Source organism: Microcystis wesenbergii NRERC-220 (assembly GCF_032027425.1).
In the GTDB taxonomy this organism is placed as follows: Bacteria; Cyanobacteriota; Cyanobacteriia; order Cyanobacteriales; family Microcystaceae; genus Microcystis; species Microcystis wesenbergii_A.
This window is the reverse complement of record NZ_JAVSJA010000001.1, coordinates 1,324,653-1,382,323: the sequence shown is the minus strand read 5'-3', so window position 1 is coordinate 1,382,323 and position 57,671 is coordinate 1,324,653. Positions and strand designations below refer to the sequence as shown.

The following is a 57,671-nucleotide window of genomic DNA, read 5'->3' as shown; positions in this document are numbered from 1 at the left end:
CAGGATGGCGATGTCCCCTGCTTTCTTGTCCTCGGCAGCGGTAACAATTGTCTCCAGAAATTTTTCGGTCTTGAGATTTTCGGCGATGGGGGTAATAATTCCAGTGGGATTGGTCATTCAGGTTGCGGTTATCCTTTGGCTAAGGTGGTTGTAAGGGAGTCTTGAGATTATGTTAATCAATGGTTTTAGTTTCCGTTGGTTGTTCTTTAACAATTTGTAACGCCCAGTTGCGCGTTAGCACGGTGCGGGGATGAATGGGACAATGGCTACTTAAAAGATATTTTAGGGAATAATCGCAGGTTTGTTGAACGCTTTTATGGAGATTTTGATAGCTGAGTTGTCGTAGGGCGTTTAATTCGGGTGTATCGCCGCGATTGGGTTCCAAGGCATCGGCAATAAAGACTATACAGCTAAGATCACTCATATTGGGTTTACCGAGGGTATGATTGCGAATTGCTTCGAGAATTTCCTCGTCGGTAACGTTAAATTCTTTTTGGGCGACAACTGCACTGACATCGGCGTGGAGTAAGTGGGGATGGGATGCACAGATATTATCCACGTCTATTCCCGCCGATTCCGCCATTTTTAGCAGTTTTTTGGGCTTGAAAAATTTGGCTAGATCGTGCATTAACCCGGCTTGCCCAGCTTGGACGGTATCGAGATCGTGATGACGAGCTAAATCAATACACATGGTCTCCACACCAAGAATATGGCGCAGACGGTGTTCGTTGACGTTTTCTTTTAACCAGTCGATAACTTGCTGTCGCATCTTTTTTTTGCCCTTGTGGAACCCCAAAACGATTGTAACAATTACTATACAATTTTGCCTATCGCTCCCAGTTTCGATCTTTACCAATCATCCTCGCGACTAGCTTCTAAAACTTCTTCTTGCTGCCAATCATCCTGAAAAGGTTGTACCACTTTACCGATCGCATCGGCCACAAAAGACTTAATAAATTCTTCCTTGCGACTAAGTTGAAATTGTCTTTGTACCACTTCCGTCATACCACCGTCACCCCAGTCTTGATCCTGACGGAAATATTCAATAAAACTTTTGCCAGCAATGCGAGTTAAATAGGCGGCACTGACCCCTTGAATTGCCTTACCGACTATATAGGTAGTAAAATTTAACTGTAGGATTCTGGCTAATAATTCTACTGCTCCTTTCACCACTCCCAAACTAACTAGAGTTTTGCCTAAAGATACAGCCAATTCTTTACCTCGATCGCTGTTAATTTCACAGCCATAAACTTGACCAATTTCCCTGACCATTTGAGCATTAACCGCCGCCGTTGCTAACAGATCGAACACTGGTAAGGGAGTCACCGCAATCACTCCCGCACCGATCCACTGATAGCGATCGATAATTTTATCAGCTTGGCGACGACGTTGGCGATCGATAATTTTCCTAGCTTCTTCTCCTAATCTTTGGGATTGTAAGAGGATATTATCCGCCACTAAATCCTCCCCTTCGGCCCGTAAAACTGAAGCTAAACGTTTAATTAAAGCTAAAATATCCGGTTCCGGTGTGATGATTTGTCCACCGGTTAACTGTACTGGTTGGGGATTAGCGGTAACAGCAATAATATCGGCGGAAAGGATCACTCCTTTTAGCCGTTCTCGTAATTGTTTTAAAATCATTTCTCGATCTTCGTCGCTATAGAGATCGATTTTATTAAAGACTAAGAGAGAGCGTTTACCAATATCAATTAAACGCAATAAAGGGCCATATTCCGATTGGCGAATATCGTTATCGATGACAAATAAAAGTAAATCTGCTTCCGTGGCTAATTGTCGCGCTAACTGTTCCCTTTGACCTCCGGCCGCACCAATTTCGAGAATGCCGGGGGTATCGGTAATTTGAATTTCCCGATTCACACCTTTCATTTTTAAACTATAGGTTTCCCCTTTTTCCGTGGTTCCCATGGTTGCCTCCACATTGCCCACCATTTGACCGATGAGGGCGTTAATTAGGGAGGTTTTTCCCGCCGATCCCGTGCCGAAAACAATGATTTTAACTTCTTTTCTGGCTAAACTTCGCTCAATTTCTTGGGAACGCTTAATAAAAACCTGTTGAGTTACTTTATCTTGAATTTGCTCCACTTGTTGCCGGACAGCTTTTAAGGTTTCCCCGGCAGCCTCGGTTTTTTCTACCGGTAATTTTAGGGGTGGACGGGAGGAAGAATGCAACCCGCGGCGACTTTTTGGGCGCTGGGGCAGCAGATAAAAGTAGTATAAAAGAACGTATATCAGCAAGCCCAGCAGTCCGATAATCAGCAAAAGCAGAATATTAGCTAAGATAGGAGCGGTAAAGGCGATCTGGATGTAAAGACGATAGATAGAGTTGACTAACCACAACATTAATCCGAAAATAAAGCTCAGACCAATGATTAAAGTGGCAAGACGGGGTAATTTCATCAGCTTTAACGGTAGGGGATTGCTTGATCTTGATCTTAGTTCTTTGCCGGCCGATTGTCGGGAACTAGAATAGACTATTATCTATAGTCATAATTGTTTTTATTCATCAGCCAATTTCTGTAAATCTACTAAGTTGGGATTTTTAAAGGGAAACTCTCTGCTCAAATTGGGCGTTACTTGCGATTTTATCGCTCAATCCCAGCTTTTGGGGGGTAGAACCCCCCAAATCCCCCGTTGGGGTAGGGTTGATTCATGAATCAACCCTACCTTGAATCAACCCTACCCGTTGGGGTAGGGCTGTTTCATTCTCTCAAATGTCATTCCCTCAAATCCTTATCTGGCAACGTTTTTAGTCGATTTTTCGGAAATATATATCTGAAAATCTTTAAAAACGTCGTGCTTTGTAGGTTGATTCATGAATCAACCTACAATGAGAGCAAAAACCTGTACTTCCCTGCTCGTTAGCCTACCTCATAAGCGATTAAGGGTAGCAAAAAAAAGAATTAGATTCGGAAAATGAAACAGCCCTGCCCTCTCCCCATCTCCCTGCTCCCCACTTCCCCACTTCCCCACTTCCTTCGGGCCAGAAAAGGGGTAAGATAATAAGTTTAGTGATAAGATGACCGAATTGTAAGCGGGGACTTGATATGGCAGAAACCCTATTATTTAATGCTTTGCGACAGGCGATCGATGAGGAAATGGGCCGCGACCAGACAGTATTTGTTTTGGGTGAAGATGTGGGTCATTACGGTGGTTCCTACAAAGTTACCAAAGATCTCTACAAAAAATATGGCGATTTAAGGGTTTTAGATACTCCCATCGCTGAAAATAGTTTTACGGGCATGGCAGTGGGGGCAGCCATGACGGGATTACGTCCGATTATTGAAGGCATGAATATGGGTTTTCTTCTGCTTGCCTTTAACCAAATTGCCAACAATGCTGGGATGTTACGTTATACTTCCGGCGGTAATTTTAAAATCCCCATGGTTATCCGCGGTCCGGGGGGTGTGGGCAGACAATTAGGGGCGGAACATTCCCAACGTTTAGAGGCCTATTTTCATGCGGTACCCGGCCTAAAAATTGTCGCTTGTTCCACTCCCTACAACGCCAAAGGTTTATTAAAATCGGCGATTAGAGATAATAACCCCGTGCTTTTCTTTGAACACGTTCTTCTCTATAATCTCAAGGAAAATTTACCTGATACCGAGTATCTTTTACCCCTCGATAAAGCGGAAATCGTTCGCAAGGGAGAAGATATCACCATTCTCACCTATTCGCGGATGCGTCATCACTGTTTACAGGCATTAAAACAGTTAGAAAAAGATGGCTATGATCCAGAAATTATCGATTTAATTTCCCTGAAACCCTTTGATATGGAGACGATTGCCGCTTCGATTCGCAAGACTCACAGGGTGATTATCGTGGAAGAATGTATGAAAACGGCAGGAATTGCTTCCGAGTTAATTGCTTTAATTAACGAGCAGTTATTCGATGAATTAGATGCCCCCGTGTTAAGATTATCTTCCCAAGATATACCCACACCTTATAACGGTAATCTAGAAAGATTGACGATTATTCAACCTAATCAAATTGTCGAAGCTGTCCAAAAAATGGTCGGCGATCGCATTTAAAAAATTCTCCTTTTGATACTGAAGTTATGCAGAGACAAAATTGGTTATTGTTACTGATCATCGGCCTGGTTGTTGCCTCGATCATCGTCCTGATTAAGTTACCCCTACAATTAGGTTTAGACCTGCGCGGTGGTAGTCAATTAACCATTCAGGTTAAACCCACTGAAACCGTCACAACCATTCAACCTAATGATTTAAAAGCCGTACAAAATGTGATTGAAAATCGCGTTAATGCCCTCGGTGTTTCTGAATCATTAGTGCAGACTGTGGACAGTAAAAATCAGGTAATCGTGCAACTACCGGGGGTCACAGATCCCAAAGAAGCTGAGAGAAACCTAAATGTTCAGGCCCAATTAGAATTTCGTCAGCAAAAACAAGGTACAGAAGGAGAATTTCGGGCTGAATACTCGATTTTTCAACAAAAAAAAGCGGAATTAGCCGACCTCAAAGCCGAGAATAAACCCGAAAATGCCGCTAAAATTGCCGAACTAGAACAATCTCTGCAAAAATCTAAAGAGGCAATTTTAAATTTATTTGAGTCGGTGGACTTAACTGGAAAAAATCTGCAAAATGCCACTATTAGTTCCACCCAAGGCACTAACTGGGAAGTGGCCATTACTTTCGATTCGGAAGGGGGCAATAAATTTGCCGAACTGACTAAAGCGATCGCGGGTACTGGTCGCAGTATTGGGATTTTCCTCGATAATGAATTAATTAGCGCCCCTGTGGTTGATGTGCAGTTTGCCCAAACGGGAATTACAGGAGGCCGGGCCGTGATTACCGGTAATTTTACCGCCGAAACTGCCAACGATCTAGCGATTCAATTGCGCGGTGGTTCTCTACCTTTCCCCGTTAAAGTGGAAGAAATTCGCACTGTCGGGGCAACTTTAGGCCAGGATAGCATCCGTCGCAGTATCTACGCTGGTTTAGTGGGTTTACTGTTAGTTTTAATCTTCATGGCGGTTTATTACCGTTTACCCGGTATTATTGCCGATATTTCCCTGATTATCTATACTATTCTCTCTCTGGGAGCTTTTGCCCTAGTGGGAGTCACCATGACTTTACCCGGTATTGCTGGATTTATCCTCAGTATCGGCATGGCAGTTGATGCAAATGTACTGATTTTTGAGCGTACCCGGGAGGAATTAAGGGCCGGAAAATCCCTATTTCGGGCAGTAGAGTCGGGATTTTATCGGGCTTTTTCCAGTATTCTTGATAGTAATGTCACTACTTTAATCGCCTGTGCTGCCTTATTTTGGTTGGGTTCAGGATTAGTCAAGGGTTTTGCTTTAACTTTAGCCATTGGGGTAGCTGTGAGTATGTTTACCGCTTTAACCTGTAGTCGCACTCTCCTGTTAATCACCGTGTTAAACGTTCCCAGCGTCCGTCAAAAACCGCAACTTTTCTGCCCTAATTTACCGGTAAACCAATAATCAGTTATCAGTTATCAGTTATCAGTTATCAGTTATCAGATTTGAGTTTTAAGTTAACAGTGTTAATCGGTTATCAGTTACCAGTTATTCCCCCACTGATTACTGCTTACTGATAACTGAAAAATATCCCTACTCCTGTCTCCTTTTTTCCTTTTTACTTAATCGATATGGCATTTAACGTTACAAAACAGCGTAATTTTTGGTGGACAGTCTCGGCCTTGCTGACGATTGGTAGTATTTTGGCCATGGTGATTTCTTGGTTCACTATTCAAGCACCTTTGCGACCGAGTTTAGATTTTGTTGGTGGTACGAGAATTCAGATAGAATTAGCCTGTGCCAAAAAGAATACCTGTGAGAAACTCTTAACTACTGCCGAAGTGCAAGGGATTTTAGACGAGGAGGGATTGGGTAACAGTAGTGTGCAGGTGTTGGATAAATATACTTTATCGGTGCGGACGAAAACCCTGGCAGAAGAACAGAGAACGAAATTACTCGACACCTTAAACCAGAAAATCGGGGCCTTTGACCCCGAAACCGGTCAAATCGATACGGTCGGACCCACCATCGGTCAAGAATTATTTCGGTCGGGATTTTTAGCTTTATTAGTGTCATTTTTTGGCATTGCTGTCTATCTAAGCTTCCGTTTTCAACGGGATTACGCTTTTTTTGCCATTGTCGCCCTGCTGCACGACGTTTTGATCACTTTAGGGGTCTTTGCGGTTTTAGGCTTAATTGCGGGGGTAGAAGTGGATAGTTTATTTTTGGTTTCCCTCTTGACAATTGTGGGCTTTTCTGTTAATGACACAGTGGTAATTTATGATCGCGTGCGGGAAAATTTTGCTAATACCCCCGAATTATCCGTGGATGAAATTGTCGATAATGCGGTGAGTCAAACCCTAACTCGTTCAATTAATACCACCCTGACTACTTTATTGCCTCTGGTGGCGATTTTTCTCTTTGGTGGCACGACTTTAAAATATTTTGCCCTAGCTTTAATTATTGGTTTCGTAGCCGGGGCCTATTCGAGTATTTTTATCGCTAGTACCCTACTAGCTTGGTGGCGCGGTCGTTCCCATCGACCCACACTCAATTACAGTTAGGATGCCATTGGTGAAGAATCAGTGGTTCTTGGATGGGTCGTAATAGTAATTTCAACCTGTTGATTGAGACGACCCAAAATTGAGATCAAACGGTCAATAGTAAAGCGTCCCAAATTAGCACGGCGAATCTGGACAAATTCACTGTGATTAATTCCAGTTCGCACTTGAGCATCGCGGGTTGATAAGTCTTCCTTCTCCAGAACCTTGATAATTTCAGCAGCAAGCAGTGCTTTCGCTTGTCGCACGTCCGCATCTACATCGCCAAAATCGCGGTACACATTCCCGCTACCTTGTACCAGTTCAAATTGTTCTTCACTCATGAGAGTTCCTCCTTCAATCGCTTGAGCCGTGCTTTGATAACTTCGACTTCTTGCTGTGGTGTTTTGATCCCTTTTGGGGATTTTTTCTGGAAGGCATGAATCACCCAGATAGCCTCACCTAACTGGACAGCATAGATAGTTCGATAGGCATCCCCCTTGAAAGGTAGAGCAATCTCGAACACACCAGAACCCATCCCCTTAAAAGGCTTGGTTAGGGATGATTTTGCCCCTTCTGCTGCAATAGTTAAAGCGTCAAGTACAATTTCTTGGGCTTCCTTGGGAAACTTTTGAAAATCTTTCCGTGCCGCTTTAATCCAAGATATAGGACGGGTATTACGCATTCGCTTATGGTGATATAACTGATACCACCGGTCAAGCCCCATTATACCTAAAGACCATCAATTTGATGCTTATCGAGGGTCATAACTCCCTTTATAGGTTGTAAAAATTTGATAACCGGGTAAAACTAAGCTGATACCCGCAAAACTATGTATTGTTCCTGGATAACTTTCTTCTGCATCACTACCCCCCAATCGCCAACAAAAAGAACCCAACCAAATATAAAAGCCCGGAATCAGTGCGTCCATCGAATAGGCAATATCCTTTAACTGAGGGTTAACTCCGTTTGATGATGCCTTTTTTTGGGAAACTTTTATTTTCATCTATTTTCATTATTTTAAACTTATACTCATTTAAGAACTATAAGTACCTAAGCAAAATTAATTACACATTTCGATAAAGCTTTTGCCTTTTGCCTTTTGCCTCTTGCCTATCTTCACTAGGAAATTTATTTTGCACGACTACTTACCATATTTTTGTTAGCATTGACGATGACAATTATCACAATTCCACACTTAAACCCTTTGCTGCAATCGCTAATATGGTAGGTTGGGCTTCGGCCGTGAGCTTTTGCCGAACGGTTGAGGAAGGAAACCCAACGCTAATCAAAGATATTTGAAAGCCTTATTATCTTCAACCGTCCCATCGAACTAAGATAGTGCAAGCTTAAAGATGGCTTTTAGTTGTCAGCTAAATTTTTGCGCCAATTTCGTCAAATTGCTTCAAGAGATTTGATTGCGAACGCCACTGAAAGCAGCGTATGCGATCGCTATAGCATCTACAGCATCATTAATAGGCATTTTTGTCAATCCGAATAAATACTTAATTTGTTCGGCCACCTCAGCTTTAGTGGCCCTACCATGGCCCAGATGACATTTCCAACTAGCTTGATGGAGGAAAATCGGTTCAATTCCCCCATCGCGACAGCTAACTAGATTGATAATTCCCAATGCTTGCAGGACTCCACCGGCTGCCTTGATTTGCCGGTTAAAAAAGGGCATTTCCACGGCAATTTCCCCCGGTTTATATTCTGCGATTAACTCCTTTAAATCCCGTTCAATTTCGATCAAACGCTGGGCAGTAGAAAGATTTTTAGAAGTTTCGATCGTGCCGTAATCGACTAAAACCGGCATTAACTCACTATTATCCCGGAGAATAGCCCAACCGACAATCGCTAATCCGGGGTCGATACCCAACCAAGTAGTCATAGATTAAGCCAAAAAATCTTGGACGATTTGGAGGATTCTTTGGGATGCTTGTCCATCTCCAAAAGGATTAATTGCATTAGCCATACGATCATAGGCGATTTTATCCCTTAATAATTCTCCCGCTGCGGCTAAAATTTGCTCTGGATTAGTACCAATTAATTTCGCTGTTCCCGCTTGTACTGCTTCCGGTCTTTCTGTGGTTTCTCGCAATACTAAAACTGGTTTTCCTAAACTGGGGGCTTCTTCTTGAATGCCCCCGGAATCAGTTAATAATAAATAACAGCGTTGAATCGCCCCCACTAACTCGGCATAATCGAGAGGTTCGGTTAAAAATACCCTGGGATGATTGCCCAAAGCGGACTGTATTGGTTCTCGGACGGTGGGATTGCGATGCAGGGGTAATAATAGGGCTGTATCGGCATATTTTTCTAACAACAAAGTGAATCCTTTGATAATATACTGTAAGGGTTCGCCCCAATTTTCCCGGCGGTGAACCGTGGCTAATAAAACCCGATAATCTGACCAATTTAAGCCAGCAATTTGACATTCTGGTGCGGTTTTGGCTACGGTTAATAAAGCATCAATAACCGTGTTGCCGGTGTGGTGAATATTTCCTGTCACCCCAGATTTTTGTAAATTTTCCACGGCTAAAGTAGTGGGAGCAAAATGTAGGTTAGTCAGTTGAGAAATTAGGCGACGATTAGCTTCTTCGGGATAGGGATTATAGATATCATTAGTTCTTAATCCTGCTTCCACATGGGCGATAGGAATTTGTTGATAAAAAGCCGCTAAAGCAGCAGCAAAAGCAGTAGTAGTATCACCTTGCACAATAATTAAATCTGGTTTTATGCGCTCAAAAACTGTTTCTAAACCCCGTAAACTGCGGCAAGTAATATCAGTTAAAGTTTGACGAGTTTGCATAATATCAAGATTTTCGTCTGCTTTTAAAGCAAATAATTCCATCACCTGCGCTACCATTTCTTTATGCTGTCCCGTCAGAATAACATGGGTTTTAAACTGTTCCGATTCTTGAAAAGCACGAATAACGGGAGCTAATTTAATCGCTTCGGGACGAGTTCCAAGAGTAATACAAATTGATTTCGACATATTATTATCCTAAGTACAGGACAAAAAGCTTGAAAAGTAGGCGGGAGTGGGGTTTTATGAGAAATAGCACTAATCTCGAAACCCCTATGAACCAGTATAATGCGTTGAAACAAGCTCTCAAACCTCATTTGCGATGGCACGGAGCAAGACTCTCTTTCCTCGCTCTATTCTTACTGGCTCTGTTGAAAGTAAAAACCGTCAACCTCAAGGAATTAGCCCTAGGTTTTGAAGGTCGGGTATTGGTAGAGTCCCATTACAAACGATTACAACGCTTTTTTGGGGACTTCGAGATAGATTACCCTGAAATAGCTCGCATTGTAGTCCAGTGGCTCAATATCCCTCAACCCTGGGTATTGAGTATTGACCGCACCAATTGGTCATTTGGTAGTCATCACTACAACATCCTCACAGTCGGCATTGTCCATGAAGGGGTAGCTATTCCCATTCTCTGGTGGATGCTCAAGAAGAAAAAAGGCAACTCAAACAGCGATGAACGGATGCGTTTTATTGAGGAGATGCTGAAGATTTTTCCTTCTGCGGAGATTCGTTGCTTGTGTGGAGACCGTGAGTTTATTGGGCTGGCGTGGCTGAGGTATCTTTTGCTTGAACCGATGCTGGCTTTCTGTTTAAGAATTCGGGCGACAGACAAGATTGAGTACAATGGCAAGCGGTTGGCCGCCAAGGTTATTTTTGCCCATCTTGCCATTGGTGAATCTCAACGTCTGCAGGGGAGTTGTCTAATTTGGGGTTATCCCGTTTCTGTAGAGGCTCTTCGCTTACCCGATAATTCTTTGCTCATCGTCATTGGACAGCCCGATTGTCTGGGTCTGATTCAGGATTATGCCCAACGTTGGGGTATTGAAACTCTTTTTGGCATCTTTAAGACCCGTGGGTTTTGTCTAGAATCTACTCACTTTACTGACCCAAAACGTCTGCGTAAGCTTTTAGCCTTACTGACTTTAGCTTTGGTCTGGTCTCTCAAGACAGGATTGGAGATACATCATCTTAATCCAATTCCTATCAAGAAACATGGTCGCCGAGCAAAAAGCCTCTTTCGGCTAGGTTTAGACCACCTTCGTCATCTTATTCTCAATCCTTCATTACCTAACTTTTCTCTTTTTCTCCAGTCCTTACATTTTTTGTCCTGTACTTAGATTATTATCAGTTATCATTTATTAGTTATCAGTTCACCGATTACTGTTTACTGATTACCCAAAATCGCTTGAATTGTGCTGTTTTGTCATTTTTCACTCGTGGGGGGTTGTTGAACGATAAATTGGGGATAGAGTTGCATTTGCTTCGGATTTAAAGGAGGTCGAGAGATGGTCAAAACTTTTTGTTTAGCTAACTCTTGAGTCATGGTATCTAAAGTTTGAGCGATACGCAAATTATATTCTAATTGTTCCCCGGAAGAAAGCAGATTACTTAAGCCATCAATTAAACGTCTTAAATTCTCGCGAAATTGGGGATCACCGATTAACTCATCGATATCCGAGGTGATTTTTTGAGTATTTTCAAAAGTCACCCTAGCGGATTCGAGAGTTTTTTGCAATAGGACAATTGTAGCAGGATCGTTAATAGTTTTAGTAATTTCTCGTAAATTATTCGATGTTTCCACCGCATTATTCAAAATAGTCTCGATATTTTGCATGACTTGTTTAGTATCAATTTCATCTAAACTGGCATTCAACCTCAAGGCGGTATTATTGAGATTATTAGCGAGACTACCAATACCTAAACTAGCTTGATTAATATGATCGAGAGTATTAACGATTTGTCCGCGATTTTCGCTGAGAACACCATTGAGATTAGCGACTAATTGGGAAGATTGTTGAAAAGTTCTGCTAATTTGACTGCGATTTTCCTGAACGGTACTATCTAAAGTATTGACAAAACGGGAGGCATTATTAGCCGTATTACTGACTGAGCGACTGGTGGCAGCTAATTCCAAAGATAGACGAGAGAGTTCTCTTTGGGCATTACGGATAGTCTGGGAGGTATCATCGGATAAACGGGCGATTTTTTTGGCCGCTATAGCGGTATTTTTGGTGACATCATTGAGATTACCCACAAATTCAGGACTGGTAAAAGTATCCACTAAACGACCAACACTAGACATTAATTGTGTTCCTGTTGTCCCCTGTAAACGAGTATTATTACAGAGAATTAACTGTTGATCACAGTCGGGACTCAGAGGGTCGAGATTTTTGGCCTCAGCACTTAAAGAAACTAAGGGAGTGATATCGATGGCTGCCTCCCCAATTAATCCGGAAAGATTGGTAGTAACAGTTACCTTCCTAGGCATAACTAAATTAGCAGAAGCGATTTCGGCAATAACTTCCACTTGATTGCTTCCCGGGATAAAACTCGTAATTCTTCCCACTCTCACCCCGCGAAAACGCACCGGCGCCCCGACTTGTAACCCTTCCACATCGGCAAACTCGAAGATTAATTGATAAGTTCTTTGACCAAATCCCCCCCCGCGAACCCAGATAGCGAGCGCCCCAAAGACTAATAATCCGCCTAGGGCAAACAAACCTAGTCTTCCTTCCCGTAAAGCTCGCGAACTCTGCATGATTTTTCTCTCATTCTCGATAGTTCTTAATTTAGCTTAATCTAGCTTAAACGATTGTCCTAATCGGGCCTTCAATGCTGGCACTAAAAAATTGCCGAATCATGGGATGATCGGTACGATCGATATCTGCCACTAATCCCTGCCATTGCACTTTTCCCTGATAGAGAAATACTACTCGATCGGCGGTGCGTCGGATGGTACTTTGTTGGTGAGAAACCATCACATAACTATTCGCAGACCCCGATTTTTCATGGAGAGTCCGCACTAGATCCTCGATAATTGTGGAAGCTATCGGGTCTAATCCGGCGGTAGGTTCATCATACAGCAGTAATTCAGGATTATCGGCCGGATTATCGGGATTAGTGATAATAGCGCGGGCAAAAGCCACCCGTTTACGCATTCCCCCCGATAGTTCCGAGGGATAAAGGTCACTAATTCCCTGTAAACCGACCATTTCCAGGCTTTCTTCCACTAATTCCCTAATTCTGGCTTTTTTTAAATTAGTTTGTTCATAAAGATAAAAACCGACATTTTCCCCGACGGTGAGAGAATCAAACAGGGCCGTTTGTTGAAAAACTAAGGAAGTTCGCATCGCTTCTCGACCATCTTCTAGCAATCCCTGACGCAATTGGCCTTTAATACGAATTTCTCCCGCATTTATCCCCGTTAATCCCGCAATTACTCGTAAAACCGTCGATTTTCCCGTTCCTGACGGCCCGATAATTACCAGGGCCTCCCCTCGATAAATGGTTAAATCTAATCCGTCGAGAATAACATTATCCCCGAATCTTTTCGATACTCCTCTCAATTCAATTAACGGTTCTTTCATCGTCGCTTAATTATCTTATAACCTCTGGAATTTTAGGGAGATGGGGAAGTGGGAAGTATTTTCAGTGAACAGTAAACAGTAATCAGTGAACTGAACTCTGATAACTGATAACTGATAACTGATAACTGATAACTGACTCGATTCTGGCTGCTATAGTAGAAAAGCACCCATTGCTGACGCTATCTGAGGTAGATTGCCGTGACTATTGCTTTAGACCAACTGCTCACCCCCGACATTTTTCGACCAGCGCGTTATTTGGGCAACGAGTTAGGTGCTAAACATAAAGAATGGGCAAGTGCTGTGGTTCGTTGGGTGTTAACCTATCCAGAAGTGTACGAAGTGGGGGCATCTAACCTCGGCCATATTATCCTCTACAATATCCTCAATGCTCAACCCCGCCAACTCTGCGATCGCACTTATCTACCCGCACCGGATTTAGCCCAAAAACTCAAACAGACAAAAACCCCCCTATTTGCCCTAGAATCCCGTCGTTACCTCACCGATTTTGATATTCTGGGTTTTAGTCTCAGTTATGAGCTAGGAGCCACCAATATTTTAGAAATGCTCGACCTAGCGACAATTCCCTTGACTTGGAGAGAAAGAGATGCGGGTAACTATCCGCTAATTTTTGCCGGGGGACAAACTGCCACCTCTAACCCCGAACCCTACGCCGACTTTTTTGATTTTATCGCCCTCGGTGATGGCGAAGAATTATTGCCAGAAATCGGTTTAATTTTAGAAGAAGGTAAACTAGCTAATCTAAGCAAAGAAGAACTATTACTAGATTTAGCCCAAATTCCGGGGGTATATGTCCCGCGTTTCTACGATGTCACCCCAATCGGTGCAGTTATCCCCAATCGTGACGATGTACCGAAAAGAATTTTACGCCGGGTAGCTACTCCTATCCCAGCCTATTCTATCGGTTTAGTTCCCTTCGTGGAAACGGTTCACGATCGCCTAGTGGTGGAAATTCGTCGCGGTTGCACTAGGGGATGTCGTTTTTGTCAACCGGGGATGTTAACCCGTCCTGCGCGGGATGTGCAACCGGAAGCAGTAATCGAATCGATTGAAAAAGGAATGCGAGCGACGGGATATAACGAATTTTCTCTATTATCTCTCAGTTGCTCCGATTATCTAGCTTTACCTGCCGTGGGTATGGAGATTAAAAACCGTCTCCAGAATGAGAATATATCTCTATCCTTACCCAGTCAAAGAGTCGATCGCTTTGACGAAAATATTGCTAACATAATTGGGGGCAATCGTCAATCGGGTTTAACCTTTGCACCGGAAGCGGGAACCCAACGAATGCGCGATGTAATTAACAAAGGGTTAACCAACGAAGAATTACTCAGAGGCATAAAAACTGCCGTCGAACAGGGTTGGGATAAGGTCAAACTCTATTTTATGATCGGTTTGCCAGGGGAAACCGATGTGGATGTCATCGGTATCGTGGAAACGGTGCGCTGGTTGCGTCGGGAATGTCGTTTACCGAAGCGGAAACCCCTCGATTTTACCCTAACTATCTCGAATTTTACCCCTAAACCCCATACCCCCTTCCAGTGGCATTCCGTCTCCACGGCCGAATTTATCCGCAAACAGGAGTTATTAAGACAGGAATTCCAAGGCATGAGAGGGGTAAAAGTCAATTATACCGATGTCCGCATCTCGGCTATGGAAGATTTTATCGGTCGCGGTGACAGAAGTTTAGGGAAAGTGGTGCTGCGCGCTTGGCAATTGGGAGCCGGGATGGATGCTTGGTGGGATAATACAGAAAAAGCCTATCAAGCATGGTCACAGGCGATCGAAGAATCCGGTTTAACCTGGAAATATCGTCAGATAGAACAGGGAGAATGGAATATTTTTGCCGATGCAGACAAAGATGTTTTAGAGCGTCCTTTGCCCTGGGATCATCTGGATACCGGTATCGATAAAAAATGGCTAGAGGAGGACTTAAAACGCGCCCTAGACGCGGCAACGGTTCCCGATTGTTCTTTTGAGGGTTGTTCCCATTGTGGCGTTTGTAGCGTCGATTTTGGCCATAATATCGTCATTGAAGCGCCTCCGATTCCCGCTTTTGCCGGACATTTTCAACCCAATCAAGAACGCGCCCAAAGAATTCGGGTTTGGTTTGGCAAAATTGGCGAAATGGCCCTAGTTAGCCACTTGGATCTGGTGCGTTTATTTGATCGCGTCGTCCGTCGGGCTGCTATTCCTATTTCCTTTACCGGTGGATTTCACCCCGGTCCGCGCATTTCGATCGCTAATGCTTTATCCTTGGGAGCAACCAGTAGCGGTGAGATTGTCGATTTTGAATTGACAAAAGTAATCGATTTAGAGACTTTTAAACGGCAGTTAAGCGGGCAATTACCCGCAGATTTGCCGGTTTATCAGGTGGAAGAAATTCCCTTAAATGCCCCCGCTGCCACCCGTTTGTTAGAAAAAGCTGCGTATTTGCTCACTTTTAACAGTGAGGGAATTGACTGCCAACAATGGCAAAATTGGATCGAGGCGATTAAGCAAGCAACGGTGATGGAACGGGAAAAAACCACCAAATCCGGCAAAAAAGTCACGATTAATCTGCGAGAACAATTATATGAATTAGAGTTAAAAACTGTTGACAAACAAGCCGTTTTGTGCTATGTGGGCAGTTGTCGCAATGATGGCACTTTACTACAGCCCGATCATATCGTCGAGATGTTAGAACGGGTCTCTGGACAGGAAATTTCGCTGCTTAATTGCCATCGTCAGCGCTTGATTTTAGGGACTTAACCATTGTCAACTGTTCCCTTTATACTAACCCCAGAGAGTCAACTAATCTTGATCGACTAATTCTAAGCAATCATCAATCAAAGCTGGCCGATAACTTTGAACAACCATGGGTAAACAAGCCCCTTTTAAACCCTTTTTAATCCTCTCAGGTGTTTGATCAAAAACCACAAATAAAGGGTGAATTGTTTCAGCACCTTCACTATAGCGGTAAGCGCTTGAGTGAGATACAGACCAAGCTTTGCCTAGCATGGTTTATAGCTTGTGACACTGTACCTAATACGACTGCACACCGCTATAAGCTAGTGAGGTACACATATTTTTCTTCCCTTTTGACTTTTGCCTCTTGCCTTTTGCCTAAAACCCATAACTTTTGTACCTCAGCAGACTGAAAAACGCTATAAACATCTGTTGTTCTCTGGGTGGCATTAACCATTCATATTCTTTATCTAAACATATTTGGGTTTCGCGCCAGCGTTTCAACAAATCAGAAAAATCTTCCCCCGGACGATGGATAAAAATCAGGATTTCTGAACCTAATATCATTTTTCAAAAGTAATGACAGACTTAGTTGATCATTTCAAAGCGCAATTGCTCTCTGAGAAGGGAATTGCGCTCTCAGATGTTAGTCACGATTATTGAAAATTGGTATAATTTAATTTTCCATTCCGGATCACACATCACTTTACCAAATTGCGGGTTAAAAGCTGATACAAAAGCCTAGTCTCGTAAAACAGCAAGCGACATAGCCCATCCTTACCCAATGCCTTAAAACTGGGTAACTCTTTCCTTTTCTCGATTCTTTGACCATTTTCGTGGTCGTAATAGATATGAATGCGGGGATTGAGCCAAGAATGCTTAAGCTTGCCAATAATGTCGGTTTTAGCGGGTTTATTCGGGCAAATAGTCACCAGTGCGTGAGCATACAAGTGAGAGCGCATTAAGTCGGAACCTTTCCTGGACTTTTTCACCTTGTCTTGTTTTGCTGAGGTATCACCAGAAATCTGATAAGTAGTCGTGCAAAATTAATTTCCTAGTGAAGATAGGCAAGAGGCACTCTTGCAAGAGGCAAGAGGTGTTTAGATATGTGTAATTAATTTTGCTTAGGTACTTAGGAATATCCTAAGCCTAGATAAGCCTGAAATTTTCTCAAGCTAATGTCATGATCACCTCTAAAGTAGGGTTTACCTTTGACCAAAAATCTCTCGATAGGATAGCAGTGTAAAAGCAACAAGCTTTTAGTCACCGTACCAAAAAGAAACTGGTCAAATACTTGGCAATAAAGCTTAAATTGTTCCAGTTCTAGAATCTCGCTTAACTGCTGTTCTTTGTCTACAATTCTATCCTGATAGGCGACAATATCCTTAGCTAATAGCTGACTAAACTCACTAATTCCAGTGCCAACCGTGTTTTTAATGCGCGAGTTATTTCTTAATCCGGCAATATGTCCTAAACTGGGATTAAACCCATTAACTCCAATATAATCAAAGTCTCTTTGGGCGATTTCTGGGTATTCACAACATAATCGCTGTCTAAGCTGATTAATCAAAGAGTTTTTGTTTTTGTCAATTTGTTCCCTCTCGTGAAAAGTGCGACGTAATAAATCAATCGAGTCATAATCATAATTCTTTAAAATCGGGGGATTGCCTAAACCGGCATTATTCATGAACCAAAAAACAAGGAACCAGACAAACTGGATTTACATCCAGTTTTTTTTGGGGGGTTAAATAAGTAAGTAAAAATCCTTAATCAACCGCACAAAATTAACAATTAAAGCCTAAAAAAGCAACTTAAATTGTCATTTAGATACAATAATACTAGGAAGGCTTGGCTTGAAGAAAAAATCAATTGAACTCCACTGTAAATTCGCTGTTAAATTAGACTAATTTCATAGGCAAATGGACAATTATCTGCTAACTCAACTAATACTTTTCTGACCGAAAAACTAACTTTTGCCGCAGTTTTAATAAGAGTTTCTTTTAAACGAGAAACTGTCGCCTTTGCCAATCTTGTCCCCGGTGCTGCTTGCCGAATCCCCAGCAGCAAAATATAAGCAGCTTGGGACAAAAACAGACGAAACTGATTGACAATAAATTTTTGACAACTGAGTCTGTCAGCTTTGATTCCTAGTTTTAATTCTTTAATTCTATGCTCCGAACTAGCTCCTCTTTGGACATAAAAATCATCCTAGAGTTCTTGGGCGTCTGTGAGTAAATTGGTAACGATAAATCTAGGGTTAGCCCCTTTTTCTAACCATTCTGCCTTCATTACCACTCGTCGTGGCTATTTCCAAGTCCCCGCCCCATAATAAACATCATCAAATAATCGGGCTTTTTCTCCCGTGCGATGATAAGCTAAGACGCATTTAAAGCGCTTATTCTTAAGATTAGCCGAATCTCCCCCAATCCCTTTACTGTTGCCTCTTGCAAGAGTGCCTCTTGCCTCGTCTCAACAAGCAATTTAAATGCGCGGGCAGCTTATTGTAATCTGGCTTGCTCCAGGAGATAACTAATACTAAATCCGTTGAGTATAGGCTATATATCAGGACAGGCAAAAGGCAAAAGGCACTCATGCAAAAGGGGGAATAAATAATCAGTCTTTAATAACCGGATTTAGTATAGGGCTTGCTGAATAAATCTAAAAACCTTGTTGGATAAGACTTTTAGGCCTTTTGTCAATCAAAAATTACCGGATATGGGAGTGATTGGGGGGGGAAATTCAGGTACTTTTCCCCTGAAAATTAGGTAATTGGCCACCTCAAAACTGGTAAAACCCTACACCCCACACCCCACACCCCCGATGTCGGGGGGGTTGGGGGGCCACACCCTGCCACCACCAACAAACTTTTTCAGCAAACCCTAGTATAATTTCTAGGAGTCAAAGGCCGCTAGAAACTCCTCCACCTGTTCCCGAGTCGGTTGGGATGCGATCGCTCCTGCCCCCCTTGTCACCATTGCCCCCACCGCACAGGCATAAATCACCGCCTTACGGGCTAAATCGGCATTTTCCCCAATTTTATCGCCTCCAAGACCGGCACGAGCCAAAAAACCCGCCACAAAGCCATCCCCCGCCCCGGTTGTATCCACCACCTCCCCGGGAAAAGCCTCGACAGTGCCGCTATTTTTGCCTAAATGATATTTACAACCTTTTGCGCCGCCAGTAACCAGAATTGCCACTAAATTGGGGTATTGTGATGATATTTCTCCCGGGTTATCAGTGCCAAATAACCATGCTGCTTCTTCCTCGCTACATTTGAGCAAATCGGCCTGGACGATAAAATCTCGAATGATATCAGGGGCAGCCTCAAGATTAGGCCAAAAAACCGGTCGCCAGTTGATATCGATCAATACTTTCACCCCGTAAATTTTAGCCAATTGCAGGGCGCGCATCATCGCAGCTCTCGCCGGGGGATAGGCTAACCCTAGGGTTCCCATCACTAGATAATCGGCATTTTTCCAGAGATTTTCGGGCAATAGGTCAGCATTAAGGGCAGTATCGGCAAAATCAGTCGTTTTTCTGCCGCCAAAACCCGCAAAATGTCTGTCTCCCCCAGCATCGCGGGTGACATAAACTTGTCGGGTGGGTAGGGTGGGGTGATACTGTACACCAGTGGTATCGACTCCGAGAGCGTCTAGCAAGGCGATTAACTGTTCTCCAGGTTGATCTTTGCCCACACAACCGATAAAAGCCGAATTTATGCCCAATTTTCGCAATCCACAGGCCACGTTTGCCGGCGCACCCCCGGCGTAGGTTGTCCAAGAAGTTACTTGCTCTATAGAGCGATCGCTCTGATCGGCAATTAGATCATAGAGGATTTCCCCTAAACAAATTACAGACACCGGCGAAGCTCTTTGATTGTTAAGCATTGGTGTGGGGTGTGGGGAGCTTTTTTCAGTGATCAGTAGAACTCTTGCAAATTAATTATATGTTATAATGATTGGTCAACTAATTTTACCCCAAAAATCAGTTAATTGGTATATTTGTTCTGAATGAAAACTTGAAGTGTTACTTTTAACTCAAAACTCTTTAGATATGCTTTAATTTGGTTATGAAAACCTCTTTATTTAAGCGGCACAAACTATCTCAATTTTTATAATTGAGAATAAATTCTCCTTGACTTGATTAATCTTTAGGCAACTTTTAAGAAGCTGCTATACCTATCCCTAACTCACAGTTATAAATAGCCGCCAACAAGTTAACTCTTAAACTATATCTTCGACGACGATTCCGATATTTACAGGATAAGATTTTAAAGATTTTGAGTTTCCTATTTATAGGTTCAATGATAATATTTTCTTTGGCTAAAGCCTTGTTATACTCCTTTTATAAGTCTGTTAATTTTCTATTTTTAGGTTTCTTTTTTGGTGTATAACTATTACTATGGTATTGAGATATTCCCTGATAACCACTGTCTTCTATGCTGGTAGTTAAAGGATGAAAACGAACTCGACTTTTTTTAAATAAACTAAAATCATGACCTCTGCCTTTCCCACAAAAGACACAGATAATTTCCTCTGTATTTTGATCAGCTACTAATTGGGATTTTAAAGTATGATAACCTCTTTTACCCCCCAAAAAATCTTTCTGTTTCTTTTGGGGGCGTTCAATGGGAGTTTCCGTTACATCCATTACCGTTACGACCGGTATCTCTGCTTGATTGAGTAAAGCTTTTTTTCCTTTTAAACGGAAGTTTCCCGATTGTAAAAGCATTTTTTCCGTCTTATTTACAATCCGACCTATAGTTGATTCTGATAGTTCCCAGCTTGTACCAATGTGAAAATATGTTCTATATTCTCGCCAATATTCTAACGTTACTAAAACTTGTTCTTCTATAGATAGTTTAGGTTTCGGTCCCCTTTTAGATGGCTTCGGCCGTGAGACTTCGGACGTTCGGCGAGCTCAGTCGAGCCGCGTGAGCTTTTGTCGAACGCTCAGCCGAACGCTGAATTAGAGTCGGCTTCAACACTTTTTACTGATTCTACCATCTTTCTATAGGTTTGTTTATACACACCGAAACGGCGTTTGAATTGTTCATCTGATAAGTTTTGATAATCCATAATTTTGCTAATAAACATAGCAAAATTATAGATGATTTCCTGACCTAAGATCACATTTTATTCTTTTTTCCACTTCAATCTAAGAATTGAGAAAAAAGCAAAACCTTATATCATACCATAAAAAAATTATGCAAGAGGTCTATTGCCAATTCTTCAAGATGAATTGAAGTTATTGCAGGCTAAAACTAACAAGATTGATGAATTCAAACAAGAGGTTGATTCTCTATCATTTCGCTTAAAAAATCTCGAACAACTCCTGGCGCAACTGCAATCTCAGCAGTCTTTGACATTAGCTGCTGCTAATTTTTCTGCTGCTGTCGATTTTATTGATGAATTAGATGAGGATGACATGGACGATGAACCAGATGAGATTCTAACCGATTTTATTACATGAATTGTCATTGCGGTTTTCCCTTGTTAACTTACTTGTCAGTAGCTGGAATTCGGATTCGGAAAAACAGGGAAGGTTCCAGGAGAAGATAAGGTAACCAAGCTTGACCGACAAACTCCCAGTCCCCACCCAGACAACGAATCTCAGCGGTGGGAAAAATTTTTACCATCTCTTCGAGGAAGCGCATACGCTCATCACGGTTAGGGGGTTGAAGGGCTTGCTTTAGATGCTATACTGGTTCATAGGGTTGTGGAGATTGGTTCTATGTTTCATCAAACCTACTCCCGCCTACTTTTCAAGCCTTTTGTCTTGTCCTCAGAAATTGATCATGAATAAGAACTTAATCATAGATGTTGGTGTTCATCAGGGCGAAGATACTGAATACTATTTAAAAAAAGGTTTTTGCGTAGTGGGTATAGAAGCTGATCCTCAGCTTTATGAAACCACAAAAAATAGACTACAATCCTATATAAATGATGGTCAACTACAACTTCTGAATCTGGCTATAGCCCCACAAGAAGGTGAGATTATTTTCTATACTAACCTAAATCATAGTGTTTGGGGGACAATTTCTCCAGATTGGGTGAAAAGAAACGAGTTCTATGGGACAAAATCCCTGGAAATCACGGTAAAAAGTGCTAAATTTGAAAACATTTTACAAGAATTTGGGATTCCCTATTATCTAAAAGTTGATATTGAAGGGGCAGACTTGTTATGTGTTAAAGCCTTACGGCAATTCGACAGTAAACCAAAATTTATATCCATAGAATCAGATAAAACGTCTTGGAATAATTTGCTAAAAGAGTTTAAAATATTGAAAGAACTTGGGTATCAAAAATTTAAAGTTATTAACCAACGGAAAATATCCCAACAAGTGTGTCCTTTCCCGGAAAAAGAAGGTAAATACTTTGAACATCAATTTGAATTTGGTTCCAGCGGACTTTTTGGAGAAGAAACACCAGGAAAATGGCTTTCAGAAACTCAAGCTATCAATCTCTACAAACGCATTTTTTTGTACTATCAAATATTTAGAATGAATGGGTTTATTTATAAGGTCAATCTCGGCAAAAAGCTGTTAGAAAAATTTCAAGTTATCGAACCTTGGTATGATACCCATGCTAGTTGATAAGATAGTGTAGCGAAAAAATAGTTTTTAATAATTAAACAAAGGAAAAAATCATGACACATTTTGGCTCTATCTGTCCAGCCGCTACTGGACATTTAAACACAATGAATACTTTGGGACGCGAACTCCAAAGACGAGGACATCGTGTGACAGTATTAGGTATGCCTGATGCAGAAGCAAATGCCAAAGTTGCTGGTTTAGAATTTCGCGCTATTTCACCAGTTGATTTTCCTGTAGGGACAACGGCAAAATTTTATGAAGAGCTAGGAAAACTCACTGGGTTAGCGGCATTGCGTTACACAATTTGTTTATCTGAAAAAACAACAGCTTCATTTTTACTTAATGCTCCACAAGTGATTAAAGATGCGGGAATAGAAGCACTGATAATTGATGAATGTATATACGGTGGTAGCACTGTTGCTGATTTCCTTAAAATTCCCTTTGTGACAGCTTCTTCGGCGCTAGTCAATGGTTTTGATAATACTATTCCCCCAGCTTTTACAACCTGGAAATATAACCCTGCTTGGTGGGCAAGATTGCGTAATCGTTTGGGATATGGAGTAATTTCTCGTTTTTCCCAACCTATTTACAAAGTGATTTCGGCATATCGCCAAAAGTATGGTATGCCTGCTTGCAGAAATATTAATGATTACTATTCTGTTTCTAAGTTAGCAATTATTAGTCAACAACCAGCAGAGTTTGAATACCCCAGACATGATTTAAACGGAATTCTCCATTTTACCGGACCTCACTTTGATTCTACAGGGAGAAAAACAATTGATTTCCCCTATGAAAAATTGAATGATAAACCATTAATTTATACTTCAATGGGTACATTGCAAAATCGCCTCACTCATATTTTTTATAAAATTGCTGAAGCTTGTGTAGGTTTAGATACACAATTAGTAATTGCCCTAGGAGGTGGATTAGCAACTCAAGCATTACCTAATTTACCAGGAAATCCCATCGTCGTTAAATATGCACCACAATTAGAATTATTACAAAAAGCCAGTTTGACTATTTGCCATTCTGGAACAAATACGGTACTAGAATCTCTGTTTTATGGTGTACCTATAGTAGCTATTCCTATTGCTAATGATCAAGCAGGAGTGGCTACCCGTATTGCTTGGAGTGGCGTCGGGAAATTTATTACTCCTTCAAGTTTGACAATCAATAGATTACGCCAAGCTATTCAAGAAGTGCTAACGCAACCATCTTATAAAGAAAATGCACTTAGATTAAAAACTGCTATCCAAAAAGCGGGAGGGGTTCCTCGTGCTGTGGATATTATTGAGGAGGTAATCTCAAATAGGTTAAAATAAAGCAAAAAATTGACAAGTCGTCAAAATCAATCTTTACTGAAACAAACAAAATGACTAGAAAATATATACCCAACGCCTTCTTAAAAATTGAAAACTCCCAAGTAAACGCTATCTTTACTTGGAGTCAACGCTCACCAGAAATTATTCCTTACCAATCTTGGTTAACTATTTTAGAAATATTTGTACATGAACATGATCTTGAATCAGCCTATCAAATATTTCAACAAGTCAAATCAGCACCAATTAACGCGCAAGTTACTACAGAAATAGAAAAATATCAACATTTAACCAACAACGCTATCATCTTTTTATCAGATAAAAGCCTCACGCTTTTTGGTAAAGGTTTTTGCGGCTTTATTGAAAAAGACGAAGAATATAAGCTTACACCATTAAGCCACAATACTTACCAAGTATTAACCCAGTTTTTTGCAAAAACTAACCTGATCAATGACTTAGAACAAATCAATAGTTTTGAGAGTTTTTGCCAATTAGTGATCTACCTAGAAAAAATAGGTTTATTATCAGTTGCTACCCATTCTCTCAACTGGGGAGATTTGAAAAAAAGTGTTCCCATCTGTCATGTATTTGGTTTAACTAGGGGGAAACCAGTTGATCGGTATTATTTAAACAAATTTATCCAAGAAATCAAACCACAAATAGTTGGAAAAATTCTAGAAATTGGTGGTACAAATAAAGACTTCTATGGAATTAACCTAGGTTCATCATATCAAATTATGAATATAGAACCAGGTTTAGGAATAGATATAGTCGGTGATGCTCACGATGGCTCTATCATCAAACCAGAGTCATTTGATTCTATTATTACTTTTAATGTCTTGGAACATTGTTATGCACCTTGGCAAGTTGTAGAAAATATTTACACTTGGTTAAAACCAGGGGGGAAATGTTTTGTCATGGTTCCTAGTGCACAGAGACTTCATGCTATACCTAGGGACTATTGGCGGCCTTTACCAGATGCTTTTGCTTGGATGTTTAGAAAATTCTCCCAGCAAAAATTATATGTTTATGGCAATCCTATTAGTGTGATAGCTAGTTATCATGGCATAGCTACCGAAGAATTAACTACTGAAGAATTAGATGCTTTTCATCCTGATTTTCCAGTAGCTACCTGTATTGTCGCTCAAAAATAACAACTGACAAAACTTACAATTGGGAGTGTCTTATGAGTCCGATCAATTTTGATATTAATCCTGAAATTAGCATTATTGTCTGTACCTATAACCGCGCTCATTACTTGAATAAAGGTATTGATAGTGTCCTCAATCAAACTTTTACCAATTGGGAACTTGTAATAGTGGATGATGGTAGCAGTGATCAAACTTTTGCAGTTGTTAATCCCTATCTTGAGAAATACAATAACATTCGTTATTTAAAGCATAAAAATAAAAAACAATGTTATGCCAAAAATGCAGGAATACAGGCATCGTTTGGTAAGTATTTGACATTTCTCGATAGTGACGATGCTTATAAGCCTAATCATTTAGAGTCACGATTACAATATATGAAAGCTCATCCAGAAATTGACTTGATTGAAGGAGGGTTTTTCAGCGAAGATAATATTTTAGTTGCAGATTATTATCAATCAGACAAATTAATTAACTTAAAAAAATGTGTTTTAGGACCGACATTTTTCGGCAAAAGAAAGGTATTTTTTGAATTGCAAGGATTTAAACACATGATCTATGGAGAAGATACAGATTTATGGGCAAGAGCAGAAAAAATATTTAAGACCGAAAAATTAAAAGAACCTGAAACCTATATTTATACGCGAGCAGAAACTAGCGTCAGTAAAAATTTTACTAATGATTCTACTCAAAACTTATCATCATCTATGTAAATATTCTATGAATATCATTGCTGAATCTATTGCTAAACTGCGACAACTTAATCAAGTTAAAGTGCAAGAAAACTGGCGCTATAATTAGGGTTTGCGGCAAAAAGTTTGTTGGTGGGGTTAGGAGTCTGGGGAGTCAGGAGTCTGGGGAGTCGGTCGGGGAGGTCAGAATAACAGAATGACCTCGCGCACTGGGAAGCAGAACCCTTTGCAATCGCCTCCGGAAAGTGCCAGGGTTTTGAGTCCCTCGGATCGATTTCTCAACGTTTGTTTCCTGCACTTTTTTAGCTAAAAAAGTCCTAAAATCGTTTTCTAGTAAGGCTTCCAGTAATTTTCAGCCAGCCCTAATTAGAACTCTTGCCAATTAATTAGGTTCTTCGTTACTTGGTATGGTTCGATCAGGTGGCCTAAATCGACTAAATCCTTATTTGACAAGAGAGTTAATTGATTAGTTCGTTCTAGAGCGAAATTGACAAAAATCGCAGAATGCCTTTCTCTGTAAGGATTTCATCCCTTAGAACTCCGTCCATTGCATCACACAAACCGAAGAACCATCAGGTGAACTGAAAACTCTCATCTGATCACTGATAACTGATCACTGATCACTGATTAATAACTTGTCAAGAAATCACGATAAATCAACTAGAGATTATCTTAGACATTTAGTATAATCAAACACAATAGATTAGGGAAAATTGCTCATAAATTAGCCCGAGGGAGCATGAATCCTCTTTCTCGTCCCTATATCTTCCCCTATTTTTTAGTCTTAGACTAAGGAAATATCATGATTGATTGTAGTCAGATTCAGTTTGACGAGGATAAAAGCAAGATAGATCTATTGCAACTACGAGAATTATTTAATTTAACCGCATTTTGGGCAATTGATCGCCGTTTAGAAGATTTAGAAACCGCAATTGACTATAGTGATCCGGTGGTGACGGTGTGGAATGATCCGCAATTAATTGGTTTTGCTCGCGCCATTTCTGACGGCATTTATCGGGCAACTATTTGGGATGTGATCGTTCATCCCGATTATCAGGGAGCGGGTTTAGGGCGTAAATTAGTAGAAACAGTTTTGGCCCATCCCCGAATAAATCGGGTGGAAAGAGTCTATTTGATGACTACTAACCAAGAAAAATTTTACCAGCGCATTGGTTTCCAAAGCAACGCCACGACGACAATGGTATTATTTAATCGTTATCCCGAGGAGTTTTCCTGTCCGGCGATCGAGGTAAAGAAAAAACGATCTCTGTGAGCTTGTCCTGACTATTGTTATCGATTTGATCTAAGCTCATTTCCCCCCCCGATACTTCGATAATTCCCTTCGCTAACTGGAATTTAAGACCGGGAGAAAGACCGAGAGCTTGAGTAAATTGTTTTACTTCTTCCGGCTTTGATTCTAAACTCAAAGGGGAAATTTCTGGCATTTGCCAAAGAGGGATTTCACCCGGAAATTCTAGACTAATAGTGACTTTTTTCTCGTCAAGAGTGCTTACCGATATACAAATAGAGCCACTCGCTAAGTTGGCAATCGCTGCATCGACGAGAAGGACAAAAGCGGAGGATAAACGTTGATAATCGGCAATAATAGCAATATCATCGGTTAAAGGACTAAATTTAAGCTTAATATTGCGATTAGCTGCCTGTAAATAGGTTAAACTTGCCCAATCTTGCCAGAGTTTAGTTAAAGAAAAAATTTCTCGCTCCAGAGGTATAGTACCAGACTCTAGCTTCGAGAGATTAATCATCTCATCGAGCATTGCCATCAGTTTACGGCCCGCCAGTTGCCCCTGGGCGATAAATTCCCTTTCTTCGGCCGGACTTTCGCAAAGATCGGCGAGAATCATTTGATGGAGACTGATCATACTGCTCAATGGCGATCGCAATTCGTGGGCAACCCGTCCCAAAAAACTGCTTTTGAGGTGATTAATTGCCACAGCCATGTGATAAGCGAGGCGAGTTTGCTGTAATTCCCGTTTTAAAGCGTCAATATCGTCCATATTTACAGAAAAACTGCCCCTTGTCGTAAGATATCCCATCTTTGACATTGCCAACGCGCGACGGTGGAGGGTTGTCCACTATTGATTATTCCCCATGCTTGCCTTTCTGTGGGAGCTAACACCGTCACCGAGGGAAAAGTAGTCATAATCGCTTCTGGAGTCAATAAAGGCTCTTGTCCTGACAGATTAGCACTTGTGGTCGCTAAAACACCAGTTCGACCAAGAATTTCTCTTGCGATCGCATGAGCGGGAACTCGGATACCAATCGTGCTAGTATCCTTAGGGTTAAGAACTTTTGGTACTTTTTCAGAAGCAGGTAAAACCAAAGTTAGGGAGCCGGGCCAGTGTTTTTCGGTCATTTGCCGCCAAATTTCCCTTTCTTCCTGATTTCCCTTGACATAATCCCATAAATCTGCTGCTGAGGCCGCCATGAGAATTAAAGGTTTATCAAAAGTCCGTTTTTTAGCGGCAAAAACTAAGGCAGCATAGGGGGGAGAAACCGCTAAAGCGGGGACTGTATCCGTGGGAAAAGAAACCACTTGACCACTTAGGGCCGCGTGAACAATTTCGTTAAGAGAAGCAGTAGGCATTGAGAATTGATCATTTTTGGGGACTAATTTAGCCTAAAACTTTTTGGTACAATTTTAAACGGGTAGGGTTGATTCATGAATCAACCCTACCTTGAATCAACCCTACCTTGAATCAACCCTACCTTGAATCAACCCTACCTTGAATCAACCCTACCTTGAATCAACCCTACCTTGAATCAACCCTACTTGATCAGCGGGGTATCTGAAAGTTTTTAACACCTACCTACTTATCTCCAACCAATTAGCGACGATTAATTATGAATGAGTCTGATACTTTTGCTAATCTCGAACAATTAGAATATATTCCCTACCTAGATACCACCGGTAATATCTGTGTTGATTTCCAGGGAAAAATCGGGGTTTATGCCATTTTTGAGCGAGAACAAGTCTTAGAGTTTGTCGGCTATTCTCGTGATATTTATCTCAGTTTAAAACAACATCTTGCCCGACAGCCCCAAGCTTGTTATTGGCTAAAAATACAGTTGATCGAGCGTCCTAATCGGACGATTCTCGAATCGATTAAACAAGCTTGGCTAAGAGAAAGTCAGGCAGTAATCGGCAATGAAAAACTCTGGACAGAACCAATTGATGCTAAATTAGCCATGACTGAGACAGAAAAAGAAATTTATCAAAGTGCTGACGAAGTAGGGCAAATCAAGTTATTAAAACAGGTATCCAGACGAGTAGAAAACGATATTTTATCAACCCTAGAAAAACGGGGAGTACAGATGGAAATTCGTTTTAATCCTAAGTTAAAAGAACAGGGTTTGCTCGATTTAAAGTAAAAATTACTAGGAGCGATCAATTCTCCAGACAAACCGCTATGATAGTATATCGCCCCATCCCCACACCAATGGAACAGCGATGACCACTCCAGACTGGCCAAACCTACTGCAGCAAATACTCGATCAAAAATCCCTTTCCCTTAACCAAGCTGAAGAATTAATGACCGGATGGTTAAACGGCCAGATTCCCGAAGTTTTATCGGGGGCGATTTTAGCGGCTTTGCAAGCAAAAGGAGTCTCGGCCGCCGAATTAGCGGGAATGGCCGGAGTTTTACGGCAACAATCTCGCTTAGAAGACCCTAAACCCCATACTACTCCCGTTATCGATACCTGTGGCACCGGCGGTGACGGGGCCTCAACCTTTAATATTTCCACTGCCGTGGCTTTTGTGGCGGCCGCCGGGGGCGTAAAAGTGGCTAAACACGGCAATCGCTCGGCCTCCAGTAAAGTCGGTTCGGCCGATGTTTTAGAATATCTTGGGGTTAATTTAAGCGCCCCTAGCGAGAAAGTAGCGGCGGCTTTAGATGGGGTGGGAGTGACCTTTCTTTTTGCCCCCGGTTGGCATCCAGCCCTGAAAAGTGTGGCTAATCTCCGCAAAACCCTGAAAGTTCGCACGGTTTTTAATCTTCTGGGCCCTCTAGTTAATCCTCTCCGTCCCACAGGTCAAGTTATCGGTGTTTATGACCGGCAATTTCTCACCCCCATGGCCACAGCTTTAGCACAAATGGGAACCCCAAAGGCGATTATTGTTCACGGCCGGGAAAAACTCGACGAGGTGGGGTTAGGAGATCTGACCGATATGGCTTTATTAAATAATGGCGAGGTGATTTCGTCGGCGATCGATCCCTTGTCAATTACTATCCCCAGAGCCAGTTTAAATGCCCTTAAAGGCGGGGAAGTGCCAGAAAATGCCGAAATCCTCAAAAATGTCCTGCAAGGGGGGGGAACGCCGCCTCAACGGGATGCTGTGGCGATTAATGCCTCTCTTGCCCTACAGGTGGCAGAAAAGGTCACTTTTGGCGATCATGCTGCCGGTTTCGCCCTCGCTCGCGAGATTTTAGCCAGTGGGTTAGCTTGGCAAAAATTAGAGGAGTTGGTTAAGTTTCTCACCTAGGACAATTCAGAGGAGACAGGAGACAGGCTTCGGCCGTGAGCTTTTGTCGAACGCTGAGCTCACGGCCGAAGCCCACACCCCACACCCTACACCCCACACCCCACACCCCATCTCAATGCACTTACTGCATGACAGAAATCCTTAAACACGATGGTTAAAGGATTTCTGTTACAGACAATACAAAATTATCCAAGTTAAAAAGAATTAAATAACAAATAGAGACTAGGTAAATTACTAAATTTTTGCTAATGACGACGGTATTTTAAAGAATACTTATTGTTAAATCCCGATTTCTTCATTTCTAACCCGCACCAACTAGAACAATTACACCCACAGACCAGTAAGGAGATAGATTCGTGGTACAAGCACCTGAAAAAGATGGAACAACTCTCAATAAATTCGAGAAATTTAAAGCCGAAAAAGACGGATTAGCCATTAAAGATGAACTAGATCATTTTGCCCAAATCGGTTGGGAAGCGATGGATAAAACCGATTTAGAACATCGCTTAAAATGGGTGGGGGTTTTTTATCGTCCCGTCACCCCGGGCAAATTTATGATGCGTTTGCGGATTCCTAACGGCATTCTCAGTAGTGAGCAAATGCGAGTTTTAGGGGAAATCGTGCAGCGTTACGGCGATGATGGCAATGCCGATATTACTACTCGTCAAAACCTACAATTACGCGGTATTCGTATCGAAGATATTCCTGATATTTTCCAACGACTAAAATCCGTGGGCATGACTTCGGTACAATCGGGCATGGATAATGTTAGAAATATTACCGGTTCACCCATGGCGGGACTAGACGCGGATGAATTAATTGACACCAGGGAATTAGTCCAAAAAGTCCAAGATATGATTACCAACTACGGTCAAGGTAATTATCAATTTACCAATCTGCCCCGCAAATTTAATATTGCCATCGAGGGGGGCCGGGATAATTCGGTTCATGCGGAAATTAACGATATTGCCTTTGTTCCTGCCTATAAAGAGGGAGAATTAGGCTTTAATGTCGTGGTGGGCGGCTTTTTCTCGGCTAAACGCTGTGAAGCGGCAATTCCCATGAATGTTTGGGTGAGACCGAATCAGGAAGTGGTGGATTTATGCCGAGGGATTTTGGAAGTTTACCGCGATAACGGATTGCGTGCCAATCGTCAAAAATCCCGTTTAATGTGGTTAATTGATGAGTGGGGAATTGAGGAATTCCGCACTCGGGTGGCTAATCACCTAGGTTATCCCTTGGCAACGGCAGCAGAAAAAGACGCTATTGACTGGGAAAAACGAGATCATTTAGGAGTTTTTCCCCAAAAACAGGAGGGATTGAGCTATATCGGTCTTTGTATTCCCGTTGGTCGTCTATTTGCCGATGATATGTTCGATTTAGCCCGGATTGCCGAAGTGTATGGTAGCGGAGAATTACGTTTAACCGTGGAACAAAACGTGATTATTCCCAATATAGCGGCTGAAAATATGGCGACTCTTTTAACCGAGCCTTTACTGGCTAAGTTTACCCCCAATCCCACTCCTTTACAACGAGCGCTCGTTTCTTGCACGGGGGCGCAATTCTGCAATTTTGCCCTGATTGAAACCAAAAATAAGGCTGTGGACTTGATTCGTCAGTTAGATGCCGAATTAAATATTCCCCAGGGTGTGCGTATGCACTGGACCGGTTGCCCTAACTCCTGCGGACAACCCCAAGTGGCCGATATCGGTTTGATGGGGACAAAAGCGCGCAAAGACGGCAAAACCGTGGAAGGAGTTGACCTCTACATGGGGGGTAAAGTGGGTAAAGATGCCCACCTGGGCAGCTGTGTACAAAAAGGGATTCCCTGTGAAGATCTAAAATCGCTGTTAACTTCTATCCTCATCGAACAATTTGGGGCGACACCGAAGGGTTAATTAAGTAGTCGTGCAAAATTAATTTCTTGGTTAAGATGGGCAAAAGGCAAAAGGCAAAAGGCAAAAAGTAGTTAGATATGTGTAATTAATTGTGTCTAGCTACTTAACAAGTTTATTGATACGCTGAATGGGGGGTTTATCCCCTCTTTTTTTTCTGTATCTCTGTTGCTTTAAATTGGCAAACCTCTTGCTATAGTAGGGGGCAGATAGGAGCAGGAAAATCCTTATATATTTTCCAGATGGGAATCGTTACTTAGCTTTAAATTGGGCTTGTTTACGAAGTAATTCCCCGATGGTTAAATTGGGTTGAGGTCGGCCATTAAAAACCGTTCCTACCTCAAATTTTTGCAACTGTACCCGTGCCAAATGATAGGCCTCATCCGGTAGGGGAATATAACCAATACTATCTAATAAATTGGGAACTCGATCGAGATAATATTCGACAAATTTCTCTAAAGCGGGATTCTCTTGGGCTTTTTGGGCATTAACATAAATAAACAAAGGACGAGATAAAGGCTGATATTTACTATCCTCTACATTGCCGCGAGTTGGTTCAATACCGTTAACTTTCAAAGCTTTTAATTTATCCCGATTTTGTTCATAGTAAGCATGGCCAAAATAGCCTAAAGCGTTCGTATCTTGACTAACGGCATTAACTAAAGCTTGGTCATCTTCACTAAAGTTAAAATCCCCACGACTGGCATCTTTGCCGTTAATTACCTCACTAAAAAAATCGTAGGTTCCGGAATCTTTACCCGGTCCGTGAAGGGTAATCGGTTGGTCAGGCCAAGCGGGATTAATTTGATTCCAACGTTTGATTTTATTCTCGGCCGCGGGTTCCCAAATAGTTCTTAATTCTGTAGTCGAAATATCATCAACCCAGTTATTTTGGGGATTGACTACCACGGTCAAAGCATCAAAAGCGATCGGTAGTTCGATAAATCTTACCTTATTAGCATCACATTCTTTTAATTCTTCCACAGAAATCGGCCGAGAAGCATTATTAATATCGGTTTCTCCCGCACAAAATTTTCTAAAACCGCCGCCGGTTCCTGAAATATTAGCGTCAATTTTAACATCAGCCAAAACTTTGTTAGGGGTATTAGCTTTAAAATCTTCGAGAACTTTGTTGGTAATTGGTGCTACGGTACTCGAACCATCGATTTTAATTGGTTTTAGGTCTTGAGGATTAATATTGGCACAAGCGGGTAAAATTAGGGCAGTACCCAGGACAATTGCCACTACTTTGGTGGGACGTGATAGCTGAGTAAAAATTTCTAGCATAGGTGTCAAAAGGAGAAAGTAAAAAGTAAAAAAAGGGCGTTAGGTGTTGGCTGTAAACCTTAATCTTTTCTTTGTTGTTTTTACGTCCCTATAATGATAGGGAAAGAGAAAACCCCTATCTAAACAGGAAAAGTTAGCGGCTTTACCGTGACTTAAGTAGGTAGGTATTGAAAACTTTCAGACACCCCCCTTATTAAGGGGGGATTAAGGGGGGATCGGCCTCCCCTTATTAAGGGGGGCAGGGGGGATCGAACCTAAAATTCATTTTTAATTTAATTATAACCAGCAACTGAAAACTAATGTTCACTCAAAATAAATGGTAAAAGAAGTTGAGATTTTTGTCTAGTTATCGAGAAAATTTTTCTTGACAATACATGATATTTTTTTTATTCACTTCTTAACCTATTCTTTACCAAGCAGTGGTAACTTTTAGCGTAAGATTTAAGGCAGTTTACGGATCAAAATTAATCCTATGCCCAGCAAAAACAGGACCAATTTACTAACAGCCTTATCCCTAGTGACTCTAACAGCGACTTTAACCGCTTGTGGGGGCGGCGATACGGCGGGAACCAGTGGAGAGGGAAGCAATAGAATCGCCCAAGTTCCTCTGCAAGGAGAGGTCGCCCTCAATGGTGCGGGCGCTTCTTTTCCTGCACCCCTATATCAAAACTGGTTTGTCACCATCAATCAACTATTTTCTAAACTGCTAATTAACTATCAATCTACCGGTAGCGGGGCGGGAGTCGAACAATTTATTCAAGGTACGATCGATTTTGGCGCTTCCGATGTGGCCATGAGTGACGAGGATATGGCCAGAGTTAGCCGCGGGGTTTTACTGCTACCGATGACGGCGGGAAGCATCGTTATGGCTTATAATTTGCCCGGAGTAGAAGGGCTGAAACTAAGCAGGGAAGCATATATAGGCATCTTTTTAGGCACGATTACCCGTTGGAACGATGCCAAAATCGCCGCCGATAACCCCGATTTAAAACTACCCAATCAAGAAATTACCGTAGTTCACCGGGCAGACGGTAGCGGAACAACGGGAGTTTTTACCAAGTTTTTAAGCGCCGTTAGTCCCGAATGGAAAAAAAGTATCGGTGAAGGAAAAGCCGTACAATGGCCCACCAAAAAAGGTAAATTTCTCGGTGGTAGGGGTAATGAGGGTGTAACCGCCCTAATTCAACAAAATCAAGGCTCGATTGGCTATATCGAGTACGGTTTCGCTAAAAATAATAACCTGCCCATGGCCACTTTACAAAACCAAGCCGGTCAATTCGTTATCCCCAATGAAACTAACGCCGCTGCCACCTTAGCCACGGTGGAATTACCCGAAAATCTGCGGGCTTTTATCGTTGATCCGCCGGGGGAAAATTCCTATCCCATTGTCACCTATAGTTGGATGTTGGTTTATAAAAAATACAACGATCCCCAAAAAGCTTTAGCTATGGAGGCGATGATTGAATTTGGACTCAATCAGGGACAGGAACAGTCCGCCGCCCTTGGTTATATTCCCCTACCGAAAAATGTCCGCCAACGAGTAGCCGCCGCTGCCGATGTCATCTATCCTGATTACACGATCAAGGTGGATTAGTCCCCGAAAAAATGTATTCAAAGTTACAATAATAGTGTAGAAAGGCCAATTTCGACCTTAGCTACCTCAAACTAGCTGGATTTTAACCCTAATCATGAGTGCGCCCACAGTTTCGCCCGACTCAAATTTTAAAGAACGTCCAGAATCGGAAAAAATCCTCGATAAAGGCTTTGTGGGATTAACTACCGCTTTTGCCATCGCTATTGGGCTAATTTTGCTCCTAATTGCCCTAGTTATTTTTATTCGGGCCCTACCAGCGATTCAAACCTTTGGTCTGGGATTTTTGACCAGTAGTGCTTGGAATCCCGTGCGCGGTCGGGAAGAATTCGGAGTTCTGCCCGTTATCTACGGAACTCTCGTTAGTTCTCTGATTGCCCTCCTGATTGCTGTTCCCCTCGGTATCGGTTCGGCCATTTTTTTAAGCGAAGATTTTATTCCCTTAAATGCGCGGACAATTTTGGTTTTTCTCGTACAACTTTTGGCCGCTATTCCCAGTGTTGTTTACGGATTATGGGGTATCTTTGTATTGATTCCTATCCTCAGACCCCTTGGTAACTGGTTAAATGCTAATTTTAGTTGGATTCCTCTGTTTAGTACTCCTTTAGGGGGTCCTGGGATGTTACCGGCGGGGGTTATTTTAGCAATTATGATCCTGCCGATTATTATCGCTATCTCTCGCGACTCTTTGGCCGCTTTACCGCCGGATCTAAGGCAAGCTTCCCTCGGTTTGGGGGCCACCCGTTGGGAAACGATTTTTCGAGTCTTAATTCCTGCCGCTTTTTCTGGGATTGTCGGGGGGATTATGTTAGCTTTAGGGCGCGCTTTAGGGGAAACCATGGCAGTAACGATGATTATCGGCAATTCTAACCGCATTAGTGCCTCTATTCTCGCCCCTGCTAACACGATCGCTTCCTTATTGGCTAACCAATTCGCCGAAGCCTCGGGAATGCAAGTATCAGCTTTAATGTATGCGGGTTTTGTTCTGTTGGTTTTGACCCTAGTAGTCAATATCTTCGCCGAATTAATCGTTAATCGCGTCAAAGCTAAGTATTAAGCCATCAGTTATCAGTTATCAGTTATCAGTTTTAAGTTTTGAGTTTTAAGTGAGCAGTATGTATTAAGTGATCATCATCAAATGGCAGTTTACTGCTGTCTTTTCACTTTTCACTGTTTACTGTTTACTAATCACTGTTTACTGATTACTGTTTACTGTTCACTGATTACTGATAACTGATTACTGTTCACTGATAACTGATATGGATAGTGCGAATTTAGGCAATAATCTCAAAAAGAAACCGGGTAGTCCTCGATCGCTATTGGGGACAATTATGACCGTTCTCTCGGCTTTATGTTTAGCTGTTACTGTGATTCCCCTCTTTGCCGTCCTAGGCTTCGTTTTTGTGCAAGGGGTGGGCCGTTTAAACGCCAATCTCTTTACCAAATTACCGCCACCGCCGGGGTTAGGAGGAGGAGGCATCGCTAACGCCATTTTAGGGACAATTATCGTTGTTGCCCTGGCTACGGCGATCGCCGTTCCCATCGGCGTTTTAGCGGCGGTTTATCTTTCGGAATTTAGCGGTGATAACAAACTTGCCCAGGGTGTGCGCTTCGCTACCAACGTTTTAGCGGGTGTCCCTTCGATTATTGTCGGGGTTTTCGCCTACGGTTTGCTAGTTGCGCCCTTATTTGGCGAAGGAACAGCCCTTTTAGGCTTTTCTGCCCTTGCCGGTTCGATCGGTTTAGCGGTGTTAATGTTACCCACTATTATTAGAACCACCGATGAGGCTTTAAAAATCGTTCCCCAAGACATCCGCTGGGCGGCCATGGGTTTAGGGGCCTATAACTACCAAACCGTCCTAAAAATCGTCCTTCCTGCGGCAGTTCCCGCTATTTTGACCGGTGTTACTTTAGCAATTGCTAGGGCTGCTGGAGAAACGGCCTCTTTAATTTTTACGGCATTATTCTCTAACTTTTGGCCCCGGGGTGTCTTTGAACCGATTGCCACCCTTTCGGTCTTAGTTTTCAACTTTGCTACTGCCCCTTTTGCCCCTCAACAGCAATTAGCTTGGGCCGGTGCTTTAATTCTGGTGCTTTTGGTGTTAGTAACTAACATTTTATCCCGTTTAGCCACGCGCCAGAAAACCTATTAAGTCAAGGAAAAAGTTAAAAGTCAAAAGGATATTTAAGTAAAAATCTACCTATCTTTCTGATTCCTCAATTAGCCAAATTCAAGGTAAATAATTTATGCTAACTAACTCTAACTCCCATTCTACAGGAACTGTTTTAAAGGTCGATAAGGCTGATATATACTATGGTAATTATCGAGCAGTACGAGACGTTTCCATCGATATTCCCAAAAATAAAGTCACCGCTTTTATCGGACCCTCTGGCTGTGGAAAAAGTACCATTCTCAGGTGTTTTAATCGTCTCAATGATTTAATTCACGGTTTTCGTATTGACGGCAAAGTTTTTTATCATAACCAAGATATTTACTCTCAAGAGGTGGATCCTGTCGAAGTCAGAAAATACATCGGTATGGTGTTCCAGCGCCCTAATCCTTTTCCCAAATCCATCTATGATAATGTGGTTTACGGAGCGCGATTAAATGGTTATAAAGGCGATTTAGATGAATTAGTAGAAACTTCCCTGCGTCGAGCTGCTCTCTGGGACGAGGTAAAAGATAAACTAAAAGAAAGCGGTTTCTCCCTATCGGGGGGACAACAACAAAGATTATGTATTGCTCGCGCTATTGCCGCTCAACCAGAAGTATTATTAATGGATGAACCCTGTTCGGCACTGGATCCAATTTCAACTTTAAAAGTTGAGGAATTAATGCACGAATTAAAAGAACGTTATACAATTATTATTGTTACTCACAATATGCAACAAGCCACCAGAGTAGCGGATTTAACCGCTTTTTATAACGCTGAACCCACCGATAAAGGTGGCAAAATTGGTTATCTAGTCGAGTTTGATCATACGGATAAAATCTTTAGTGATCCTCAAGAAAAAGCAACTAAAGATTATGTTAGTGGACGTTTTGGCTAAATCAGTTATCAGTTATCAGTTATCAGTTATCAGTTATCAGTTATCAGTTATCAGATGTGAGTTTTCAGTGAACAGTATGAAGTGGCAAGTTGGGAGTTTTCTTTTCACTGATTACCGATTACTGTTTACCAGTCACTAAAAAAACACCCATCTCCTTTTTTTTTAAAGATTATGTATAGTACCGATGTTGTCACCGATGCAGTTTTGAGAACCAAAAACTTAAATGTTTACTATGGTTCTAATCTCGCTGTTCGTGATGTTAACCTTGATATTCCTGAGAAAAAAGCGATCGCTTTTATCGGTCCCTCTGGCTGCGGGAAAAGTACAGTTTTACGCTGTTTTAATCGCATGAATGATCTGGTTAAAAGTGCCAAAATTGAAGGAAAAGTTACCTTTCGCGGTCAAGATATTTATGGTAATTCCGTTAATCCTATCGGGTTACGCAGTCGCATCGGTATGGTGTTTCAGAAACCGAATCCTTTCCCTAAATCTATCTATGAAAATATCGCTTTTGGGGCGCGCTTAAATGGTTACATCGGTGATATGGATCAATTAGTGGAAGAATCTTTAAAAAAAGCCGTTCTCTGGGATGATGTTAAAGATAAACTCAAAGAAAGTGGTTTAGCTTTATCGGGGGGACAACAACAAAGGTTATGTATTGCCCGCGCTATTGCGGTTAAACCAGAAGTTGTTTTAATGGATGAACCCTGTGCGGCACTCGATCCGATTTCTACCCTAAAAATTGAGGAATTAATTCACGAATTGAAAACCCAATATACTATAGTTATTGTTACTCATAATATGCAACAAGCGTCGCGGGTTTCTGATTTAACGGCTTTTTATAATGCTGAACCGACCCGAAAAGGCGGTAAAGTGGGTTATTTAGTGGAATATGATCGCACCGAGGTTATCTTTCAAAATCCCGCTCAAGAGTCCACTAGAGATTATGTTAGCGGTCGTTTTGGTTAGAGTATTAATAATTAATCGTTATTCATGATTCCGGGATAGATTAATTTTTTCCATCTGGAATGATTGAAAAACGATTAACTTAACTGATTGCAAAAACGTTGTCCAAGTCTAAGGAAATAGCGAGGGTAAGATAATCTAAGTTATGCCGGTAATTTCCCCCGTTGTTGACCTTCTTTTCTACTTTCTTTTATTGCTTCTTGATAGACTTTAGTTTGTTTGAGATGGCTAAGACTAAATATGGCTTACAAAAATAAGCTTACTAATGTTAAGCACCCCCACAGTAATGCCAAGAATTCATCGCTTTAAAATACTGTTGAGTTCTATAGTTTAACACACTATAAATTTTACCTCGTTCATCACCCGGTGGACAATCATCTGGCACTTTAGTTAAACATAGTTTTACTTTATCGCCGGGTAAAGCTGTTTTTAAAGCTGGAACTTCATCAAGTTTAACATAGAAAAACAGAACAACTCCGTTGGTTAGAACCACAACTGCTTCCGCATCAGGGTCGTCATCAAATCTGGTGGTTATTTCTTGGATAAAAGTGTTAGAACAATCATTAATACGAGTGGGAGGGGGTGCGGCAAGAACCCTGGCAGTAAGAAGTAAATATAATAAAGTAAATCTAATAGTTTGTTGAAGATTTTTCATGACAAAATTTTCTAGATAAAATTAAACTCAAACTCAAACTCAAACCTTTTCCGTTATTATGGGAATAGGGCTAATTTTGCAATCGCTTATGTTCTTCTTATGGCAAGAATTTTGACCTTGAGTTACTAACAGTTTCTCGACCGTGAGACATAATAATCCTCATGTTCCGTGATTGATCTCCCATAATTAAAACAGTCCCTTAACGACTACTATTGGCAAGAGACAGATAAAAAGCTCTAAAGGGATTGTAACCGATGACGGATGAAAGATTAGAACGGATCGAGAGCATATTACAGGCTACCGTTGTCCTCACGCAACAGAATCGAGAAGATATAGCACAACTAACCGGTGAGGTTAGGACAATAGCAGAGAGTTTTGAACGAACCAACGAGTGATTAAACCAATTTATCACTCAAGCTGAGAGCGATCAACAGTTTTTCCGCAACGAAGTCACCGGTATCCGTACAGAAGTTAAGCGAATTGTAGAGCATCTTTTCGGACAATCCCCAGATCAGGAGTAAAGATTAGCCAAATCACTGGCAAAAAGCTTGATCAACCCTAATCAATTCTTTATACAACGCCGATAAATGCCTCTTCTCAAGAAAAAGGAAGCAAACCCAAGAATTTTAGCTTTATTCCCGCAGCATAAATAAAAGTTGATAGGGTGAGTTAATCTCACCCTATTTTAAGTTTCTAAAACTTGGCTTTCTGGCGTAGTAATTCGGCTAAAGTCACATCGAATTTTGAGTGTCCCCCGAAAACTGTTCCCGCTTCCCCGTTAAAGAAAGTGACCTTGGCTAAATGATAATGCTCACCGCTCAGGGGAATATAACCGACCTCTTGAACGATATTTTGAGCTTGACTGAGATAATACTCGACAAAACGCTGTAAATCCTTATTAGACTGGGCTTTTTGGGCGTTAACGTAGATAAACAAAGGACGGGCTAAGGGTTGATAGGTGGATTGTAGCACCGTTTCCCGGGAGGGCAAAACAGCCCCTTTACCACTGTCTATTGCTAAGGCTTTTAAGTTCGCCGCTTGTTTTTCGTAGTAAGCTAGACCAAAATATCCTAGGGCGTTGGCATCTTGACTAACTCCTTGAATTAAGGTGTCATCATCTTCACTGGCAACGTAATCGCTGCGGCTAACATCTTCTTTTCCTACCACCGCTTCCGTAAAATAATCGAAAGTTCCCGAATCTTTGCCCGCACCAAAGAGATTGAGAGGTTTATCCGGCAATCCCGATCGCACCTGACTCCACTTGGTAATTTTACCCTGGGCCGCAGGTTCCCAGATTTTTTTTAATTCCTCTAAAGTGATGCTATCAATCCAAGTGTTTTCTTTATTGACTGCGATGGTAAGCGCGTCAAAGGCGATCGGCAATTCGATAAATCTAATGTTATTCCGATTACAGGCTTCGATCTCATCGGTGCGAATCGGTCGCGAAGCATTGCTAATATCGGTTTTTCCAGCGCAAAACTGCCGAAAACCGCCAGTCGTCCCCGAAAAATTGACGCTTATATCCGCAGAAGGCTGTTTTTGTTTTTTGTATTCATCGGCGACAGCTTTGGTGATCGGGTAAACGGTGCTAGACCCATCAATAATAATTGATTTATTTGATTGGGAGTCAACGGGAGCGCAAGCAACTAAAACACCAGCACTAACAAAAATAAGAGCCTTTTTGAGCAATTTATCGAGATTTATCAGCATTTATCCATCCCCTTGCTTTTCTGGGAGTCAGAAAAATCTATCTCCATCATTTCAAAAAAAATTGATTTAACACGAAACTCACCCCAAAAAGATAACAAACTTAACAGTAGCGAAAAGCAGCGGTGGCCCTGTTTGAATTCACACACCTAGATAAAAAGCTTTGTCCGGGCAATTTCTCCTCAACAGATGGTTTAAATTAAGATTTCATCCTTGAATAGATACAATGGATTTTTGTCTTGATCGATCTAAATTATTGCCAAAAGCTGTGAATTTTTAAATTAAACTTAACCGAAATTTTACCCAATCTTAACCAAAAAAATCCCCAATATTTCTAGATTTAAAAGTAATATTTGTGCCTTAAACTATATCTTGAAGAAAGTTCAACTTTCCCAATTGTGCAGGATTCTTCAACCGGAAAATTTATGATATTCTCAACTGCTACCCTAACTCGTGTGTGTGCTGTCTCCTTCGCCACGGCAGCGGCCTTAGCAGGGACGATGGGAGAAACCCTCGCCCAAACCCTGAACGGTGCAGGAGCCTCCTTTCCCGCGCCCCTATACCAGCGTTATTTTGCCGACTATAAAAACGCCACCGGTGTCACCGTTAACTATAATTCCGTCGGTAGCGGTGCTGGTGTCCGGCAATTTATCGCCGGAACCGTCGATTTTGGGGCTTCCGATGCCGCTCCTTCCTCCTCGGAAAAAAGCCAGATGAAAAACGGTTTACTGCTAGTTCCCACCGCCGGAGGAGCCGTCGCTGTGGTTTATAATCTGCCGGGGGTAAATAACCTGCAAATTTCCAGGGCTAACCTCGGTAAAATCTTCAGTGGCGAGATCACTAACTGGAGACAGGTGGATCCGAAACTGCCCAACCAACCCATTAAAGTGGTGGTTAGGGCTGATGGTAGCGGTACTACGGAGATTTTTACCTCTCACCTGAGTGCTATTAGTCCTTCCTTCAAAAGTAAAGTGGGAACCAGCAAAGAACCTAACTGGGGTTTTACCGTTCTCAAAGGACCGAAAAATGATGGTGTGGCGGCCCTGGTTAAACAAACAGAAGGCTCGATCGGTTACGTTCAAGATACCTTTGCCCGCAAAAATGAAGGGGCAACCATGAGAACCGCCAGAATTCAAAATAAAGCCGGTCAATTTGTCGAACCCAGTCTCGCCCAAGCTAACAAGGCGATGGAAGGGATCAAATTTAACGCCGATTTTACCGCTAATATGGACGATCCGAGCAGTGGTTATCCGATCGTCGGGATTACTTGGTTATTAGTACCGAGAGACTACGCGGATAACAAAAAAGCGGCAGAAATTAAAAGACTGTTAACTTGGATTCTCACCACTGGTCAAGGTATTAACAATCAATTGGAATTTACCCGGATTCCCCAATCGGTGACTCAAAAAGTTTTAGCCGAAGTTAACAAAATTAAATAAATACTTTTGTATTAGTTTGAACTTGATTGTCACCGCTTTCCAGTAAGATGGAAAAAAGTTACCGGTTAACCCCATAACTAATAACTGCAAGTATTTCTTTTCTCTGGGCTGAACATTGTTCAGCCCCTACAGTTGCGTTTTCAACAACTGATAAGTGGTAATCGCTCTCTACCTTATGGCTAATTTTTCTGAACCCGTTGAGTCTTTTGATCTCTCGGCGGCCAATCTTAACGAAAGCCCCGGCACTGCGGGTTTATTCAATCGCATTTTTACGATCCTAGTCTGGATTTGTGCCGCCTCTGGTTTAATTTTTCTGCTGTGGATGGCCCGGATTGTTTTTCAGGATGCGCGGCCGGCGATCAATGAATTCGGTTGGGGATTTCTCTGGGGAACCACTTGGGATGTGAACGTCCTCAAATTTGGTGGTTTACCCTTTATTTTCGGTTCGATCGTTTCCTCGATTCTGGCTCTTTTATTAGCTATTCCCCTCAGTGTTGCCGTTGCTTTAACCACTAGCGAGAATTATTTGCCGGCAAGTGTCCGTTATCCCATCGGTTTTCTAGTGGAATTAATTGCCTCGATTCCCAGTGTAATTATTGGTTTATGGGGGATTTTCGTACTAATTCCCGTGCTTAAACCCCTGCAAGAATGGTTATTTCAAAATTTTGCTTGGTTCCCTTTGTTTAATACCCAACCTTTGGGACCAAGTATGCTGATTGCCGGTGTGATCCTAGCGATCATGATCGTGCCGACTATTTCCGCTATCAGTCGCGATGTCTTGCTTACCGTCCCCCCCGAATTACGCAGCGCCTCCATGGCCCTAGGGGCGACTCGTTGGGAAACCATCTGGCGCGTGTTGTTGCCGGCGGCCAGTTCCGGTATTATCGGGGCGATTATCCTCGGTTTAGGTCGCGCTTTAGGGGAAACTATGGCGGTGGCCATGGTAATCGGTAACTCCTCGATTATTAGTCCCTCCCTCTTGGCCCCCGGTTATACTATTCCTGCTGTACTAGCCAATACTTTCCCAGAAGCTTTTGAAAAAATTCACATCGGAGCCTTGATGTATCTAGCTTTGATTCTATTTGTTATTACCTTAGCTGTCAATAGTGTAGCGGCTTTGTTAGTACAATTTATCAACCGCAATCGTTAATTTTATGAGCCAAGGAGCTTTTCCCGAAGAAGATTTACAGCAACCCCTGTCACCGTGGCGACATTTTTTTACCAACGGTCTCACGGGTTTAGCGATCGCTCTTAGTGCCATCGCCATTCTGCCTTTATTCGCTATCCTCTTTCAAATTGTCAAAGAAGGTTTACCCGGATTCAATTGGCAAGTTTTCACCTCTTTACCCGCCCCAGTTGGCTCTGATCCCAGTGTTCCCAACGGTTTTGCCAATGCGATCGTGGGGACTTTAACCATGGTCGGTTTAGCGTCCTTAGGCAGCATACCTCTGGGGATTCTCACCGGGGTTTTCCTCTCGGAATTCGCTCGGGGTTCCAAAATTGGCGGTATTCTGCGCTTTGCGATCGTGGTGTTGAGTAGTACCCCTTCCGTTATCGTCGGGGTGTTTTCTTTCGGGGTTTTGGTCTTAACTACCAAACAATTTTCCGCCGTAGCCGGGGCCTTTGCTTTGGGGGTGATTATGTTGCCGATCATCGCTTTAACCACGGAAGAGGCCCTGAAACTAATACCCATGTCCTACCGTCTCGGTTCCTCCGCTTTGGGGGGTTCCCGTTTCGATACGGTATTTCGCATTGTCCTGCCAGCAGCGATCGCACCGATTATGACCGGGATATTATTAGCGGTGGCCCGGGCTGCTGGAGAAACCGCCCCCTTAATGTTTACAGCTTTATTTAGTCAATTTTGGCAAGAAAGTCTTTGGTCGCCCACACCGGCTTTAACGGTGTTGATTTATAACTACGCTAGTTCCCCCTTTCCTGAACAAAATTCCCTGGCTTGGACAGCTTCTTTAGTCCTAATTATCTTAGTTTTAATTACTAGCCTTCTTTCCCGTTTTGTCACTCGTAAACGCTCAAATTAAGTATTTTTCTTATGATCGATTCCTCTCTCATGAACACTCCTACTTCTCTAGCTAATTCGGCGATCGAAGTCGAAAATCTTAGCTTTTTCTACGGTAGCAAAAAAGCCCTGGAAGGGGTTTCTTTACAAATACCTCAAAGGCAAGTAACCGCCATGATCGGCCCCTCTGGTTGTGGTAAATCCACTCTCTTAAAAGCCCTCAATCGTATCGGGGAATTAGAGGGGCAAGTGACAGTTAAGGGGAAAGTTAGGTTTTTTGGCCAAGATATCTACGCCCCCAAAGTTAACCTTCATACCTTACGGCGACAGGTGGGCATGGTGTTTCAGCGCCCTAACCCTTTTCCCGCTAGTATTTACGATAATATTGCCTATGGTATTAGAATTTATCGTTCCGCTAGTCGCAGTGAATTAGATGGGATTGTGGAATTAGCTTTAAAAGGGGCCGCTCTTTGGAATGAAGTTAAAGATCTGTTGAATAAATCCGCTTTAGGATTATCGGGAGGACAACAACAAAGATTGTGTATTGCTCGCGCTTTGGCGGTAAAACCAAAAGTATTATTAATGGATGAACCTTGTTCGGCTTTAGACCCCCTTTCTACCCTCAAAGTCGAGGAATTAATCCATGAATTGAAGCAACAATACACGATCGTCATTGTCACCCATAATATGCAACAGGCCTCTAGGGTATCCGATCGCACGGCCTTTTTTAATGCCGATGAAACCCGCGTCGGTCGTTTGGTGGAATTTGACACCACCCAGAAAATTTTCACCGATGCAGTTAATCAACAAACTCGCGATTATGTAGCCGGTAGATTCGGTTAATTTGTCTTGTCAGAATTCAGGAGATAGCTATCAGTGATCAGTGATCAGTTAAGCTAAGACGTATTTAAACTGCTTATTCTTGGATTAGCCGAATCTCCTCCACCCCCCCTTGCCCCCCCGACCCCCCCGATGTCGGGGGGGCAGGGGGGGTGGGGTGTGGGGTTTTACCCATTTTCAGGTGGTCAATTACCTAATTTTCAGGGAAAAAATCCCTAAATTTTCCCCCCAATCACTCCAATGGTAGGCACTTTTTCAGGGAAAAAAAGTCTAAAAGCCTTATCCAACAAGGTTTTTAGATTTATTCAGCCAACCCTAATTCTTTCATCTGTGGGGGTGAAAATTTTTTCATCGGGACTGACTCCTAGCCCCACCAACAAACTTTTTCAGCAAACCCTAGGGGGGAAAGGGGAATAGGATGTCTGCCACTAATAAAGAAAAATGGTATTAGACTCACAGTTTCAATAGACCTCCTGCAAAAGTAAGTTATCGAGGCGCTATCGGGTCAAAATATCTAAAAGCTCCGATAAATTGGACATAATCTCAGGTTTTATGGATAGGATAGTTGTCTCTTGTCTTTTTTCTCCTCGGAGTCTCCTGTCTCCGTTCGGACCTCGGCGTGAGCTTTTGTCGAACGCAAAAGCTCACGGCCGAAGCCTGTCTCCTGTCTCCTTACCTAAGGTCAGATTTTTGATTTTTGCAGGAGAGCTAATCAATGTGCATGGTGCGTTCCCCAAAATCGATCGCTGGAGCAGTAGGAGACACATTAGGGAACGCACCCTACAAGATTGCGATCGCACTGGATTGACACAGCTAAAATAGTGCATTAGCTTTTTGACTTAAATCCTTGCTAGACTTAGATTATAGCAGTTTTACCAAGCAACATTGTAGTCGTGTCAGTCCACTACGGCGATGGCGATCGCACTCGATAAAAAATCCGGCTCTTCGTGTTTATGTGTGTTAAGATTTGTCAAGAGTTAAGGCAAGCCAATAGCTTAAGCCGAAAGTTATCAAAATTGGCAAATCCATAGCCTATCTTTTAATTAACTTGATTTTTGTATTTATCCCCTCAATCATTCCATATAAGGCGCAACAACAAGACCTCGTTTAGTGTCCCAAAGTATAAATCTTAGTTCTCTGTTCTCAGCCACTTTGGAGTAAAGCCAATAAGCAGTACACAAACGACCACTTGCACCACACACAACTTCAGGTATATTTGGTCTCACTCCAAATTTCTGAGGGACAGGTAACCACCCTTTGCGAATTAGTTCTTGTCTGTAAACAGAGTAAAGAGGCATAGAATCTGTAGGTGTCTCAATTGTTTGAGCAAGTACTTCAAGTGATTTTGTAATGCAAAGAATATTCGGCTCTTCGTTACTCTTTATGCTAAATCAACAGACAAGATGCCAAGACAACATACTTCTAACCCAAAAATTTCGAAAGTTTCTAAAGCCATAGCCTCTTCGTTTTATTAGTTTAAGTTTATTGTTGATTCCCTCGACTAATCCATTCGTTGTCCTTCGCTCGAAATAACTAATGATTTCTCCAAACCAGTTTCGGATTGTTTGACAACTCTTGGTAAAAACACTGGAGGATTTTGCCAACCATTCCGAGATGGATAGCATTCCCTCTGTCGGATTCTTTGAGGTTTCGTAAATCCTTCTGAATTCTTCCTTTAATTCGTGCATCTCTTTCAAATTTAGCCAAGTTTTTTTGATAGCTTCTAGTTTGATTTTTTGGGGTTCCGTTAAATCTTCTTCATTTTTTAACAGGCTATATTTACTTCGCTTTAAAACTTCTAGCTTCGCTTCTTTTTCCGCTTTCTGTTTTTTCTTTTTCCGCGCTTCTACGGCTCTTTTTTCCGCTCTTCTCTGTTCGTCTAACTCTTGATTAATTTGTTTCATTACATGGAATCTATCAGCGACTACCTCGGCCGACGGCATCAATTCTTTTACCAGATTTTTATAGGACAACCAAAGGTCTATGCTCACTTCTTCAATTTGCTCTAACACCTCTTTTCCCCAGCCCGTAAGGGTTTTCTTAAACTCTTCTTGTGTTCGCTTCTCCAGAATAGCTATTAGTTTTCCCGTATCTAAATTTACTAAAACTGCACAGTAATTTTTTTGTCCCTTCACTAGAGCGATTTCATCAATTCCTAGTCTTTTTAATTCCGATAAATCTGGCTCGGTAATTTCTTCAGCGATGTCCTCTAGCATTCTTTGAATCTCTTCTTCCGTTACGTCATTTCTTCGGCTAACATTTAAAATATCTCCTTCTTTTAATTGTTCAAGTATATTCTCGGCTAGTCTTTTCGTATAGGTTCGTTTACTGGCGACAAAATCTAACTCTTCGCTAAAGGGCTTCTGACAATTATCGCACTTAAATTGACGACGATTAACTTGTAGGTACACTGGTTGGCCTGAGAGCGGTAAATCTTTGACTAAATGTCGATGATTTTGGTGTAGTTTATCGCTCTCTAACCCACAACGAGGACAGATTGCTTTGGGAGCATCCCAGTTTTGCAATGAGTAAAAATACTCAGGCAATATCGCCGTTGAGATAAGCACAACGTAGCTTCAAATACTGAGGAACATTCTCTGCTTTCCATTGTGCTCCCACAATTTTCATTCTTGCACCTATTTGCTTAATCTTTGACTCTACACTTCCAGAACCGATGCAAATCCCTTGGGATTGATAGAGTTCGTAATTGGGTATTCTTTCTCGATGTTTATCGACATATTTGGTGAAATTTATAGCCTGTTTCTTTTTGCATCCCTCTAATTCCTCTAAAACTCTTTTCACCTCTCCTTTCCATAAATTCTCTTTGATTCTATTCAGACGCTTGTTTGACCCGCCTATTTTATTCATATTCTCTACTAAATGATACCAATCCAATATTTCTCTCCTTTTAACACCGATTTTCTCCATCAGATTCCACACCCCATCATGACCATCTCCTAAACAGGTGACTACCTCTGTTAAGGGCTGACGGTTCACCCATTCCAGTAATTCTTCATTTTGCTGAAAAAATCCCGCACATTCTTGACCATGCAGACTTACTGCTTTGTAATCTCGACCTTGACTCGGTTGTCCTTTGGGCGTTCTGATTCTGACTTTTCCGACCTCTACACTCAATGCTTCTACCGGACTCTTTGCTTCTGCTTCCTCAAATTTATATCTTTGTACAAGCCTCTGTTGACTACTGCCTGAAACTGCCATTCCTGTCGCCATTTTGAGATCTTTTTCCGCATCTTCAAAAGAGACTTTAGCCACTGCTCCTAAGCAACATTTCTCCAGCATGGGACTTAATCGATTATTCTTGCTTAATCCTAGTTTATCGGCTTGTTTCTCGCTTATCTTGACTTTCCCTATGATACTGCTTACGCTTTTGGTTCGCCCTGCTTGGGTTCCTGTTGCTGATTCAAAAAAAAATTGCCTATGGCAGGACCCAATGTAGTCAGCCAATGGTCTCGCAGGGCGGTTTCAATGCCCTCAAAGCTACGTAGTTGTTCTTCTGGGGTATTATCGACTAGAATTTGAGCAATGGCTTTTAAATGTTGATCTAGTTGTTCTTTTTGGTCTGTATTCATGATTCTACCGTTTAATTGTTTCTCTTTATTTTGCCTTAGCTAACGTTTTTAGTCTCTAAGCATTTATACTTATGGCAAAATTGGGATGCTCCCGATTGCTTTTTTCTTTTTCGATTCGATTCGTCAAACTATACCGACATTTTCTAGGTGTCGATAGCCTTGAATAGAGGTTCCTTCTAGGTTCAAAAATTTGTCAAGTATCATAAGTAAAATACTCTGGTTTTTGGCTATTATATTAAATCTTAACTCAATTGTCTATCTTTTGGTATTAACCTGTTTGTGTCTAAAATTTCTCCCTGTATAGATTTCAGCTATTTTTGAGCGTAAGCACTATCATCGAATTTTATTTTAAGTTAATTATTTGCATAACAATTACCGAAGAGCCGAATATTCAAAAGTAAAATAATTAATACTTTATCTCTCATGATTAAAGCTTGAAAAGTAGGCAGGAGTAAGGTTTTATGAGAAATAGCACTAATCTTGAAAACCCCTATAACCCAGTATAGCGCCCTAAAGCAATCCCTCCAACCCCATCTAGGGGTGCTATCCAGTGCCTTCGGTATCGCACTTTAACCCACAGTTTCCATCAATGTGCATGGTGCGTTCCCCAAAAATCTATTGGTGGAGCAGTAGGACTTGCATCAGGGAACGCACCCTACGGCAATGACTGACGGGAGCCAGCAATTAATTTCTAATTTTAAGCACTTGCATAGGAGTCAAACGTCTTTGCTCTGTCCTGTCAAAATCTTGATCAAAACTCACAATAGTAGCTTTTTCAAGCTCGGCAGCAACATATTGGTAAGCATCATCAAAATCCAAGCGAAAGAGATCTATTATTTCTACGACTCTCTTCATTTGGTTAGCAGGAATACTGACCAGTACAACACCAGCATCAATCAAAACGTCATCCACAAATTTGATAAAAACGTCTCTTTGATTCAGCCGATTACAGATCACCCCGATAGAATGTAAAGTAAAATCAGTCATACACATATCAGAGGGCGAGAGCGTATCAAGTAGCTCCGCAACAACCTCCGCCTGTCCCTGTCCTAATAAGCGTTCTAGCCAAATATTCGTATCCAGAAGAAACACTAGCCATTTCTCCATTCAACTGCAAGATTCTGTAACTCAATTGATGTGTAATCGGTTTTAAGCATCCCTGCCCAGTCTTGACGGAGTTTACGTTTTATAGGTTGGTTAGATTTACTTAAAAGTGACTCTACAAACGTTTGTACTTCAACCTTTAACTGGGGCGATAATTGTCTCACCAGTTCTTCTAGTGATTTTGCTGATGTACTCATGTGTTTTACCAATTCAACTTTTTGTAGTAGTTGATAACTGCTCTTACCACCACTCTAGCATAGGATTTGATGAGAAATAGCACTAATCTTGAAAACCCATATAACCCAGTATAGTGCCCTAAAGCAAGCCCTCCAACCCCATCTAGGGGTGCTACCCAGTGCCTTCGGTATCGCACTTAAACCCACAGTTTCAATCAATGTGCATGGTGCGTTCCCCAAAATCTATTAGTGGAGCAGTAGGAGCCATATTAGGGAACGCACCCTAAGGCTACTAGAGCAGCAATTATTGTAGGTTGGGTTGACGCAAGGAAACCCAACAAAGAGTAACCTTTGGGGTGGTTGGGTTGCGCTTTTTCAAGCGAATTGAGCTATTTTCGACCCAGTATTGTTTCGCTCAACCTAACCTACGAGGCGATGCGATCTGCTACGCAGTGCCTTCGGCATCGCACTGTTGGTTTGAAACCTAACGACCGAGTTCAGGGGCGGAGCGTTAGCGGAGTACCCTGGAACCGGTTATTGGACGGCTTTCCGCGATATCTTGATAGGCTCCGGCTGATCCAATAAGTGATGTTTGGCAACGATCAGGCCATCAACCGAAAATGTTTCGTCCAGGTCGACCTCGGCCAATATCGAATACCCTAGGGAGAGCAACCTCTCAAGACAACGATTGTGGAGTGAGTTCGAGTGCGTGGATATAAAGACGAAATCCACCTTTCCCTCCGACAGCATTTCCCTCGCCCCATCGAGCATAGCTAGCTCATATCCTTGAATATCAGCATGGAGAATATTCAGATGCCCGATTCCATGTTCAGCGCAGAATGAATCAACCGATATAGTCTTGGGATTGTCTTGTGGGTTAGAATCGACTCGTGCTTGCGTGAAGTGTCCGCGTCTCTTATTGAGACGAAAATTTGTCTTGCCGCTAAGGAGATTTCTGATCTCCGGTTCAACCAGATAGCATTTGGCATTTGGGCGTTGTTGAAGAAGTGATAAAGAATAAAAGGCCCAGTAAGCTCCAAGTTCAAGCATGTTGCAGTCTTCTGGTAGCAGTTGAATGATCGCCTCAAACACCCGCTCTTCTTGAGGTTCGTGAACGCCCCTGTTTTCGATTAACATGTTGAGGACACCTGCTCCGTAATATCCAATTGCACTTACTCTTACACCGTTGTGCATTGTAATCGTATAACCATCTAGTTCGCCGGCGTTGTGACATCTCGGAATTTCGGCATTATCAGGAGACGAAACCACATCATCTATCCTTCGGCGCCAACCGGTACTGACATTTCCGACCTGGTTCTTTGCTGTTCTTGATGATGTCAGTAGCATCTTCCAGCGGACAGATTGAAGGATAGCAAGCATCTGAGGTGATAACAGTTGCTTCATTAGGGATTTTAATCGCATTGTGAGTGTGTTGATCGCCTTCATAATTCTCCTGAAGTTCTTTCGATGCGGATTGCCAAAAACCTTGTTTAACTAAATTCCTGACAATTTAGGCTAATTCTGGCGACGATTATTCGATCTGACCGCACCCCTTGACAAAAATTTATCATTATTCGATTCGTTTAATTGTCGAGGCCTTCTGTAAAGATTTTTTACTGGGAAATCCACACCCACCAACAAACTTTTTGCCGCAAACCCTAATTCAACCTTTTGCTCCTGTACTTTTAGCAGCACAGGAGCAAAGTTGAAAATAAAAATTAATAACTGTCCTCATCGATGATAACTTCCACGGGAATCACTTCTTCTAACACTTTTTCCTGCATTTCTTGGCGACGAATCGGTATTTTGGTTTTTTCCAATTCTGGTAAAGCGACCAATTCCCGTTGTTTTTCCCGGACAGTATTGGGTAACAACATCGGTAAAGGTTCGGGAGTTTCTAACCAGTAGCTGGCCACTGGTAGAGTATGTTCTAAATCTTCCAATAAACGGGGAATAATCATCACCGCGTGCAGTTCACCGATTTTCTCTGCTTCCCGCATTCCCGCATCAATGGCCACGGCCACATTAGCGACGGAACCCCGGATAATGGCCGTACACAAACCATCCCCAATCGTTTCGTAGGAAGCTAACTGTACATCGGCCGATTTTAACATCGCATCGGCTGCCCCCACCATAGCAGGAAAACCGCGGGTTTCCAAGAGACCGATCGACATATTGCTCAGTTTGCTGAAACCCCGTTGACTTTGGGCAATTTCGGCTAAACGGCTACCAATTGGGAAAATTACCTCTAAATTGGGCATCGGTCGGGGAATAACCGATTTAGATACCAATTGTCCGAACTGTGCGGCGGTTTTTGCCCCTTCTTCCACTGCTAACCGCACATCGGCAATATTACCACGCACGATCGCCGTACAGTGACCACCGCCAATTTTTTCGTAACCCACGAGGGTAACTTCTGCGGATTTTAGCATCATATCCGCCGTCCCGACGATCGCCGGAAAGCTGAGGGTAGAGACTAAACCCAAGGCGCTATCTTTGGGGTGACGCTTGGTTTTCATCGTCCTTTGACCGGGGTTAGTTGTGGACGAGGGGGGAATGCTTCCATTAACTCTTAATCTAGACATTGAAGATAAACTTGCCCTAACAGGTACGAAGGGGGTGATTGTCAGCTATCCTGTTACTATCTAGTCTATCCTGTTAACCTTAATTGCTATTGAAGATTTTTGAGGGATTAGATAAATTTTAGTTATTGTAGCTTGATCAAGTTGTCTATGACAGAACAGCCTCGCAGTACAGATGATCGAATCAGCGAAACGGAAGCGACCGAATTAATGCGCTCGCTGCTTCATAAGGAAGGAAATTGGGTGAATTGGGGGCAAAAATGTCAAAAACTGCAAAAAGCTGGCTACGATTCCCAGTTAATTTTTGAACAAACCGGGTTTCAAAATGCCCAACAAAATTTAATTATTGTCGCTGCCCAAGTTTTTGAGAGTTTAATCAAAGCGGGGGCAGCTGAAGATTTGTTAAGTTACTACATCGGGCCGCGCAGTGATGTGCTATACGAATTACGGATTCTCAACCAAGAACAAAGATTGGGGGCAGCGAAATTAGCGGCAGAAAAAAGGATTGAGGTGGCCGAAGCACACGATATCGCCAAAGCTATCCAGGATTTTTCCCGTTTATCCCAGATTCCCAGTGAATTTACCCGTCATCCTGGAGATGCGATCGCTTATCAGTGTTGGAAACGGGGCAAACAAAAGCGAGATTTAGCCGAAAGAGCGAAATTAATCGCTAAAGGTTTGAAATTTGCCCATTCTGACTCGGCCAGACAGGCGATCGAGTCCTTACTACAAGATTTTACCGTTACTCCCTCCCGTAGCGCACCGTTGCTACCCGTCCATCGTTTACAGGATGAGGACGAATTAGCCAGAATTATTCCTTTAGTAGGAAGATTTCCGGTGACGGTAACTGATATAAAACACACAGAAAGTCTGAGCGTCGAGGAACCTTTTCGACTGGTAACGGTGGGGGATAAACAAACAATCGTGCCTCTCCCCGGTTGGCAAGCAATTCTAAAGGCGATCGATCCTGTAGCGATTTTATGGCCTAGCGATCAATTACCTCGATCGATTGCCACTAGGTCTGAGGAAGTGTTATTAGTGATCGATCGAGTTTTGGCCGAATGGGACGTGAACAATTATTATCTAGTAGAGAGAGATAATTCCGTCTCTTTACAATGGTTTGATAGTCCCCCCGATGTCACCATCTTAGGTCAATTAGTCTTGATTTTAAGAGCCAAAAATATCCTCGATGAAAAAAACATCACCGAACCCTGGCAAATGGACGACTAAATCAGTTATCAGTTATCAGTAACCAGTGATCAGGTTTAAGTTTAAGCTATTAGTTATGAGTGGGAACAAGAAAATAGATAAACTGATCACTGAATCCAATAAAACTGGTCACTGCTAACTTGTAGCTGACAGCATAACTTAAGAAACTAAGGGACATTTTTCAAGGAAAAAGTAACAAAGCGGACAAAGGAGACAGGAGACAGGAGACAGGAGACAAATTTACCATACTTTTGCCTTTTGCCTTTTGACTCTTGCCTTTTTCTGGCTGATAACTGATAACTGATAACTGATAAGTGATAACTGAATATATGCGTGCAGTAATTTGTGGATATTATGGGAGAGGAAACGGAGGAGATGAGGCATTATTAGTGTCTCTATTGCAGATGTTGCCGTCAGAAATTAAACCTATTGTTTTGTCAAATAACCCCAGAGAAACCAGTCAACGTTATGGAGTGGAAACCTGTCCTAGTCGGGATTGGTGGCAAGTTTTGCAAACTATGAAAAAAGCGGATATATTTATCTGGGGTGGCGGCAGTTTAATGCAGGATGTCACCAGTTTTGCCAGTCCAATGTATTACGGTGGTTTAATGGCTCTTGCTCAATTATTGGGCTTAAAAACTATTGCTTGGGGCCAGGGAATTGGACCATTAAATAGACCTTTTACTCGTTGGTTAACCAAAAAAGTTTTGCAACAATGTAGTTTAGTTACTGTGCGCGATGATATATCGGCTCATTTAGTCGCTGATTGGGGTATTCGTCCCATTGTTGCCCCGGATCCAGTATGGGCTTTAGAAGCTCAATCAGTCAAGGGATTATCGGATTTACCTGCCCCAAGAATCGCCGTCAATTTACGTCCCCATCCCCTATTAACCCCGGCAAAATTAGATAAATTAACCCAAGCTTTAATTGATTTACAAACCAGTACGGGGGCGTTTATTCTCCTAGTCCCTTTTCAAAAGTCGCGGGATTTGCCCCTCTGTGAAGCTGTAGCCCGTCAATTAAGGGAAAATTATCAAATCATTAGTTTAGAGGACCCAAGACAGTTAAAAGGCGTATTTCGTGGGGTAGAAATGGTGATCGGAATGCGCTTTCATAGTTTGATTATGGCCGCGGCAGAAGATTGTCGTTGTTTTGCCCTTAGTTATGATCCGAAAGTGTCGCGATTAATTGCCGAAGTACCGATGCCGGGTTGGGAATTAGATCAGTTACCAGAGGCAGTTAATGATATTAGTAACACTTGGATTAATTTTTATGCCAATGGAGAGGCATTAACCAGTGATCGCAAATATTTTTTAATCGATCAAGCTTTAATTCATCGAGAAGTTTTATCTAGATTGGTGAGCTAATTTTTATGTCGAGTGCCATTACCGAAGCGATCACGACTATTGCCCTAGCCGAGACAAGATTTAATCTCTCCTTAACAGAAGATCGGGCATTTTTTCCCGAATGGCAAAGTGATTTACTGTCTCTATCTAGCCATGAGAAAAAGAGTTTAGATGAACTAAGACAAAGGTATTTATACCAAAGATCGGCGGGACAGTTATTAGAAAAAACCGTGACTTTATTGTTAGTTTCTCCCTTACTAGCGATTGCGGGTTTTTACGATCCGCCTTTGCGAGTACGCGCAGAGGAATCGGTAAGCTTAACCGTCGATGATGGGGAAGAAATACTATCGGGTAGAATCGATGTGTTAGTCTGGTTAAATCAGTTTTGGGTGGTAATTGTAGAATCCCAAAAAACCGCCCTATCGGTTTGGACTGCCTTACCGCAAACCTTAGCCTATTTGATGGCTAATCCCCAGCCCGAAAAACCTAGCTTTGCCATCGTCACCAATGGAGATGATATTTTATTGGTCAAATTGAGAGCTAATGTCCATTATTATGCCCTATCTAGGGTATTTGCTCCCTTTATTTCCAGAGAAGAACTATATAGGGTTTTGCAGATTTTAAAACACATCGGCGCAGCGATCAAATAAAATCAAGATTAGAAATTAAGTAAGTGGTTCTAATTAAATAGAAGATAGATTTTGCCTTCGATCCCCCCTTGATCCCCCCTTATTAAGGGGGGTATCTATCTACTTATTAGCGAGGAAAAACCTAACCAGAAGAATTTTTAGGTGAATCCTAATTGAGATGGGAGTCTTTGGGAATAACATCCAAACCGAGGAGAACCTTTTGGGTATTGGACATATCACCGATAATTCTTTGTAGGGGTGGAGGAAGTTGTTTGACTAAAGTAGGAGTTACGAGAATTTTATCCTGTTCCGCTAATTGCGGCTGTTCGAGAACATCAATTATTTCTACCGTATAAAGACCGGATAACTCCTCGCGACAGATCCGAAAAATATTAGCGATCGCCCTCTGGGATTTACTTGAATCGCCCATAATATAGAGTTTGAGAAGATATTGACTCATGATTGCGTGTTATTGAACAGTTTAATGTTGCTGAGACCGATATAGTATTTACGATAGAAAGAGACGAGATAACCCATCAATTCCAGGACCATGAGACGACCTTCGCTAACGTAGGCCTGCGCTTTGGCCAGGGTGACATCCTGATTTTTTTGGCGTAGGGTGGTGGTATGAATATCCACCACATCGCGAGGACTAGCTTTTAAGAATCCTAACTTATCGGCCAAGCTTCGCAGTCGTTCCGATAGATTATGTTCCACTTTGTATGCTTGTTCTTCTAAAGCTAAATCTAATAACTCTCCGTAATTTTGGACTAATTGTTGAAAAATATCGGGAATACTCTGCCTTATTGCCTCAGAACCGAACATTTTCGCCGTGATGCTAGTTTGTCCTCCCTTGATTAACTGTTCCAGTTCGCGAAATTCTTCTTCCTGTTGTTGATGTTTAAGATTGAGTACATATTGCTGACGCTCGATCGCCACACGAATTTGATAGACTAAAAGACTACTATCGATATTATTTAACTGAATATAACCGTCAGCACCCAGTTGAAAGGCTTTAACGACTAATTTCTCATCATTGCTAGTAGTTTGAACCACTATCGGTATAGTAGAGGCTAATTCTCTGGTTTTGACTAGGATATTTAAACCAGGGGGGACAGAGATTTCCAAGCTTAAGAGGATGAGATCAAATTTCTCCCCTGCCAGTTTTTCGGCAGTTTCCTGTAGATCCTGAGCTTGGGTGAGGGTAAAAGTCAACCCCTCGGCCAGGGAACATTGGGGGGCCTTTAACAGCAATCTCTGGATTAATTTAACAGTCGTCGGTTCGTCCTCTATCAATAAAATTCTACAGAGGTCCCTAGTCATACTAAATCCTGTTTAAAAAGTATAGGAGAGTGGGGAGCGGGGAGAGGGGATTAAAACTGTATATTAACGCTTTAAGAGCCATGGCTGAGAATTATTAATTATTTGCCCTAAAATAGCCAAAATTTCTCGTATAGACTTGATAATTCTTCTCCTGTTTGTGCGTCCATATATCCGCACTGTACGGCAAAATCTAACCATGTTTGTGTTTCCGCCGCCTCCCCTTCACTATCATTGAGTTTGGCAATAAATGCGGCTTGGTATCTACGTTTACGCCATGCCTCCGCTAGATTAGCACAAA

Annotated in this window: 55 protein-coding genes and 4 pseudogenes (2 of these 59 cut by a window edge); 27 read left to right on the top strand and 32 right to left on the bottom strand. The window is 42.1% G+C overall.

The features are described from left to right. The 3 genes from rsfS to RAM70_RS06665 all read right to left on the bottom strand — a co-directional run. Positions 1-117: the 5' end (the start) of a ribosome silencing factor gene (rsfS, locus tag RAM70_RS06675; protein ID WP_002752120.1), read on the bottom strand. 288 nt of this gene lie to the left of the window's left edge; 117 of the gene's 405 nt are visible here — the first part of the coding sequence; it begins with the start codon at positions 115-117; its stop codon lies beyond the left edge, outside the window. A 55-nt stretch (positions 118-172) separates the two neighbouring features. Then, on the bottom strand, positions 173-769 hold the full coding sequence (gene yqeK, locus RAM70_RS06670) for a bis(5'-nucleosyl)-tetraphosphatase (symmetrical) YqeK (protein ID WP_045359689.1): 597 nt from the start codon (positions 767-769) through the stop codon (positions 173-175). An 80-nt stretch (positions 770-849) separates the two neighbouring features. Next, the gene (locus tag RAM70_RS06665; RefSeq protein WP_045359688.1) at positions 850-2,418 is read right to left on the bottom strand and encodes a YcjF family protein; all 1,569 of its coding nucleotides are present in this window, start codon (positions 2,416-2,418) and stop codon (positions 850-852) included. Between the two features lie 647 nt (positions 2,419-3,065). On the opposite strand from RAM70_RS06665, the gene RAM70_RS06660 reads away from it, so the two are divergent. The 3 genes from RAM70_RS06660 (at position 3,066) to secF (ending at position 6,582) form a co-directional block, all read left to right on the top strand. Then, positions 3,066-4,049 carry an alpha-ketoacid dehydrogenase subunit beta gene (locus tag RAM70_RS06660; RefSeq protein ID WP_002752113.1) on the top strand — a complete coding sequence of 328 codons (984 nt, stop codon included), beginning with the start codon at positions 3,066-3,068 and terminating at the stop codon, positions 4,047-4,049. Positions 4,050-4,075: 26 nt separating this feature from the next. Then, the gene (gene secD / locus RAM70_RS06655; protein ID WP_045359687.1) at positions 4,076-5,482 is read left to right on the top strand and encodes a protein translocase subunit SecD; all 1,407 of its coding nucleotides are present in this window, start codon (positions 4,076-4,078) and stop codon (positions 5,480-5,482) included. Between the two features lie 167 nt (positions 5,483-5,649). Next, positions 5,650-6,582, top strand: a complete 933-nt coding sequence (gene secF, locus RAM70_RS06650) for a protein translocase subunit SecF (protein WP_312672912.1) — start codon at positions 5,650-5,652, stop codon at positions 6,580-6,582. On the opposite strand, the gene RAM70_RS06645 is transcribed toward secF, so the two are convergent. The 5 genes from RAM70_RS06645 to wecB all read right to left on the bottom strand — a co-directional run bounded on the left by RAM70_RS06645 (position 6,579) and on the right by wecB (position 9,556). Next, positions 6,579-6,902 carry a helix-turn-helix domain-containing protein gene (locus RAM70_RS06645; RefSeq protein WP_002752110.1) on the bottom strand — a complete coding sequence of 108 codons (324 nt, stop codon included), beginning with the start codon at positions 6,900-6,902 and terminating at the stop codon, positions 6,579-6,581. The genes secF and RAM70_RS06645 overlap by 4 nt on opposite strands. Next, positions 6,899-7,285 (bottom strand): type II toxin-antitoxin system RelE/ParE family toxin, encoded by a 387-nt coding sequence (locus RAM70_RS06640; protein ID WP_004161954.1) that lies wholly within the window; start codon positions 7,283-7,285, stop codon positions 6,899-6,901. The genes RAM70_RS06645 and RAM70_RS06640 overlap by 4 nt, the downstream gene beginning before the upstream one ends. Positions 7,286-7,312: 27 nt before the next feature. Next, a complete protein-coding gene (locus RAM70_RS06635; protein ID WP_045359684.1) occupies positions 7,313-7,564 on the bottom strand; it encodes a hypothetical protein in 252 nt (83 codons plus the stop codon). 399 nt (positions 7,565-7,963) lie between these two features. Next, positions 7,964-8,449, bottom strand: coding sequence for a crossover junction endodeoxyribonuclease RuvC (locus RAM70_RS06630; RefSeq protein WP_046661435.1), 486 nt, complete (start codon positions 8,447-8,449; stop codon positions 7,964-7,966). Between the two features lie 3 nt (positions 8,450-8,452). Continuing rightward, entirely contained in the window at positions 8,453-9,556 is a 1,104-nt protein-coding gene (gene wecB, locus RAM70_RS06625; RefSeq protein WP_045359682.1) for a non-hydrolyzing UDP-N-acetylglucosamine 2-epimerase, read from the bottom strand. An 86-nt stretch (positions 9,557-9,642) separates the two neighbouring features. Between wecB and RAM70_RS06620 the strand changes: the two genes are divergently transcribed. After that, on the top strand, positions 9,643-10,710 hold the full coding sequence (locus RAM70_RS06620; RefSeq protein WP_045356388.1) for an IS4 family transposase: 1,068 nt from the start codon (positions 9,643-9,645) through the stop codon (positions 10,708-10,710). Between the two features lie 86 nt (positions 10,711-10,796). On the opposite strand, the gene RAM70_RS06615 is transcribed toward RAM70_RS06620, so the two are convergent. Both RAM70_RS06615 and RAM70_RS06610 read right to left on the bottom strand, forming a co-directional pair. Next, positions 10,797-12,131, bottom strand: a complete 1,335-nt coding sequence (locus RAM70_RS06615; RefSeq protein WP_190381508.1) for an MlaD family protein — start codon at positions 12,129-12,131, stop codon at positions 10,797-10,799. A gap of 46 nt (positions 12,132-12,177) precedes the next feature. Beyond that, on the bottom strand, positions 12,178-12,960 hold the full coding sequence (locus RAM70_RS06610; protein WP_045359680.1) for an ABC transporter ATP-binding protein: 783 nt from the start codon (positions 12,958-12,960) through the stop codon (positions 12,178-12,180). 198 nt (positions 12,961-13,158) lie between these two features. Here RAM70_RS06610 and RAM70_RS06605 point away from each other — a divergent pair, with 198 nt between their 5' ends. Next, positions 13,159-15,729 (top strand): TIGR03960 family B12-binding radical SAM protein, encoded by a 2,571-nt coding sequence (locus tag RAM70_RS06605; RefSeq protein ID WP_312672907.1) that lies wholly within the window; start codon positions 13,159-13,161, stop codon positions 15,727-15,729. Positions 15,730-15,771: 42 nt separating this feature from the next. Here the strand turns inward: RAM70_RS06605 and RAM70_RS06600 are convergent, their stop codons facing one another. The 7 genes and pseudogenes from RAM70_RS06600 to RAM70_RS06570 form a co-directional block, all read right to left on the bottom strand. Next, positions 15,772-15,978, bottom strand: coding sequence for a hypothetical protein (locus tag RAM70_RS06600; protein WP_045359678.1), 207 nt, complete (start codon positions 15,976-15,978; stop codon positions 15,772-15,774). A gap of 105 nt (positions 15,979-16,083) precedes the next feature. Then, on the bottom strand, positions 16,084-16,272 hold the full coding sequence (locus tag RAM70_RS06595; protein ID WP_045359677.1) for a hypothetical protein: 189 nt from the start codon (positions 16,270-16,272) through the stop codon (positions 16,084-16,086). A gap of 134 nt (positions 16,273-16,406) precedes the next feature. After that, a complete protein-coding gene (locus RAM70_RS06590; RefSeq protein ID WP_312672905.1) occupies positions 16,407-16,697 on the bottom strand; it encodes a hypothetical protein in 291 nt (96 codons plus the stop codon). 140 nt (positions 16,698-16,837) lie between these two features. Further along, positions 16,838-17,392, bottom strand: coding sequence for a hypothetical protein (locus RAM70_RS06585; protein ID WP_045359676.1), 555 nt, complete (start codon positions 17,390-17,392; stop codon positions 16,838-16,840). Between the two features lie 206 nt (positions 17,393-17,598). Then, positions 17,599-18,084, bottom strand: a pseudogene (locus RAM70_RS06580) (transposase); the annotation flags it as partial. 512 nt (positions 18,085-18,596) lie between these two features. Next, positions 18,597-19,592, bottom strand: coding sequence for a carbohydrate kinase family protein (locus tag RAM70_RS06575; RefSeq protein ID WP_045359672.1), 996 nt, complete (start codon positions 19,590-19,592; stop codon positions 18,597-18,599). A 274-nt stretch (positions 19,593-19,866) separates the two neighbouring features. Further along, positions 19,867-20,801 (bottom strand): annotated as a pseudogene (locus RAM70_RS06570) (IS5 family transposase). Between the two features lie 124 nt (positions 20,802-20,925). On the opposite strand from RAM70_RS06570, the gene RAM70_RS06565 reads away from it, so the two are divergent. Beyond that, positions 20,926-21,177 (top strand): hypothetical protein, encoded by a 252-nt coding sequence (locus tag RAM70_RS06565; protein ID WP_045359669.1) that lies wholly within the window; start codon positions 20,926-20,928, stop codon positions 21,175-21,177. Between the two features lie 31 nt (positions 21,178-21,208). Here the strand turns inward: RAM70_RS06565 and RAM70_RS23070 are convergent. Next, positions 21,209-21,376, bottom strand: a pseudogene (locus RAM70_RS23070) (IS4 family transposase); the annotation flags it as partial. Between the two features lie 126 nt (positions 21,377-21,502). Here RAM70_RS23070 and RAM70_RS06560 point away from each other — a divergent pair. From RAM70_RS06560 to RAM70_RS06540, 5 genes are all read left to right on the top strand, one after another. Then, positions 21,503-22,300 (top strand): FkbM family methyltransferase, encoded by a 798-nt coding sequence (locus RAM70_RS06560; RefSeq protein WP_052426715.1) that lies wholly within the window; start codon positions 21,503-21,505, stop codon positions 22,298-22,300. A 53-nt stretch (positions 22,301-22,353) separates the two neighbouring features. Next, positions 22,354-23,622 carry a glycosyltransferase gene (locus RAM70_RS06555; RefSeq protein WP_045359667.1) on the top strand — a complete coding sequence of 423 codons (1,269 nt, stop codon included), beginning with the start codon at positions 22,354-22,356 and terminating at the stop codon, positions 23,620-23,622. A gap of 50 nt (positions 23,623-23,672) precedes the next feature. Beyond that, positions 23,673-24,773 carry a methyltransferase domain-containing protein gene (locus tag RAM70_RS06550; protein ID WP_045359666.1) on the top strand — a complete coding sequence of 367 codons (1,101 nt, stop codon included), beginning with the start codon at positions 23,673-23,675 and terminating at the stop codon, positions 24,771-24,773. 32 nt (positions 24,774-24,805) lie between these two features. Further along, complete coding sequence (locus tag RAM70_RS06545; protein WP_265795416.1) at positions 24,806-25,480, top strand: glycosyltransferase family 2 protein; 675 nt, start codon at positions 24,806-24,808, stop codon at positions 25,478-25,480. Positions 25,481-26,261: 781 nt separating this feature from the next. Then, positions 26,262-26,732, top strand: a complete 471-nt coding sequence (locus RAM70_RS06540) for a GNAT family N-acetyltransferase (protein WP_045359662.1) — start codon at positions 26,262-26,264, stop codon at positions 26,730-26,732. On the opposite strand, the gene RAM70_RS06535 is transcribed toward RAM70_RS06540, so the two are convergent. Both RAM70_RS06535 and RAM70_RS06530 read right to left on the bottom strand, forming a co-directional pair. After that, the gene (locus RAM70_RS06535) at positions 26,668-27,525 is read right to left on the bottom strand and encodes a sensor histidine kinase (RefSeq protein WP_052426714.1); all 858 of its coding nucleotides are present in this window, start codon (positions 27,523-27,525) and stop codon (positions 26,668-26,670) included. The genes RAM70_RS06540 and RAM70_RS06535 overlap by 65 nt on opposite strands. Then, positions 27,480-28,067 (bottom strand): L-threonylcarbamoyladenylate synthase, encoded by a 588-nt coding sequence (locus RAM70_RS06530; RefSeq protein WP_045359658.1) that lies wholly within the window; start codon positions 28,065-28,067, stop codon positions 27,480-27,482. Before RAM70_RS06530 ends, RAM70_RS06535 begins: the two co-directional genes overlap by 46 nt. A gap of 257 nt (positions 28,068-28,324) precedes the next feature. Between RAM70_RS06530 and RAM70_RS06525 the strand changes: the two genes are divergently transcribed. From RAM70_RS06525 to RAM70_RS06515, 3 genes are all read left to right on the top strand, one after another. Then, complete coding sequence (locus RAM70_RS06525; RefSeq protein ID WP_045359656.1) at positions 28,325-28,852, top strand: GIY-YIG nuclease family protein; 528 nt, start codon at positions 28,325-28,327, stop codon at positions 28,850-28,852. Between the two features lie 79 nt (positions 28,853-28,931). Next, positions 28,932-29,966: an anthranilate phosphoribosyltransferase gene (trpD, locus tag RAM70_RS06520; protein ID WP_045359654.1), complete on the top strand. Its 1,035-nt coding sequence runs from the start codon at positions 28,932-28,934 to the stop codon at positions 29,964-29,966. Positions 29,967-30,322: 356 nt separating this feature from the next. Then, positions 30,323-31,864 carry a ferredoxin--nitrite reductase gene (locus RAM70_RS06515; RefSeq protein ID WP_287999606.1) on the top strand — a complete coding sequence of 514 codons (1,542 nt, stop codon included), beginning with the start codon at positions 30,323-30,325 and terminating at the stop codon, positions 31,862-31,864. Between the two features lie 249 nt (positions 31,865-32,113). Here the strand turns inward: RAM70_RS06515 and RAM70_RS06510 are convergent, their stop codons facing one another. Next, entirely contained in the window at positions 32,114-33,148 is a 1,035-nt protein-coding gene (locus tag RAM70_RS06510) for a PstS family phosphate ABC transporter substrate-binding protein (RefSeq protein WP_045359651.1), read from the bottom strand. A gap of 472 nt (positions 33,149-33,620) precedes the next feature. Between RAM70_RS06510 and pstS (RAM70_RS06505) the strand changes: the two genes are divergently transcribed. From pstS (RAM70_RS06505) to pstB (RAM70_RS06485), 5 genes are all read left to right on the top strand, one after another. Beyond that, positions 33,621-34,742 carry a phosphate ABC transporter substrate-binding protein PstS gene (gene pstS / locus RAM70_RS06505; RefSeq protein ID WP_045359650.1) on the top strand — a complete coding sequence of 374 codons (1,122 nt, stop codon included), beginning with the start codon at positions 33,621-33,623 and terminating at the stop codon, positions 34,740-34,742. Between the two features lie 94 nt (positions 34,743-34,836). Then, positions 34,837-35,796, top strand: a complete 960-nt coding sequence (gene pstC, locus RAM70_RS06500) for a phosphate ABC transporter permease subunit PstC (protein ID WP_045359649.1) — start codon at positions 34,837-34,839, stop codon at positions 35,794-35,796. Positions 35,797-35,998: 202 nt separating this feature from the next. Then, positions 35,999-36,892, top strand: coding sequence for a phosphate ABC transporter permease PstA (gene pstA / locus RAM70_RS06495; protein ID WP_045359648.1), 894 nt, complete (start codon positions 35,999-36,001; stop codon positions 36,890-36,892). 94 nt (positions 36,893-36,986) lie between these two features. Beyond that, the gene (gene pstB / locus RAM70_RS06490) at positions 36,987-37,790 is read left to right on the top strand and encodes a phosphate ABC transporter ATP-binding protein PstB (protein ID WP_045359646.1); all 804 of its coding nucleotides are present in this window, start codon (positions 36,987-36,989) and stop codon (positions 37,788-37,790) included. A gap of 171 nt (positions 37,791-37,961) precedes the next feature. Next, complete coding sequence (pstB, locus tag RAM70_RS06485) at positions 37,962-38,759, top strand: phosphate ABC transporter ATP-binding protein PstB (protein WP_045359645.1); 798 nt, start codon at positions 37,962-37,964, stop codon at positions 38,757-38,759. 265 nt (positions 38,760-39,024) lie between these two features. Here pstB (RAM70_RS06485) and RAM70_RS06480 read toward each other — a convergent pair whose 3' ends face one another. Further along, complete coding sequence (locus RAM70_RS06480; protein ID WP_312672888.1) at positions 39,025-39,411, bottom strand: hypothetical protein; 387 nt, start codon at positions 39,409-39,411, stop codon at positions 39,025-39,027. Between the two features lie 254 nt (positions 39,412-39,665). Between RAM70_RS06480 and RAM70_RS06475 the strand changes: the two genes are divergently transcribed. Beyond that, positions 39,666-39,806, top strand: a complete 141-nt coding sequence (locus RAM70_RS06475; protein WP_312672886.1) for a hypothetical protein — start codon at positions 39,666-39,668, stop codon at positions 39,804-39,806. 298 nt (positions 39,807-40,104) lie between these two features. On the opposite strand, the gene RAM70_RS06470 is transcribed toward RAM70_RS06475, so the two are convergent. After that, positions 40,105-41,121, bottom strand: coding sequence for a PstS family phosphate ABC transporter substrate-binding protein (locus RAM70_RS06470; protein WP_045359643.1), 1,017 nt, complete (start codon positions 41,119-41,121; stop codon positions 40,105-40,107). 422 nt (positions 41,122-41,543) lie between these two features. On the opposite strand from RAM70_RS06470, the gene pstS (RAM70_RS06465) reads away from it, so the two are divergent. From pstS (RAM70_RS06465) to pstB (RAM70_RS06450), 4 genes are all read left to right on the top strand, one after another. Then, positions 41,544-42,557 carry a phosphate ABC transporter substrate-binding protein PstS gene (gene pstS / locus RAM70_RS06465; protein WP_190380545.1) on the top strand — a complete coding sequence of 338 codons (1,014 nt, stop codon included), beginning with the start codon at positions 41,544-41,546 and terminating at the stop codon, positions 42,555-42,557. 175 nt (positions 42,558-42,732) lie between these two features. Beyond that, positions 42,733-43,707, top strand: coding sequence for a phosphate ABC transporter permease subunit PstC (pstC, locus tag RAM70_RS06460; RefSeq protein WP_045359640.1), 975 nt, complete (start codon positions 42,733-42,735; stop codon positions 43,705-43,707). Between the two features lie 4 nt (positions 43,708-43,711). Next, positions 43,712-44,596 (top strand): phosphate ABC transporter permease PstA, encoded by an 885-nt coding sequence (gene pstA, locus RAM70_RS06455; RefSeq protein ID WP_045359638.1) that lies wholly within the window; start codon positions 43,712-43,714, stop codon positions 44,594-44,596. A gap of 11 nt (positions 44,597-44,607) precedes the next feature. Then, the gene (gene pstB / locus RAM70_RS06450; RefSeq protein WP_045359637.1) at positions 44,608-45,417 is read left to right on the top strand and encodes a phosphate ABC transporter ATP-binding protein PstB; all 810 of its coding nucleotides are present in this window, start codon (positions 44,608-44,610) and stop codon (positions 45,415-45,417) included. A gap of 1,388 nt (positions 45,418-46,805) precedes the next feature. Here the strand turns inward: pstB (RAM70_RS06450) and RAM70_RS06445 are convergent. The 6 genes and pseudogenes from RAM70_RS06445 to ccmO all read right to left on the bottom strand — a co-directional run. Further along, positions 46,806-47,918 (bottom strand): annotated as a pseudogene (locus RAM70_RS06445) (ISL3 family transposase); the annotation flags it as partial. 34 nt (positions 47,919-47,952) lie between these two features. Beyond that, positions 47,953-49,004 (bottom strand): ISKra4-like element ISMae18 family transposase gene (locus RAM70_RS06440; RefSeq protein ID WP_288087067.1). Its coding sequence is split into 2 segments (ribosomal slippage): positions 47,953-48,848 and positions 48,848-49,004, totalling 1,053 coding nucleotides; the frame shifts between segments, so codons are not numbered across the junction. Between the two features lie 684 nt (positions 49,005-49,688). Beyond that, positions 49,689-50,096 carry a PIN domain-containing protein gene (locus RAM70_RS06435; RefSeq protein ID WP_288001531.1) on the bottom strand — a complete coding sequence of 136 codons (408 nt, stop codon included), beginning with the start codon at positions 50,094-50,096 and terminating at the stop codon, positions 49,689-49,691. Then, entirely contained in the window at positions 50,096-50,305 is a 210-nt protein-coding gene (locus RAM70_RS06430) for a DUF2281 domain-containing protein (protein WP_288001533.1), read from the bottom strand. The genes RAM70_RS06435 and RAM70_RS06430 overlap by 1 nt, the downstream gene beginning before the upstream one ends. A gap of 513 nt (positions 50,306-50,818) precedes the next feature. Further along, positions 50,819-51,730, bottom strand: a complete 912-nt coding sequence (locus RAM70_RS06425) for an FkbM family methyltransferase (protein WP_288001535.1) — start codon at positions 51,728-51,730, stop codon at positions 50,819-50,821. Between the two features lie 272 nt (positions 51,731-52,002). Then, entirely contained in the window at positions 52,003-52,803 is an 801-nt protein-coding gene (gene ccmO / locus RAM70_RS06420; protein WP_002787918.1) for a beta-carboxysome assembly protein CcmO, read from the bottom strand. Between the two features lie 213 nt (positions 52,804-53,016). On the opposite strand from ccmO, the gene RAM70_RS06415 reads away from it, so the two are divergent. The 3 genes from RAM70_RS06415 (at position 53,017) to RAM70_RS06405 (ending at position 56,071) form a co-directional block, all read left to right on the top strand. After that, positions 53,017-54,096: a RuBisCO accumulation factor 1 gene (locus RAM70_RS06415; RefSeq protein WP_012264393.1), complete on the top strand. Its 1,080-nt coding sequence runs from the start codon at positions 53,017-53,019 to the stop codon at positions 54,094-54,096. A gap of 308 nt (positions 54,097-54,404) precedes the next feature. Continuing rightward, positions 54,405-55,442 carry a polysaccharide pyruvyl transferase CsaB gene (gene csaB, locus RAM70_RS06410; protein WP_312672872.1) on the top strand — a complete coding sequence of 346 codons (1,038 nt, stop codon included), beginning with the start codon at positions 54,405-54,407 and terminating at the stop codon, positions 55,440-55,442. 5 nt (positions 55,443-55,447) lie between these two features. Next, positions 55,448-56,071, top strand: coding sequence for a type I restriction endonuclease subunit R (locus tag RAM70_RS06405; protein WP_312672869.1), 624 nt, complete (start codon positions 55,448-55,450; stop codon positions 56,069-56,071). A gap of 148 nt (positions 56,072-56,219) precedes the next feature. Here RAM70_RS06405 and RAM70_RS06400 read toward each other — a convergent pair whose 3' ends face one another. From RAM70_RS06400 to RAM70_RS06390, 3 genes are all read right to left on the bottom strand, one after another. Next, the gene (locus tag RAM70_RS06400; protein ID WP_002772019.1) at positions 56,220-56,510 is read right to left on the bottom strand and encodes a circadian clock KaiB family protein; all 291 of its coding nucleotides are present in this window, start codon (positions 56,508-56,510) and stop codon (positions 56,220-56,222) included. Next, positions 56,507-57,373, bottom strand: coding sequence for a response regulator (locus RAM70_RS06395; protein WP_045359605.1), 867 nt, complete (start codon positions 57,371-57,373; stop codon positions 56,507-56,509). The genes RAM70_RS06400 and RAM70_RS06395 overlap by 4 nt, the downstream gene beginning before the upstream one ends. 107 nt (positions 57,374-57,480) lie before the next feature. Then, positions 57,481-57,671, bottom strand: the 3' portion of a protein-coding gene (locus tag RAM70_RS06390) for a four helix bundle protein (protein WP_425311599.1). 70 nt of this gene lie beyond the right edge of the window; only the last 191 of its 261 coding nucleotides appear in the window; its start codon lies beyond the right edge, outside the window; its stop codon occupies positions 57,481-57,483.

Bases quoted from the DNA above. Each gene is read 5' to 3' on its own strand.
- pstA (WP_045359648.1), top strand. From the start codon at position 35,999: ATGGATAGTGCGAATTTAGGCAATAATCTCAAAAAGAAACCGGGTAGT.
- pstA (WP_045359638.1), top strand. From the start codon at position 43,712: ATGAGCCAAGGAGCTTTTCCCGAAGAAGATTTACAGCAACCCCTGTCA.
- RAM70_RS06620 (WP_045356388.1), top strand. From the start codon at position 9,643: ATGAACCAGTATAATGCGTTGAAACAAGCTCTCAAACCTCATTTGCGA.
- RAM70_RS06415 (WP_012264393.1), top strand. From the start codon at position 53,017: ATGACAGAACAGCCTCGCAGTACAGATGATCGAATCAGCGAAACGGAA.
- RAM70_RS06600 (WP_045359678.1), bottom strand. From the start codon at position 15,978: ATGCTAGGCAAAGCTTGGTCTGTATCTCACTCAAGCGCTTACCGCTAT.
- RAM70_RS06575 (WP_045359672.1), bottom strand. From the start codon at position 19,592: ATGCTTAACAATCAAAGAGCTTCGCCGGTGTCTGTAATTTGTTTAGGG.
- RAM70_RS06665 (WP_045359688.1), bottom strand. From the start codon at position 2,418: ATGAAATTACCCCGTCTTGCCACTTTAATCATTGGTCTGAGCTTTATT.
- RAM70_RS06405 (WP_312672869.1), top strand. From the start codon at position 55,448: ATGTCGAGTGCCATTACCGAAGCGATCACGACTATTGCCCTAGCCGAG.
- RAM70_RS06615 (WP_190381508.1), bottom strand. From the start codon at position 12,131: ATGCAGAGTTCGCGAGCTTTACGGGAAGGAAGACTAGGTTTGTTTGCC.
- RAM70_RS06660 (WP_002752113.1), top strand. From the start codon at position 3,066: ATGGCAGAAACCCTATTATTTAATGCTTTGCGACAGGCGATCGATGAG.
- RAM70_RS06400 (WP_002772019.1), bottom strand. From the start codon at position 56,510: ATGAGTCAATATCTTCTCAAACTCTATATTATGGGCGATTCAAGTAAA.
- RAM70_RS06535 (WP_052426714.1), bottom strand. From the start codon at position 27,525: ATGTCAAAGATGGGATATCTTACGACAAGGGGCAGTTTTTCTGTAAAT.
- pstB (WP_045359645.1), top strand. From the start codon at position 37,962: ATGTATAGTACCGATGTTGTCACCGATGCAGTTTTGAGAACCAAAAAC.
- RAM70_RS06425 (WP_288001535.1), bottom strand. From the start codon at position 51,730: ATGAAGGCGATCAACACACTCACAATGCGATTAAAATCCCTAATGAAG.
- RAM70_RS06640 (WP_004161954.1), bottom strand. From the start codon at position 7,285: ATGGGGCTTGACCGGTGGTATCAGTTATATCACCATAAGCGAATGCGT.
- RAM70_RS06480 (WP_312672888.1), bottom strand. From the start codon at position 39,411: ATGAAAAATCTTCAACAAACTATTAGATTTACTTTATTATATTTACTT.
- RAM70_RS06475 (WP_312672886.1), top strand. From the start codon at position 39,666: ATGACGGATGAAAGATTAGAACGGATCGAGAGCATATTACAGGCTACC.
- RAM70_RS06470 (WP_045359643.1), bottom strand. From the start codon at position 41,121: ATGCTGATAAATCTCGATAAATTGCTCAAAAAGGCTCTTATTTTTGTT.
- RAM70_RS06560 (WP_052426715.1), top strand. From the start codon at position 21,503: ATGAATAAGAACTTAATCATAGATGTTGGTGTTCATCAGGGCGAAGAT.
- RAM70_RS06630 (WP_046661435.1), bottom strand. From the start codon at position 8,449: ATGACTACTTGGTTGGGTATCGACCCCGGATTAGCGATTGTCGGTTGG.
- wecB (WP_045359682.1), bottom strand. From the start codon at position 9,556: ATGTCGAAATCAATTTGTATTACTCTTGGAACTCGTCCCGAAGCGATT.
- RAM70_RS06545 (WP_265795416.1), top strand. From the start codon at position 24,806: ATGAGTCCGATCAATTTTGATATTAATCCTGAAATTAGCATTATTGTC.
- pstS (WP_045359650.1), top strand. From the start codon at position 33,621: ATGCCCAGCAAAAACAGGACCAATTTACTAACAGCCTTATCCCTAGTG.
- pstS (WP_190380545.1), top strand. From the start codon at position 41,544: ATGATATTCTCAACTGCTACCCTAACTCGTGTGTGTGCTGTCTCCTTC.
- RAM70_RS06525 (WP_045359656.1), top strand. From the start codon at position 28,325: ATGAATGAGTCTGATACTTTTGCTAATCTCGAACAATTAGAATATATT.
- RAM70_RS06540 (WP_045359662.1), top strand. From the start codon at position 26,262: ATGATTGATTGTAGTCAGATTCAGTTTGACGAGGATAAAAGCAAGATA.
- RAM70_RS06595 (WP_045359677.1), bottom strand. From the start codon at position 16,272: ATGATATTAGGTTCAGAAATCCTGATTTTTATCCATCGTCCGGGGGAA.
- trpD (WP_045359654.1), top strand. From the start codon at position 28,932: ATGACCACTCCAGACTGGCCAAACCTACTGCAGCAAATACTCGATCAA.
- pstB (WP_045359646.1), top strand. From the start codon at position 36,987: ATGCTAACTAACTCTAACTCCCATTCTACAGGAACTGTTTTAAAGGTC.
- pstC (WP_045359640.1), top strand. From the start codon at position 42,733: ATGGCTAATTTTTCTGAACCCGTTGAGTCTTTTGATCTCTCGGCGGCC.
- RAM70_RS06430 (WP_288001533.1), bottom strand. From the start codon at position 50,305: ATGAGTACATCAGCAAAATCACTAGAAGAACTGGTGAGACAATTATCG.
- RAM70_RS06530 (WP_045359658.1), bottom strand. From the start codon at position 28,067: ATGCCTACTGCTTCTCTTAACGAAATTGTTCACGCGGCCCTAAGTGGT.
- csaB (WP_312672872.1), top strand. From the start codon at position 54,405: ATGCGTGCAGTAATTTGTGGATATTATGGGAGAGGAAACGGAGGAGAT.
- secD (WP_045359687.1), top strand. From the start codon at position 4,076: ATGCAGAGACAAAATTGGTTATTGTTACTGATCATCGGCCTGGTTGTT.
- RAM70_RS06610 (WP_045359680.1), bottom strand. From the start codon at position 12,960: ATGAAAGAACCGTTAATTGAATTGAGAGGAGTATCGAAAAGATTCGGG.
- yqeK (WP_045359689.1), bottom strand. From the start codon at position 769: ATGCGACAGCAAGTTATCGACTGGTTAAAAGAAAACGTCAACGAACAC.
- RAM70_RS06555 (WP_045359667.1), top strand. From the start codon at position 22,354: ATGACACATTTTGGCTCTATCTGTCCAGCCGCTACTGGACATTTAAAC.
- ccmO (WP_002787918.1), bottom strand. From the start codon at position 52,803: ATGAAAACCAAGCGTCACCCCAAAGATAGCGCCTTGGGTTTAGTCTCT.
- RAM70_RS06550 (WP_045359666.1), top strand. From the start codon at position 23,673: ATGACTAGAAAATATATACCCAACGCCTTCTTAAAAATTGAAAACTCC.
- secF (WP_312672912.1), top strand. From the start codon at position 5,650: ATGGCATTTAACGTTACAAAACAGCGTAATTTTTGGTGGACAGTCTCG.
- RAM70_RS06635 (WP_045359684.1), bottom strand. From the start codon at position 7,564: ATGAAAATAAAAGTTTCCCAAAAAAAGGCATCATCAAACGGAGTTAAC.
- RAM70_RS06510 (WP_045359651.1), bottom strand. From the start codon at position 33,148: ATGCTAGAAATTTTTACTCAGCTATCACGTCCCACCAAAGTAGTGGCA.
- pstB (WP_045359637.1), top strand. From the start codon at position 44,608: ATGATCGATTCCTCTCTCATGAACACTCCTACTTCTCTAGCTAATTCG.
- RAM70_RS06395 (WP_045359605.1), bottom strand. From the start codon at position 57,373: ATGACTAGGGACCTCTGTAGAATTTTATTGATAGAGGACGAACCGACG.
- pstC (WP_045359649.1), top strand. From the start codon at position 34,837: ATGAGTGCGCCCACAGTTTCGCCCGACTCAAATTTTAAAGAACGTCCA.
- RAM70_RS06645 (WP_002752110.1), bottom strand. From the start codon at position 6,902: ATGAGTGAAGAACAATTTGAACTGGTACAAGGTAGCGGGAATGTGTAC.
- RAM70_RS06585 (WP_045359676.1), bottom strand. From the start codon at position 17,392: ATGAATAATGCCGGTTTAGGCAATCCCCCGATTTTAAAGAATTATGAT.